Origin of the sequence: Ciceribacter sp. L1K22 (genome assembly GCF_017599385.1) — a bacterium.
In the GTDB taxonomy this organism is placed as follows: Bacteria; Pseudomonadota; Alphaproteobacteria; order Rhizobiales; family Rhizobiaceae; genus Allorhizobium.
Genome location: NZ_JAGFPK010000001.1, coordinates 354400 through 410844 on the forward strand (window position 1 = coordinate 354400; position 56445 = coordinate 410844).

At 61.8% G+C, this 56445-nt stretch carries 51 protein-coding genes, 3 tRNA genes and 1 riboswitch (2 of these 55 cut by a window edge); of the genes, 26 read left to right on the forward strand and 28 right to left on the reverse strand.

The features are described 5' to 3' along the window. Together J5J09_RS01625 and J5J09_RS01630 are read left to right on the forward strand one after the other, a co-directional pair. A protein-coding gene (locus J5J09_RS01625) for a PAS-domain containing protein (protein WP_208547975.1) crosses the window boundary here: on the forward strand, window positions 1-557 show its 3' portion. It extends 2953 nt beyond the left edge of the window; 557 of the gene's 3510 nt are visible here — the last part of the coding sequence; the start codon falls outside the window, past its left edge; its stop codon occupies window positions 555-557. A gap of 129 nt (window positions 558-686) precedes the next feature. Next, a complete protein-coding gene (locus J5J09_RS01630) occupies window positions 687-1124 on the forward strand; it encodes a peptidylprolyl isomerase (protein ID WP_208547976.1) in 438 nt (145 codons plus the stop codon). Window positions 1125-1165: 41 nt separating this feature from the next. Here J5J09_RS01630 and J5J09_RS01635 read toward each other — a convergent pair whose 3' ends face one another. Beyond that, window positions 1166-2644: a pyruvate kinase gene (locus J5J09_RS01635; RefSeq protein WP_208547977.1), complete on the reverse strand. Its 1479-nt coding sequence runs from the start codon at window positions 2642-2644 to the stop codon at window positions 1166-1168. Between the two features lie 130 nt (window positions 2645-2774). Next, entirely contained in the window at window positions 2775-4481 is a 1707-nt protein-coding gene (locus tag J5J09_RS01640) for a glycoside hydrolase family 32 protein (protein ID WP_208547978.1), read from the reverse strand. Between the two features lie 163 nt (window positions 4482-4644). Here J5J09_RS01640 and J5J09_RS01645 point away from each other — a divergent pair, with 163 nt between their 5' ends. Beyond that, window positions 4645-6927, forward strand: coding sequence for an FdhF/YdeP family oxidoreductase (locus J5J09_RS01645; protein ID WP_208547979.1), 2283 nt, complete (start codon window positions 4645-4647; stop codon window positions 6925-6927). Between the two features lie 37 nt (window positions 6928-6964). On the opposite strand, the gene J5J09_RS01650 is transcribed toward J5J09_RS01645, so the two are convergent. The 4 genes from J5J09_RS01650 to J5J09_RS01665 all read right to left on the reverse strand — a co-directional run bounded on the left by J5J09_RS01650 (window position 6965) and on the right by J5J09_RS01665 (window position 10736). After that, window positions 6965-8176, reverse strand: coding sequence for a calcium-binding protein (locus tag J5J09_RS01650; RefSeq protein WP_208547980.1), 1212 nt, complete (start codon window positions 8174-8176; stop codon window positions 6965-6967). Between the two features lie 292 nt (window positions 8177-8468). Then, a tRNA-Thr gene (locus J5J09_RS01655) sits at window positions 8469-8544 on the reverse strand. 122 nt (window positions 8545-8666) lie between these two features. Further along, window positions 8667-9725: a DUF1176 domain-containing protein gene (locus J5J09_RS01660; RefSeq protein ID WP_208547981.1), complete on the reverse strand. Its 1059-nt coding sequence runs from the start codon at window positions 9723-9725 to the stop codon at window positions 8667-8669. Between the two features lie 51 nt (window positions 9726-9776). Beyond that, on the reverse strand, window positions 9777-10736 hold the full coding sequence (locus J5J09_RS01665; protein WP_208547982.1) for a nitronate monooxygenase family protein: 960 nt from the start codon (window positions 10734-10736) through the stop codon (window positions 9777-9779). Window positions 10737-10967: 231 nt separating this feature from the next. Between J5J09_RS01665 and J5J09_RS01670 the strand changes: the two genes are divergently transcribed. Then, window positions 10968-12170 (forward strand): hypothetical protein, encoded by a 1203-nt coding sequence (locus J5J09_RS01670; RefSeq protein WP_208547983.1) that lies wholly within the window; start codon window positions 10968-10970, stop codon window positions 12168-12170. Window positions 12171-12187: 17 nt separating this feature from the next. Here J5J09_RS01670 and ppk2 read toward each other — a convergent pair whose 3' ends face one another. Next, entirely contained in the window at window positions 12188-13069 is an 882-nt protein-coding gene (ppk2, locus tag J5J09_RS01675) for a polyphosphate kinase 2 (RefSeq protein ID WP_208547984.1), read from the reverse strand. Window positions 13070-13269: 200 nt separating this feature from the next. Here ppk2 and phoR point away from each other — a divergent pair, with 200 nt between their 5' ends. From phoR to phoB, 7 genes are all read left to right on the forward strand, one after another. Beyond that, complete coding sequence (gene phoR, locus J5J09_RS01680; protein WP_246745767.1) at window positions 13270-14523, forward strand: phosphate regulon sensor histidine kinase PhoR; 1254 nt, start codon at window positions 13270-13272, stop codon at window positions 14521-14523. Window positions 14524-14717: 194 nt separating this feature from the next. After that, complete coding sequence (locus tag J5J09_RS01685) at window positions 14718-15749, forward strand: substrate-binding domain-containing protein (RefSeq protein WP_208547985.1); 1032 nt, start codon at window positions 14718-14720, stop codon at window positions 15747-15749. A 72-nt stretch (window positions 15750-15821) separates the two neighbouring features. Then, complete coding sequence (gene pstC, locus J5J09_RS01690) at window positions 15822-17282, forward strand: phosphate ABC transporter permease subunit PstC (protein ID WP_208547986.1); 1461 nt, start codon at window positions 15822-15824, stop codon at window positions 17280-17282. Continuing rightward, entirely contained in the window at window positions 17279-18634 is a 1356-nt protein-coding gene (gene pstA, locus J5J09_RS01695; RefSeq protein WP_208547987.1) for a phosphate ABC transporter permease PstA, read from the forward strand. Before pstC ends, pstA begins: the two co-directional genes overlap by 4 nt. Before the next feature lie 64 nt (window positions 18635-18698). Continuing rightward, window positions 18699-19460, forward strand: coding sequence for a phosphate ABC transporter ATP-binding protein PstB (gene pstB / locus J5J09_RS01700; protein ID WP_246745768.1), 762 nt, complete (start codon window positions 18699-18701; stop codon window positions 19458-19460). 41 nt (window positions 19461-19501) lie between these two features. Beyond that, a complete protein-coding gene (gene phoU, locus J5J09_RS01705) occupies window positions 19502-20215 on the forward strand; it encodes a phosphate signaling complex protein PhoU (RefSeq protein ID WP_208547988.1) in 714 nt (237 codons plus the stop codon). 17 nt (window positions 20216-20232) lie between these two features. After that, a complete protein-coding gene (phoB, locus tag J5J09_RS01710) occupies window positions 20233-20916 on the forward strand; it encodes a phosphate regulon transcriptional regulator PhoB (RefSeq protein ID WP_208547989.1) in 684 nt (227 codons plus the stop codon). Window positions 20917-21033: 117 nt separating this feature from the next. On the opposite strand, the gene J5J09_RS01715 is transcribed toward phoB, so the two are convergent. Further along, window positions 21034-21561 carry a GcrA family cell cycle regulator gene (locus J5J09_RS01715; protein ID WP_208547990.1) on the reverse strand — a complete coding sequence of 176 codons (528 nt, stop codon included), beginning with the start codon at window positions 21559-21561 and terminating at the stop codon, window positions 21034-21036. Window positions 21562-21979: 418 nt separating this feature from the next. Here J5J09_RS01715 and J5J09_RS01720 point away from each other — a divergent pair, with 418 nt between their 5' ends. The 3 genes from J5J09_RS01720 (at window position 21980) to J5J09_RS01730 (ending at window position 25225) form a co-directional block, all read left to right on the forward strand. Next, window positions 21980-23185 (forward strand): aspartate aminotransferase family protein, encoded by a 1206-nt coding sequence (locus tag J5J09_RS01720; RefSeq protein WP_208552964.1) that lies wholly within the window; start codon window positions 21980-21982, stop codon window positions 23183-23185. Between the two features lie 11 nt (window positions 23186-23196). After that, entirely contained in the window at window positions 23197-24114 is a 918-nt protein-coding gene (gene argF / locus J5J09_RS01725; RefSeq protein ID WP_208547991.1) for an ornithine carbamoyltransferase, read from the forward strand. A 121-nt stretch (window positions 24115-24235) separates the two neighbouring features. Continuing rightward, a complete protein-coding gene (locus J5J09_RS01730) occupies window positions 24236-25225 on the forward strand; it encodes an Hsp33 family molecular chaperone (RefSeq protein WP_208547992.1) in 990 nt (329 codons plus the stop codon). 15 nt (window positions 25226-25240) lie between these two features. Here the strand turns inward: J5J09_RS01730 and apaG are convergent, their stop codons facing one another. After that, a complete protein-coding gene (gene apaG, locus J5J09_RS01735) occupies window positions 25241-25633 on the reverse strand; it encodes a Co2+/Mg2+ efflux protein ApaG (protein WP_208547993.1) in 393 nt (130 codons plus the stop codon). A 128-nt stretch (window positions 25634-25761) separates the two neighbouring features. Then, the gene (locus J5J09_RS01740; RefSeq protein WP_208547994.1) at window positions 25762-26946 is read right to left on the reverse strand and encodes an O-succinylhomoserine sulfhydrylase; all 1185 of its coding nucleotides are present in this window, start codon (window positions 26944-26946) and stop codon (window positions 25762-25764) included. A 46-nt stretch (window positions 26947-26992) separates the two neighbouring features. Further along, window positions 26993-27071: riboswitch (SAM riboswitch) on the reverse strand. 72 nt (window positions 27072-27143) lie between these two features. Between J5J09_RS01740 and J5J09_RS01745 the strand changes: the two genes are divergently transcribed. Next, on the forward strand, window positions 27144-28241 hold the full coding sequence (locus J5J09_RS01745; RefSeq protein ID WP_208547995.1) for a 2'-deoxycytidine 5'-triphosphate deaminase: 1098 nt from the start codon (window positions 27144-27146) through the stop codon (window positions 28239-28241). A 48-nt stretch (window positions 28242-28289) separates the two neighbouring features. Continuing rightward, window positions 28290-28363 (forward strand) — tRNA-Gly (locus J5J09_RS01750). A gap of 8 nt (window positions 28364-28371) precedes the next feature. Here the strand turns inward: J5J09_RS01750 and J5J09_RS01755 are convergent. Beyond that, window positions 28372-30369, reverse strand: coding sequence for a glycosyltransferase family 2 protein (locus tag J5J09_RS01755; protein ID WP_348646403.1), 1998 nt, complete (start codon window positions 30367-30369; stop codon window positions 28372-28374). 180 nt (window positions 30370-30549) lie between these two features. Between J5J09_RS01755 and J5J09_RS01760 the strand changes: the two genes are divergently transcribed. Further along, on the forward strand, window positions 30550-31356 hold the full coding sequence (locus J5J09_RS01760; protein ID WP_246745886.1) for a transporter substrate-binding domain-containing protein: 807 nt from the start codon (window positions 30550-30552) through the stop codon (window positions 31354-31356). Here J5J09_RS01760 and J5J09_RS01765 read toward each other — a convergent pair. The 4 genes from J5J09_RS01765 to J5J09_RS01780 all read right to left on the reverse strand — a co-directional run bounded on the left by J5J09_RS01765 (window position 31341) and on the right by J5J09_RS01780 (window position 33968). Continuing rightward, window positions 31341-31754 (reverse strand): tellurite resistance TerB family protein, encoded by a 414-nt coding sequence (locus J5J09_RS01765; protein ID WP_208547997.1) that lies wholly within the window; start codon window positions 31752-31754, stop codon window positions 31341-31343. The two genes, J5J09_RS01760 and J5J09_RS01765, sit on opposite strands and share 16 nt — an antisense overlap. A gap of 121 nt (window positions 31755-31875) precedes the next feature. Next, complete coding sequence (locus tag J5J09_RS01770; RefSeq protein WP_208547998.1) at window positions 31876-32547, reverse strand: thermonuclease family protein; 672 nt, start codon at window positions 32545-32547, stop codon at window positions 31876-31878. Window positions 32548-32559: 12 nt separating this feature from the next. Then, window positions 32560-33219, reverse strand: a complete 660-nt coding sequence (locus tag J5J09_RS01775) for a helix-turn-helix transcriptional regulator (RefSeq protein WP_208547999.1) — start codon at window positions 33217-33219, stop codon at window positions 32560-32562. 101 nt (window positions 33220-33320) lie between these two features. Continuing rightward, window positions 33321-33968 (reverse strand): response regulator transcription factor, encoded by a 648-nt coding sequence (locus tag J5J09_RS01780; protein WP_208548000.1) that lies wholly within the window; start codon window positions 33966-33968, stop codon window positions 33321-33323. 256 nt (window positions 33969-34224) lie between these two features. On the opposite strand from J5J09_RS01780, the gene J5J09_RS01785 reads away from it, so the two are divergent. From J5J09_RS01785 to J5J09_RS01795, 3 genes are all read left to right on the forward strand, one after another. After that, on the forward strand, window positions 34225-35265 hold the full coding sequence (locus J5J09_RS01785) for a glycerophosphodiester phosphodiesterase family protein (RefSeq protein ID WP_208548001.1): 1041 nt from the start codon (window positions 34225-34227) through the stop codon (window positions 35263-35265). Between the two features lie 221 nt (window positions 35266-35486). Continuing rightward, entirely contained in the window at window positions 35487-36101 is a 615-nt protein-coding gene (locus tag J5J09_RS01790; RefSeq protein ID WP_246745769.1) for a hypothetical protein, read from the forward strand. 111 nt (window positions 36102-36212) lie between these two features. Then, window positions 36213-38147 (forward strand): methyl-accepting chemotaxis protein, encoded by a 1935-nt coding sequence (locus tag J5J09_RS01795; protein WP_208548002.1) that lies wholly within the window; start codon window positions 36213-36215, stop codon window positions 38145-38147. An 89-nt stretch (window positions 38148-38236) separates the two neighbouring features. On the opposite strand, the gene J5J09_RS01800 is transcribed toward J5J09_RS01795, so the two are convergent. Further along, the gene (locus J5J09_RS01800) at window positions 38237-39127 is read right to left on the reverse strand and encodes an AraC family transcriptional regulator (RefSeq protein WP_208548003.1); all 891 of its coding nucleotides are present in this window, start codon (window positions 39125-39127) and stop codon (window positions 38237-38239) included. A 215-nt stretch (window positions 39128-39342) separates the two neighbouring features. Here J5J09_RS01800 and J5J09_RS01805 point away from each other — a divergent pair, with 215 nt between their 5' ends. The 3 genes from J5J09_RS01805 (at window position 39343) to J5J09_RS01815 (ending at window position 42004) form a co-directional block, all read left to right on the forward strand. Continuing rightward, window positions 39343-41124, forward strand: coding sequence for a PAS domain-containing methyl-accepting chemotaxis protein (locus J5J09_RS01805; protein ID WP_208548004.1), 1782 nt, complete (start codon window positions 39343-39345; stop codon window positions 41122-41124). A gap of 104 nt (window positions 41125-41228) precedes the next feature. Then, window positions 41229-41423 carry a hypothetical protein gene (locus J5J09_RS01810; protein WP_208548005.1) on the forward strand — a complete coding sequence of 65 codons (195 nt, stop codon included), beginning with the start codon at window positions 41229-41231 and terminating at the stop codon, window positions 41421-41423. 504 nt (window positions 41424-41927) lie between these two features. Next, window positions 41928-42004 (forward strand) — tRNA-Met (locus J5J09_RS01815). Between the two features lie 201 nt (window positions 42005-42205). On the opposite strand, the gene J5J09_RS01820 is transcribed toward J5J09_RS01815, so the two are convergent. From J5J09_RS01820 to J5J09_RS01870, 11 genes are all read right to left on the reverse strand, one after another. After that, a complete protein-coding gene (locus J5J09_RS01820) occupies window positions 42206-43399 on the reverse strand; it encodes a saccharopine dehydrogenase NADP-binding domain-containing protein (RefSeq protein ID WP_208548006.1) in 1194 nt (397 codons plus the stop codon). A gap of 41 nt (window positions 43400-43440) precedes the next feature. Beyond that, window positions 43441-44952, reverse strand: coding sequence for an aldehyde dehydrogenase family protein (locus J5J09_RS01825; RefSeq protein ID WP_208548007.1), 1512 nt, complete (start codon window positions 44950-44952; stop codon window positions 43441-43443). Next, window positions 44949-45980 (reverse strand): phosphotransferase, encoded by a 1032-nt coding sequence (locus tag J5J09_RS01830; protein ID WP_208548008.1) that lies wholly within the window; start codon window positions 45978-45980, stop codon window positions 44949-44951. The genes J5J09_RS01825 and J5J09_RS01830 overlap by 4 nt, the downstream gene beginning before the upstream one ends. A 28-nt stretch (window positions 45981-46008) precedes the next feature. Continuing rightward, on the reverse strand, window positions 46009-46359 hold the full coding sequence (locus J5J09_RS01835; RefSeq protein ID WP_208548009.1) for a cupin domain-containing protein: 351 nt from the start codon (window positions 46357-46359) through the stop codon (window positions 46009-46011). Window positions 46360-46377: 18 nt separating this feature from the next. Then, window positions 46378-46632, reverse strand: coding sequence for a cupin domain-containing protein (locus tag J5J09_RS01840; RefSeq protein ID WP_246745770.1), 255 nt, complete (start codon window positions 46630-46632; stop codon window positions 46378-46380). Window positions 46633-46729: 97 nt separating this feature from the next. After that, window positions 46730-47080, reverse strand: coding sequence for a cupin domain-containing protein (locus J5J09_RS01845; RefSeq protein WP_208552969.1), 351 nt, complete (start codon window positions 47078-47080; stop codon window positions 46730-46732). 4 nt (window positions 47081-47084) lie between these two features. Continuing rightward, window positions 47085-48380, reverse strand: a complete 1296-nt coding sequence (locus J5J09_RS01850; protein WP_208548011.1) for a glycosyltransferase — start codon at window positions 48378-48380, stop codon at window positions 47085-47087. Between the two features lie 15 nt (window positions 48381-48395). After that, a complete protein-coding gene (locus J5J09_RS01855) occupies window positions 48396-49454 on the reverse strand; it encodes an ABC transporter ATP-binding protein (RefSeq protein WP_208548012.1) in 1059 nt (352 codons plus the stop codon). Continuing rightward, window positions 49451-50230, reverse strand: a complete 780-nt coding sequence (locus J5J09_RS01860) for an ABC transporter permease (RefSeq protein WP_208548013.1) — start codon at window positions 50228-50230, stop codon at window positions 49451-49453. The genes J5J09_RS01855 and J5J09_RS01860 overlap by 4 nt, the downstream gene beginning before the upstream one ends. Before the next feature lies 1 nt (window position 50231). Then, window positions 50232-51038, reverse strand: coding sequence for an ABC transporter permease (locus tag J5J09_RS01865; protein WP_208552970.1), 807 nt, complete (start codon window positions 51036-51038; stop codon window positions 50232-50234). A gap of 161 nt (window positions 51039-51199) precedes the next feature. Beyond that, entirely contained in the window at window positions 51200-52267 is a 1068-nt protein-coding gene (locus tag J5J09_RS01870) for a spermidine/putrescine ABC transporter substrate-binding protein (protein ID WP_348646404.1), read from the reverse strand. A 212-nt stretch (window positions 52268-52479) separates the two neighbouring features. On the opposite strand from J5J09_RS01870, the gene J5J09_RS01875 reads away from it, so the two are divergent. The 3 genes from J5J09_RS01875 to J5J09_RS01885 are packed head-to-tail and all read left to right on the forward strand — an operon-like array spanning window position 52480 to window position 56221. Continuing rightward, the gene (locus tag J5J09_RS01875) at window positions 52480-53412 is read left to right on the forward strand and encodes a GntR family transcriptional regulator (protein ID WP_208548014.1); all 933 of its coding nucleotides are present in this window, start codon (window positions 52480-52482) and stop codon (window positions 53410-53412) included. Beyond that, a complete protein-coding gene (locus J5J09_RS01880) occupies window positions 53375-54727 on the forward strand; it encodes a glycosyltransferase (RefSeq protein WP_348646405.1) in 1353 nt (450 codons plus the stop codon). Before J5J09_RS01875 ends, J5J09_RS01880 begins: the two co-directional genes overlap by 38 nt. A gap of 18 nt (window positions 54728-54745) precedes the next feature. After that, entirely contained in the window at window positions 54746-56221 is a 1476-nt protein-coding gene (locus J5J09_RS01885) for an aldehyde dehydrogenase family protein (RefSeq protein ID WP_208548015.1), read from the forward strand. 28 nt (window positions 56222-56249) lie between these two features. Here J5J09_RS01885 and J5J09_RS01890 read toward each other — a convergent pair whose 3' ends face one another. Then, window positions 56250-56445: the 3' portion of a hypothetical protein gene (locus J5J09_RS01890; RefSeq protein ID WP_208548016.1), read on the reverse strand. 38 nt of this gene lie beyond the right edge of the window; 196 of the gene's 234 nt are visible here — the last part of the coding sequence; its start codon lies off the right edge, out of view; it ends in the stop codon at window positions 56250-56252.

A 56445-nucleotide genomic window follows, 5' to 3' on the forward strand; every position in this document is an offset into this window, starting at 1 on the left:
GGCTTTCCATCGTCGACCGTATCGGACGCGTGCTGAACCACCCTGTGAAATTGTCGTCGACACCCGGACGAGGCACAACATTCAAGGTTCACATGCCACTTGACGTGGCGCTGCCCCGGGCGGCATCCGGCCCGGAAAAGGCATCTGTCGATCGTAGTTCACCGTCGCTTTCCGGTTTCCGGATCCTTTGCATCGACAACGAACCGAAAATCCTTGAAGGCATGGCGCTGTTGATCTCCGGATGGGGTTGTACTGTGGATTGCGCCGGATCGGTTGCGGAACTCGACGACTATCTCGCACGAAACCCGTCACCGCCCGACCTGATCATCGCCGACTATCATCTGGGTGACGGAAGCGGGATCGGCGCGATCCTGACGCTGCGGTCGACATATGATTTCGCGGTTCCGGCTTTGCTGATCACCGCCGACCGCACCCAGGAAGTGAGGATGGAGGCGGAGCGCCACGGCATCGGACTGCAGCACAAGCCGGTCCGCCCGGCAGCCTTGCGCGCCTACCTGACCCAGGCGTCCGGCATGAAACGCAGCGCCGCGGAATAGGCCAAAGGTTTCATTTCCCGGCCTGTTGACCTACATTGGGGGTGCTTGTGCCGCGAGCGGTGCAATGAACCATTGTCGGCGCGACCCATTCGGCGCCGGCCGTCGCACTCCAATCACAGGAACAAGACCATGACACAGGCCCAGACGGGTGACACCGTCCGCATCCACTATATCGGTACCCTGACCGATGGCACCCAGTTCGACACGTCGGTCGGCGGCGAACCGCTCCAGTTCCAGCTGGGCTCCGGCCAGATCATCCCCGGCCTCGAGCGCGGCATCGACGGCATGGCGCTCGGCGAAAAGCAGCGCGTGGTGGTCCCGGCCGCCGAAGCGTATGGCACCCACGATCCGCAGAAGGTTCAGCAGGTGCCACGGTCGGCCATCCCCGCTGAAATCCCGCTCGAACGCGGCCTCCAGCTCCAGGCCCAGACGCCGCAGGGCGTTCCGGTGGTCGTCGTCGTAACGGACGTTTCGTCGGAAGCGGTGACGCTCGACGGCAATCATCCACTGGCCGGCCAGGATCTCGTCTTCGATGTCGAACTGGTCGATATCGTCAAGGCCGCCTGACTGCTTCGCCGTTTCCGGCGGCAAACGCCGGGAACGGTTCCCTACCAGGAGGTCAGCGCGCGCAGTTGCGGTGTCTTCTTGAGAATGTGATTCTCCATACGACCGAGCAAAGTGTCGAGAACGCTGACGGCTTCCGTCACCAGTGGCCCCTTGTTCAGCATCACGCATTCGGCCCGCGCGGCCATGGCGGCATCGGTCATCTCGGCCCGGCTCGGTATGCCTTCCTTCACCAGGTCCTCAAGTACCTGCGTCGCCCAGACGACAGGAACGGAGGCCGCCTCGCAGAGCCAGAGAATTTCCTCCTGCATCTCGGCCAGCCGCTCGAAACCGATCTCGGCAGCCAGATCGCCACGCGCGATCATCACGCCGAACGGTCCCCTCTGGCGAGCGCGGGCGATCAATGCCGGCAGGTTCTTCACTGCGTCCGGCTGCTCGATCTTGGCGATCAGGCCGAGCCTTTGATGGTCGGCGCCCAAGCGATCGAGAATGTCTTCCAGAAGATCGATATCGTCAGGTCGCGACACGAAGGAATAGCCGAGCATGTCAGCGCATTCGATGACGGTGGCGAGATCGGCTTCGTCCTTCGTGGTCAGCGGTGAGAGACCGAGCGCGGTGTCGGGGAGGTTCAGCCCTTTCTCCGGTTTCAGTTTTGCGCCGCCCGCCTTGGTCTTGACGACGCGGATCACCGCCTCGCCATCCGAGACATCCTCGACCACGCCTTCAAGCTTCCCGTCATCGTAGCGCACCCGGTCACCGACAGAGAGGCGGGTCACCAGTTCCGGCAGCGATACACCTGCCGAAAAGGTGACATCAGCGCACGGGCGCGGCAGGCCGGTCGCGACCAGCCGCAGCCGATCGCCAGCCTGCAGGCGCGCCTTCTTGTCCGGGGCCGTGACGGCCGAGGTGCGGATCTTCGGTCCGGCAATGTCCATCAACACCTTGATGTCGCGGCCAACGGCCCGTCCGGCAGCGCGCACGTGCAGCGCCATGGTCCGCCAGGCCTCCGGCTCGTCATGGGCGCAGTTGATGCGCGCCACGTCCATGCCACGACGGGCGAGGTCGAGCAAAAACTCGGGCCGTTCAGCCGCGTCACCCGGCAATGTCACCATGATCCGCGTCCGGCGGTTGGCCCGTGCCTCACCCAAGAGCCTGGACGCCATCTCGTTCAGCCGCATCTCGCCGCCGAAGAATTCGCTCTTCGCGGGCCAGCCGCTCGTATCGTCGCGTCGAGCCACGGCGGCAAGCGTCGAGGCCACAGCGTCGAGTGTCGGCAGGACGCGGCTTTCAAGACGACCAAGCGAGGATAGTCCGAGCGGCATCAAACGCCGCTGCAGGTCGCGAATATCGTGATGGCGTAGCGCCAGGTAATGGCGAAGGTTCTCGACGGACGCATCGTCTCCGCCACGGTCTGAAGCTTCCGACCCGGCGACTTCCGCCATCACCTTCGCCCGCAATGCCAAAACCTCGTCCAGCAGGACCGAGGCTTCCATGGCGGCATCGTGATTTGCTTGCTGATTCATGCCTTGCTTGCTCCACCGGCGCCCGATCCTGCGCCGTCTCGCCGACACTGGCGAGAGGACGAAAGAGCGCGGCGCGAAACATGTCGGTTTCAGCCTAGCGGGGAACAAACAAGCCTGTGTGACAGCCAGGTCAGGGCCTCAGGCCCCAGACGGCGGCATTGACGACGCTATCGGGCATGGCAGAAAGCCGGGCCGAGCGAACCGGGTTGAACCCCGCGATGCGCTTGGTACCGGCCCAGCGACCGTCGTCGGCAAAGACCTCCAGCGAGCCATAATCCAGGAAGATTCGGAACAAACGTGGCCGGGCACCGGCGGCAATGTAGCGGGGGCCAGCGGCGCCATGGTTTTCGTGGAGAATAATCAATCCGTCCGCATCGAGCTCCACCGCAAGGGTAACGTCGGGATGGTCGAAATCGAGGCGGAACGGCAGGCCGGCCTCGCGGAGCTCGAATTTGATTTCGACCGCGCCGCCGGCGAAGTTCACCGTCTCGCCGCGCATCAGCCTTGTCCGGTCTATGACGTGATGCCTCAGACTTTCGGTCGCGGCAATCGGCGGCGTGAGCAGTGCACCATCGGAGAGCACCAGGGCACGCGGCAAGGTCATGGCAGTCGGAAAATCGATATTTGGGCCAGTGTCGGCCCAGTTCGCGAGCCAGCCGATGCCGATTGACTGGTCGCCATCCTTGAACGCCTGGAACGCATAGTTGTCGGTGCCGAAGTCGAGCTCCTGCTCGAATTCCTTCACGAACGTCCGGCCGTCGAACCAGCCCACCTCCGCCATGGTCAGGTTCTTTCGCCCCGTCTTCTTGTCGGTGCTGTTCATCAGCCCGTAGAGAAGCGCCCACTGGGTCGTCGGGTCCGTGGCGCTGCCGTCCAGCGGCAAGAGGCAGGGGCATTCGATCGCCGTCGTCTGGTGGCGGGTTTCGACCAGGAGCTTGCCGATATACGTCCATCCCGTCGCTGCACTGCGATCCTCGGTCTCATAGAGGAGGATGACGCCACCGGCCTCGCTCTGGCTGCCGAGCAGCATTTTCCAGAGCCCATCGGGACCACGGAAGACATACGGGTCGCGGAAATCGAGGGTCAGCCCCTCACCCTCCGGGCGACGATCGAGAAGCACCTCGGCCTGTCCGGCGCTGAAGAGATCCGGGGAGACGGCGGTCATCTGGATTTGCTCTTCGGGGTCGCGGTCCTTTTCCTGCTCGGTGAAGAAGACGCGGATACCGGGGGCATTGGGGAGCGGGATCGCCGACCCGGAAAATGCGCCTCCGCGCTTGTCCGGCCGGGCGCCGAGCGTCTCGGAGGGAAACAGGAAGATCGGCATGTGGCGCCATCTCAGATAATCCGACGACACGGCGTGCCCCCAGTGCATCGTGTTCCATTGCAGGCCATGCGAATAGTGCTGATAAAAGAGGTGTGGCCGGCCGCCGAAGCGGCCGAAGCCGTTCGGATCGTTCATCCAGCCGAACGGCGGGCGGAAATGATAGCTGTCAGGCAAAACCGGCGCCGCGTTGCCGGTATTGGTGTGCAGAACGGTTATCCCCGTTTCCAGAACATCGGTCGGCGTGAACCAGTAGATGACGGAGACAGCCGTCTTCTCCATGTCGTAGTGCAGCTCGAAATGTCCGCCGCCAAAGACGTGGTAAATGCGGAACTCGTACTCCTCGGTATTGTTGGCCAGCACATCCCCGAATTTGCCTTTGACGCTGACGAGCGACACCGTTCCTGGCACTCCGGGTATCATGGCCTTCAACCAGATGTGTAAGGTGGTGTTGACCGGCAGTTCCGCCTGAAGCACCCGGGTCGTCGACCTGCCGCGGTCCTGATCGTTCGTCATTGGCATCTCCGTCTCGCCGTTGCGGTCCCCCAGACCAACCTAGGTAGCTTTTGGCGAGCGGCAAGTCTTTCGGGCATTGCACGCGATCCCGTTGGAACCCCGCGCGGTCGAGCTTGTTTACGACAGTAGGCCCACTGACGCGCAGCACGAAACGGGAGGACCCATGCGGGATCGAGCCACCTATACGCCCTACGAACAACCGACAGGTGGATGGGGCTCGGTCACATCGCTTCTGAAGAATGCGATAAGCCAGAAGGCGGTCCACAGCACGCCGGCTCTTCTGAAGGACCACAATAAGACCGGCGGCTACATGTGCACAAGCTGCGCCTGGGCGAAGCCCGGCAAACCCCATGCGGCGGAGTTCTGCGAAAACGGGGCGAAGGCGACCTTCTGGGACCTGACGACAAAACGCACGACCACGGAATTTTTCGCCCGCCATACGGTGACGGACCTTCTCGGCTGGACCGATCACGACCTCGAAAACGAGGGCCGGCTGACACAGCCCATGCGGCACGATCCCGCCACCGACAAATATGTTGCCGTCTCGTGGGGTGAGGCCTTCGCGGATATCGGCGCCAAATTGAAAACCTACGATCCGAAAAGCGTGATCTTCTACGCCTCGGGCCGGGCCTCGCTCGAAACCTCCTACATGTACCAGCTTCTCGCTCGCCTCTATGGCAACAACAACCTGCCTGACAGTTCGAACATGTGCCACGAAACGACGTCCGTCGCCCTGCCGCAGAGCATCGGCACGCCTGTCGGCACCGTTCTGCTCGAGGATTTCAAAAAGACGGACTGCATTCTATCCTTCGGCCAGAATGTCGGCACGAATGCACCTCGCCTGCTGCACAGCCTGCAGGAGGTCCGCGAGCGGGATGCGCCGATCGTGGTCTTCAATCCGCTCAGGGAGCGTGGCTGGGAGGCTTTCGTCAATCCGCAGCGTCCCAGCCAGATGCTATCAAACAGCCCGACCCAGATCGCCACGCAGTATTACCAGGTGCGATCCGGTGGCGACATCGCCGTGATGATGGGCATGGCCAAGGCGCTCTTCGCCTTCGATGACGAAGCGAAGCGTTCCGGCCGGCGTCGCATTCTCGACGCGGCCTTTATCTCCGAACACACACATGGGTTCGAGGCTTTCGAGGATCGCGTGCGGGAAACCGGTTGGGACGAGATCGTCATCGAAAGCGGGCTTCCCCGCGCGGCTTTGGAAGCGGCGGCCCGGACCTATGCGGATGCCACCTCGGTCATCGCCATCTATGGTATGGGGCTGACGCAGCACAAACTCGGCGTCGACACGGTTCAGATGCTGGTGAACCTGCTCCTGATGCGTGGTCAGATCGGCAAGCCGGGCGCCGGCATCTGTCCGGTGCGCGGCCACTCGAACGTTCAGGGCCAGCGCACTGTCGGGATCGCCGAAAAGACGAGTCTGGTGCCACTTGATCGTCTTGCGCAACAGTTCGGCTTCGAACCGCCGCGCGAGGATGGCTTGAATACCGTCGAGGCTTGCGAAGCGATCATCGAGGGCAGCATCAACGCCTTCGTCGGCCTAGGCGGCAATTTCGTTCGCGCAATCCCGGAACAGGCGCTCATGGAGCCTGCCTGGCGCGGGCTCGATCTGTCGGTCCAGATCGCCACCAAGCTCAATCGCAGCCATCTCGTCACCGGCCGCACGACCTACCTGCTGCCGACGCTGGTGCGCTCGGAGATCGACCAGCAGGCGACCGGACCGCAGATCGTGACGATGGAGGACTCAACCACCTGCATCCACGCCTCCCGCGGCAAACACCGGCCGGCAAGCGACCACCTGTTGTCGGAGCCGGCGATCGTCGCCGGAATCGCCAAGGCCACGCTCGCACCAAATCCAAAGGTGCCGTGGGATGCATGGGTCGGCGACTACGCGCTTGTCAGGGACGCGATCGAAGCGTCGTTTCCGAAGGATTTCCGCGACTTCAACCTGCGCCTCGACGAACCCGGCGGCTTTGCCCGCCCGATCGCGGCGCGCCAGCGCAAATGGGAGACCGACAGCGGCAAGGCGAACTTTAGGCTGCCGAAAGCGCTCTCGGCAAGCTTCGACGACGGCACCGACCCGGATGTCCTGCGCCTCGTAACGCTGCGCTCGAACGACCAGTTCAACACCACGATCTACGGCCATGCCGACCGTCTGCGCGGCATCCACCATTCGCGAATGATCGTGATGATGAACCGTGACGACCGCATTCGCCTGGGGATTGCCGAAGGCGGGACCGCCCGCATCACCACCGCCGTCGATGATGGCATCGAGCGCAGCATGACCGGCTTCCAGGTCATCGACTACGACATCCCGCAGGGCACCGTGGCTGCGTATTATCCCGAATGCAATCCGCTGATCCCACTCTGGCAGTTCGCCGAACAGAGCAAGACACCGGCTGCAAAGTCGGTTCCGGTGAGGATTGGGGTGGGGTGAAGAGAGAACTCACACAAGCTCTCTCTTCCTTTCGCCGTTAAAGCAGGAAGTAGCCCTTCTGCATCGTCACAGCATCATCGAGGTGGATAGCGAAATCTGCGACGCGGTCGCCATTGACGTCTGCCTGGATGTAAGTGTCCGAAGACTGCTTGAAGTAGCGCAGTTCGCCAGCCTTGCCCGAAAAGCTTTTCGTGCCGATGAACTGAAAGGCCTGGTTGCCGCTCGACTTGGTACTGGCATCGATTGCCCTCAGATCAATGCGGTCGGAAGAGGTGAAGTCGAAAATCGTATCTCGTGCGCTGCTCGTGTTGCGGGAGTCGGAGATCGAGTTGTAGATGAAAACATCTTTTCCGCTCCCGCCGTAAAGGTCATCGGCTCCGCCGCGACCGGTGATGTGGTCGTTGCCGCCATTGCCCTTGATGATGTTGACATCACCGCTGCCCTTCAGCACATCGCTGGCGCTGCCGGACGAGATGTTCTCGAAATTGCGGAACAGGAATCGGCCATAACCTGTGTCGACGAAGTCGTTCTGGCTGAGATCGATATCGATCTTCTTGTTGAAAGCCGTCATGACGAGCGTGTCGGAATCCTTGTTCGAGGAGTCCGAGACACCTTCCGATCCATCGACAAAAACAACCGAGCTCTTGTTGGAAAGGCGGCTGAGCGTCACCGTGTCCGCGTCGCCGCCTCCGATCACGGTATCCGCTCCACCGCTGCCGATGGTGATACTGTCGCGCCCGCGACTGCCGATAATCGTACCGACGTAACCGCTACCCGTGACGAGGGAGTCGTTGCCCCGGCCCAGATCCAGGTATTCGACCTCTCCAGCACCGGTGCGGACGACGTCATTGCCACCCTCGACACGGACGACGACCGCGCCGGCATTGCCTAGTGTCAGTTTCTCGACGTTGCCGCTGCCTTTGATCGAATCGACGAAGGTATTCCTCATGGTCACGACATTCGTGCCGGCACCATCCAGCCCGCCCAATGTCATCGTTCCTATCGATCGACCAGTTCCGGTAGCGCTGTCATTTATGGTCGCGCGAACATTTCCGGTAAAGCGTAGAAGGTCCACATCCCAGTTCGAACCCGACAGTGTGTAGCTCGCAGAAAAGGGGCCGAGATCATCGCGTACCCATGTATCCACGTAGAGCAACCAGCCGCCCGACCAGGTGTAGGCGTCGGACCCGACACTGAAGTTCGTCACGCCGTTAAGCGTCACACTGACGTTGCCTGTGATGGTTGTCATAAAATCCCCCAACCCCAATAGTGAAAAGAAAAACTATGCTTGCCGAAAAAGAATGACTCAAAATGATTCCAGAATCAACTTGTTGGAACTTTAAACTCGCTTTTCAACATTAGTGAAATTTTCGTCCAACACATCACATTACCGGCCGTGCAAGGCGTCCCGGTCATTAACGGAGGCGTAACAATGCTGGCGGAGGTGGCCGCGCAAGACAGCAGATTCCGGCCGGCGGACCGGGCGGCAGCTTGAGGCGGAAAAGCGCGACCTGAAATATGGGCGATTGGATATCGAAAAATGGTGCCGCTTACGTGACTCGAACACGTGACCCCATCATTACGAATGATGTGCTCTACCGACTGAGCTAAAGCGGCCCTTGCGGAGCGGGCGTGCCGCCGCGAATGGTGAGGGGCTGATACAGGGATTGCCCGGCGATTTCAAGCCGGTTTTCGGCGGCCCGGGGAAAAATTCCCGGCCCGCCGCGTCGGCCGCCGTTCTAGTTGAGCGGCCAGGCCTTGGGCCAATTGGCGGGATCGATCTCCTCGTTCTCGTCGACCTCCTCCGGGCAGTCACGGAAGGTTTCGGTCACGAGGAGCAATTGCGGCCCGACCCCGCCCTCTGAGAGCTTCCATTCGCTGTAGGTGCCGCAGTCGCCGATGCCGCGCCCCTTGAAGAAGGCGGAAAACAGGCCGGTCTCGTAATCGTAGGCGAGATTGTAGGCGACGGTGGCGGCGCTTGGTGCGCCGTCGCGCATCATCGGGAAGGCGAGCGTGCTGACCGTGCCGTAGGAGTCGACGAAGACGGCATAGGGCATATTGTAGGCGCCGCCCATGCCGCAGGGCGTGACATAGAGGGTCAGCTCGTCGAAAAGCTTGTGGGCGAGCGCGTTGCCGTCCAGCATGGTTTCTTCCGTCTCGCCGCATTCGCCACCGGCGGCAAAGCGCGCCCGAACCCCCTCCGGAAAGTCGGAGAGGCGGCGGATGTCACTGACCGGCGGGGCGGGGTTCGGCGCCTTGTCCCCCTTGGCGCTCATCGCATCGACGTGGCCGACCCGCTTCTGATACTCATCGATGAACAGCAGGCTCGCAGCCGCGCCTGCCAGAGGCATATCGCCTTGAACGCTCGTAGCTCCGCGGGTGATGGCAATGGTCGCAGTGGTACCATCCTTCAGGGCCGAAATCAGTCCGTTCGCGATGAAGTCCCCCGACAGTTCCAGTGTGCCAGCTTCGACACTGGCGGTAATGGCATCGCCCGAGATTGCAACCGTCTGTCCGTCATCGATCGCGATGGTGACGCCGAGTTCGCCGTCCCCTTCCAGGATGTTGCTATCGTCGGGCGAAAGGATCAGGACCACGGGCGCTTCCGGCGCGCCTGAACGCCGGAGCTCGAAGCCGGACACGGCGCTGCCCGAGATATACTGGCGCATGCCGCAGGAGAGTGTCTGTCCACAGCTCACCTGCCAGGCCTTGAACTCCCGGTAGCCGCTGTCCGCGGCCAGCGCCGGAAGGGTGCTGGCCAGCAGAGCGGCGAGCGAGAGGGTGTATCGTGATAGCATTGCATGTCCCCGCGAAAATCCGTTTCGGCGGGGACGCTATCAGCCCCGCCGTCAGCCGCAAACGGCCTTTTTTGCGCCGATATATTCCCGCTCCAGCCGATCGACCAGCGCCGCGACCGGTTCGACCGCCTTGACGGCGCCAACCCCCTGCCCCGCGCCCCAGATATCCTTCCAGGCCTTGGCGCCGGTGGCGGCCTTGTCGAAATCCATCTTGGAGGGATCGGCGACCGGCAGATTGTCCGGGTCCATGCCTGCGGCGAGGATCGAGGACTTCAGGTAATTGCCGTGAATGCCGGTGAAATAGTTGGAGTAGACGATGTCGCCAGCCTTTGCCTCGACGATCGCCTGCTTGTAGGCATCGGAGGCACGCGCCTCCGTGGTGGCGATGAAGGGCGAGCCGATATAGGCCATGTCGGCACCCATTGCCTGGGCCGCGAGCACGCCGCCGCCGGTGGCGATGGCACCCGCAAGCAGCAGCGGGCCGTCGAACCATTCGCGGATCTCCTGCACCAGCGCGAAGGGCGAGAGCGTGCCGGCATGACCGCCCGCGCCTGTCGCCACCGCGATCAGGCCATCGGCACCCTTGCGGATCGCCGAATTGGCATGTCGGTTGTTGATGACGTCGTGCAACACCACGCCGCCATAGGAGTGGATCGCGGCGTTCACCTCCGGCACGGCGCCGAGCGAGGAAATGACGATCGGCACCTTGTACTTCACGCACATCATGAGATCGTGCTCGAGGCGCTTGTTGGAGGTGTGGACGATCTGGTTGACCGCGAACGGTGCCGCCGGGCGCTCGGGATTCTTCGCATTATGGTTCGCGAGATCTTCCGTGATCATGGCGAGCCACTCGTCGAGCTGGCTTTCGGGGCGGGCGTTCAGCGCCGGGAAGGCACCGACAACGCCGGCCTTGCACTGCGCCAGCGTCAGCTCCGGGTGGGAGATGATGAAGAGCGGCGACGCCACCACGGGCAGTCTCAGATTGTCCTTCAGCACGGACGGCAGAGCCATGAATTCCTCCCGAATTCTTACGTTTACGGCAACGTCAATTTTGATAGCAGAACGTGCCGTCGAACGAAAGACCGGAGACGGGCAAACCAGCCGCCCGGCCGCCAAAAGCTCTGGTTATCCCCTCTCCGTCGATGAGTTGGGCTTGCGAAGACACAATCCAGCCGCTACCGAATCTTAACCATGCGGGGTCCGGTACCAGTACGCGTATCGCGAAACAGGAGTAAAACGCCCTTGAGCGGATTGGAAACGGCTATCAGGAGCGCGCTCGAACGATCCGACCGCACCAGCGCGGAAATGCGGGCGCGCATCTATCAGTCGGCCCGCCATGCGCTCGAAACCGGCCTGCGCAAGCAGAACATCACCGATCCCGACGTCGTCGAGGATCAGCGTCACCGGCTCGAGGCGATGATCCACGAGATCGAGCAGGAAGAGCGCGCCCGTATGTCGGTCGTCGAACCCTCGGTGGACGAAATTGCCGCCGCCGCTTTCTCCTTCGACGCGACTGATCCCGAGCCGCGTGCCGTCCCCGATGTCGATGCCTCGCCCGTAGTCGCCGCGCCGGACAGGCATAGCCAGCGGGAGGAAGTGCCGGACGACGCGTTCGGCGGATTGAGAGCGGAGCGAAACGACCGCGTCGACATTTCGGCTGCGCCTCAGCCGGTCACCGGACCACGTGAAGAGCCGCGCATCGCTTCGCAGGCCGATGCCGCGAGCCATAGCGGAACAGCGGGGCTCGACGTTCGCCCGGACAAGGTGATCCGTCAACGCAAACGGCGTTCCGGCGTCTTTTCCCGACTGTTCATCCTTGTCGTCATTCTCGCGTCGCTCGGCATGGGCGCATGGTGGATCTATAGCTCCGGGCTTCTGCTGACGCCTCAGGAGCGGGCTCCCGCGGTTCAGGACAATCCGCCCCGGGCCGAGGAGGAGGATTTTCTCGGTCAGCCGCAACCGACGCTTGGCGCGCCGGACACCCAGCAGGGTTTCTCCGACGACTGGATCAAGGTGTTTGCACCCTCGCAAGTGGCCGGACTCCAGCCATCCTCCGGTGCCAGCGTCTCGGCGACCGGCACGGGGGAGGATCAGGCGGCGCGCCTCGTCGCCAACGAAGCGGGGGATTCCGGCAGCATCGCGATCCCCTTCCCCGTAGACGTGCTGAGGGAAATGGCGGGCAAGACCTCGACCATTGCGCTGTCGGTCAAGACAGCCGGCGACGAGTCAGTTCAGATGTCTGTGGTCTGCGATTTCGATCGGCTGGGCGACTGCGCGCGCCATCGCTTTACCGTCACGCCCGAGCGTGGCGACATCCTGTTCCGCGTTACCTTCGACCTCGGCATCGCGCCGAATACACCCGGGCGACTGGTCGTCAATCCCGGCCTTGGCGGCGCGGGCAGCGGCATTGACCTCTATGAAGTCCGGGTCCTGCCGGGCCGCTGAGGACCCGGCGCCCGGCGCTATTTCAGGAACTCCGGGCCGCTGCCGATAATGCGGTCGTCGAGATCGCCGATCATCTTTTCGTCCTTGCCGTCGTAGTCGAGCGATTTCAGGATATGGCGGATGGTGTTTAACCGACCGCGACGCTTGTCGTTCAGCCGGACGACCGTCCAGGGCGCATGTTTGGTGTGCGTCTCCTTGATCATGCGGTCGCGCTTTTCGGTATAATCGTCCCATTTGTTCAGCGCTGCGATGTCCATCGGCGACAGCTTCCAGCAGCGCAGAGGGTCGTGGCGGCGGTCATGGAAGCGCTTCAGCTGCATCTCCCGGCCGATGTTCAGCCAGAACTTGAAGAAATGGATACCCTCCTCGACGATGAGCTTCTCGAAATCCGGAACCTGGATCAGGAACTGTTCATACTGTTCCTTTGTACAAAACCCCATGACCGGCTCGACACCGGCGCGATTGTACCAGGATCTGTCGAACAGCACGAGCTCGCCGCCGGCTGGAAAATGCGAGACATGACGCTGGAAATACCATTGCGTGCGCTCCGTCTCCGTCGGCTTGCCGAGGGCAACGACACGCGCAACGCGCGGGTTCATGTAGGAGAGGATGGAATGGATCGTACCGCCCTTGCCGGCCGCGTCGCGCCCTTCGAACAGCGCCATCACCCGCTTCCCGGTCGCCTGCAGCCAGAACTGTACCTTGACGAGCTCGATCTGAAGGCGTTCGAGCTCCTCCTCGTATTCATCCTTTTCCAGCTTCTTCTTGTAAGGGTAACCGCCGGATTCAATATCCTCCTCGTCAACCCAATCCGGCAGGACCGGGTCATCTATGTTGAAGATCCGCTTCTTGCCGCGGATCTCCAGTTCGACCGAGCGGTCCTCCGTCTGCTGCGCCATGTTTGAGCCTTTCCTTCTCCTGCCTCTTACCGATCAAGTGAGGCCACATCTTCCCTGTCAATTCAAGCGAATGCTAACGTCGGCAACGACACTTGGCGCCACGCGGTTCCCGTGGAAGGATGCGTAAGGGTAGGAAATTCTGTCATGATTCTCGCCTATCTCTCATCTTTTGAACCAACCGATCTGTCCGCGAGGCAAACTTGGAAGACATTCCTGCGATCTGGCGGACCTTTCTGACACAGCTCAGAGACAACCTCGCGCTGGCGGTGATCGCCGTGCTGATCCTTGCCGCGGCGCTTCTGACCGATGTCGATCCGATGATCGCCACGATCCTCTGGGCCATGGCGCTCGGCACCGCCGTGTTCCGCACGGCTCGCGCCGTGCCCGAGGTCATCCAGGCGAAGACCGATGCCGTGGCCATTCCTGCCGCAGCGCCTTTGGAGACGACGGACGACATCATCGACGCGCTCGACATGCCGATCGTCGTTCTCGCGGAGGATGCGAGTATCGTGTCGCAGAACAGGGCCGCCGAACGATCCTTCGGGCCGGTCAGCACGGGATTGCACGTCTCCGCGCGCTGGCGCTCGCCCGGCATTCTCGACATGATCCGGGAAACGATCACCACCGGTGAACCCAACCAGATCGAGCATTCCGAACGCCTGCCCTCCGAGCGGGTCTACATCGTGCGCATCGGACCAATCCGCCGCCGGAACGATGGAGGCGATGCACGGCTCTTCCTGTTGTCCTTCCGTGACATCTCGGACCTCAGGCGCCTCGATCGCATGCGTTCCGACTTCGTCGCCAATGCCAGCCACGAACTCAGAACCCCGCTTGCTTCGCTCCGGGGTTTTCTGGAGACCTTGCAGGGGCCGGCCAGAAACGACCCGAAGGCGCAGGAACGCTTCATCGGCATCATGCTGGAACAGGCGAACCGGATGAGCCGGCTCGTCGACGACCTGCTGTCCCTGTCACGACTCGAACTCAAGGCGCATATCGCACCGGACGAGCGCGTTGATCTCGTGCCCTTGCTCGGCCACGTACGGGATTCGCTGATGCCGCTGGCCGGCGACCTCGATGTCGACATTCGCCTGCATCTGCCGGAGGGAAAGGTGGAAGTCGTGGGCGACCGGGACGAACTGGTGCAGGTATTCGAGAACCTGATCGAGAACGCCTGCAAATACGGCCAGGAAGGCAAGACGGTCGATGTCTACCTGAGAAGCGGCGCCGAGAGCCCGGTCGAGGTCAGCGTCATCGACCAGGGGCCGGGCATTCCCGCCGAACATGTGCCACGTTTGACCGAGCGGTTCTACCGCGTCAGCGCAACGGACAGCCGCTCCAAGAAGGGCACCGGTCTCGGCCTTGCGATCGTCAAACATATCCTTACCCGACATCGGGCCCGTCTCATCATCAAATCCGAAATCGACAAGGGGACGGAATTCACCGTCCGCTTCTGACATAAAAGCTCGGCATTGAACGAGCGATACCAAAAATTATGTTTTATTTACAGATACTTAGTCTGTCACAAATGTTTCATTGAACTGACATAAAAGGGTGGGGGAACAAGGTCTAAGAAAGACCTGCCGATGCTCGGCGACCGTGAGTGCCGTACGCTCGCAACCACACACAAGCCCATCAACGGGAGAAACCCATGACCATCCTCAAGCTCTCCGCGGCCGCTCTCGTGGCCACCGTCGCGTTTGCCGGCGCCGCCGCCGCTCGTGACCAGATCCAGATCGCCGGTTCGTCCACCGTGCTCCCCTATGCCTCGATCGTTGCCGAAGCTTTCGGCGAAAACTTCGACTTCCCGACCCCGGTTGTTGAATCCGGTGGTTCGGGCGCCGGCCGCAAGAAGCTCTGCGAAGGCGTGGGCGAAAACACCATCGACATTGCCAACTCCTCGTCGCGCATCAAGCAGTCGGATATCGACACCTGCACCGCGAACGGCGTCACTGAAATCCAGGAAGTACGCATCGGTTACGACGGCATCGTATTCGCGTCGGACATCAACGGTCCGGAATACGCCTTCACCCCGTCTGACTGGCACAATGCACTGGCCGCCAAGGTTCTGAAGGACGGCCAACTGGTCGACAACCCCTACAAGAACTGGAACGAGATCCGCGCCGACCTGCCGGCGCAGCCGATCCTCGCCTTCATCCCGGGCACCAAGCACGGCACCCGCGAAGTCTTCGACGAAAAGGTCATCGTCGACGGCTGCAAGGAAAACGGCGCTGCCGAAGCTCACAAGGCTGCCGGCGCTGAAGATGCGAACAAGGCCTGCATGGCGCTTCGCACGGACGGTGTCGCTGTCGATATCGACGGCGATTACACCGAGACCCTGGCTCGCGTCGACGCCAACAAGAACGGTATCGGCGTCTTCGGTCTGTCGTTCTACCAGAACAACACCGACAAGCTGCGCGTCGGCACCATGAGCGGCGTTAGCCCGTCGGTCGAGACGATCGCTTCCGGTGAATATCCGGTTTCGCGTCCGCTCTACTTCTACGTCAAGAACGCTCACCTCGACGTCATCCCTGGCCTCCAGGAATATGTCGAGTTCTTCGTCTCTGACGACATGGCCGGCCCGAACGGCCCGCTCGCTGCCTACGGCCTCGTTTCCGACCCGGAACTTGCCAAGACCCAGGCTGCCGTCAAGGCCCGCACTCCGATGGGCGCTCTGAACTAATCGGCTGACAAGACCTGGCGGCGCGATGACCGCGCCGCCAGTTTCATTTCTCTTCCAGGGGATCCCGACACGATGAGCGTGGGAATCATAATCCTCGTCATAGCGGTGCTCGCGGCACTCGGCTATGTCCTTGGCAGGCAACGAGCCCTGTCTCTTTCAGGCGCAAGCGGCAAAAAACTTCATTCTCTTCCGGGCTATTATGGGCAGACCGTCGCGCTCTTCGTCGCGGTACCGGCCTTCCTGATCCTCATTGCCTGGCTTTTCATTCAGCCCATCATCATTGAAACCCGCGTCAACGGGATGATCCCCGACAGCGTGATCCCGGATGGCGGGGCCCGCAGCCTCGTCGTTTCCGATGTTCGCCGCATTGCAGGCGGACTCGATGCCGTTCTCGCCCGCAACGCGATGTCGGAAAGTGCGCTGGAAGACGGATCGGTCGACTTTTCGACCGTGCGCGCACAGCTCGCCGAAGTCGGTGTGGCCCTTGGTAGCGACGTGGCGCCAGAAGTTTTCCAGGCGGCAAAGTCCTACCGGCAGGATCAGAACCTCGGCCAGATCATGATGACGGTCGTCGTTCTCGCCGTTGCCATCGCACTCGGCGCCTGGTCCTATATGCGCGTTCATCCGGACCTGCGTGCCCGCAACATCAGCGAGAGCTTCATCAAGTCGCTTCTCATCGGCTCCTCGATGGTCGCCATCCTGACCACCGTCGGCATCGTGTTTTCGCTGGTGTTCGAGACCATCAACTTCTTCAAGCTCTATCCCGCCAGCGAGTTCTTCTTCTCGACCACCTGGAACCCGCAATTCCGCGGCGGTTCGGAGCTCGGCATTCTGCCGCTGCTCTGGGGCACTCTCTACGTCTCGTTCATCGCGCTCCTGGTCGCGGTACCGATCGGCCTGATGATCGCGATCTATCTGGCCGAATATGCCGGCAAGTCGCTCCGCAGCTTCGCCAAGCCGGCAATCGAGGTCCTGGCCGGCATCCCGACGATCGTCTACGGTCTCTTTGCCCTGATCACGGTCGGTCCGTTCCTGCGCGATTATCTCGCCCAGCCGCTCGGTCTCGGCAACTCCTCGTCGTCGGTTCTGACCGCCGGCCTCGTGATGGGCATCATGATCATCCCGTTCGTCAGCTCGCTGTCGGACGACATCATCAACGCTGTGCCGCAGTCGCTTCGTGACGGTTCCTACGGCCTCGGCGCGACGCAGTCGGAAACGATCAAGCAGGTCATTCTCCCGGCCGCCCTTCCGGGCATCGTCGGCGCGATCCTGCTGGCGGCCAGCCGCGCCATCGGAGAGACCATGATCGTGGTTCTCGGGGCGGGTGCCGCCGCGCGGCTCGATCTCAATCCGTTCGAGGCAATGACGACCGTCACCGTGAAGATCGTCGGTCAGCTGACCGGGGATACCGAATTCGCAAGCCCGGAGACGCTCGTCGCCTTCGCGCTTGGCCTGACCCTCTTCGTCTTCACGCTCGGGCTCAACGTACTGGCCCTCTACATCGTACGCAAATACCGGGAGCAGTACGAATGACCGACATTTCCGTATTCGACAACATCGCCAAGGGCGTCCAGTCGAAGTCGCTGCTCGCCGTTGATGACCGCACGAAACGTCGCAATGCTGCGGAGGCCCGCTTCCGTCTCTGGGGCAGGATCGCGGTGGCGCTCGGTGTGCTTGCGCTCGTCGGTCTGCTCCTGTCCATCCTCTCGAACGGCCTGTCGTCCTTCCAGCAGACCTATATCACCGTCAATGTGTTCCTCGATCCGGCAACGCTCGACAAGGACGGAACGCGGGATCCGGCAAACATCGCCAAGGTATCAACCTTCGGCTATGCGCCGCTGATCGAGAAGGCGCTCGCCGACGCCATGGCGACCAACGACATCACCGTCGAGGGAATGAACGCCAAGGCGGCCGCCGAGCTGATCTCCAAGGAAGCCCCGGCAAGCCTGCGCAACTATGTTCTCGCCAATCCCTCGGTGATCGGCGAAACGGTCGCGTTCAACCTGCTCGCGTCGGGCCGTATCGACGGCTACTACAAGGGCCGGGTAACGATGGAAAGCGCTGCGCTCGACCGCAATACGTCGCCCGAGCAGCTCCGGCTTGCCGACGCGCTGAAGGGTGCCGGCGTGCTGACCACGAAGTTCAACTGGGACTTCTTTACCGCGCCCGACGCATCCGACACGCGTCCGGAGGCCGCCGGCCTCGGCGTTGCGATCCTCGGATCGGCCTACATGATGCTGATCGTCCTCGTCCTGTCGCTGCCGCTCGGTGTCGCCGCGTCGATCTACCTCGAGGAGTTCGCGCCGCAGAACAAGATCACCGACCTGATCGAGGTCAACATCGCCAACCTTGCGGCGGTTCCGTCGATCGTCTTCGGTATCCTCGGCCTTGCCGTCTTCATCAACTTCGCCGGCCTGCCGCAATCGGCACCGGTCGTCGGCGGCCTCGTGCTGACGCTGATGACGCTGCCGACGATCATCATCGCAACGCGCGCGGCGCTGAAGGCGGTTCCGCCGTCGATCCGCGATGCCGCACTTGGCGTCGGCGCCTCGAAGATGCAGTCGATCTTCCATCACGTGCTGCCGCTCGCCATGCCCGGCATCCTGACCGGCACGATCATCGGCCTGGCCCAGGCGCTCGGCGAGACCGCGCCGCTTCTCCTGATCGGCATGGTCGCCTTCGTCCGCGAATATCCGGCCGGACCGCCGGAGGGCTTCTTCGATCCCGCATCGGCGCTGCCCGTCCAGGTCTACAACTGGACCCAGCGCGGCGACCCGGCCTTTGTCGAACGGGCATCCGGTGCGATCATCGTGCTGCTGGTATTCCTGGTGCTGATGAACCTGATCGCAATCATTCTCCGCCGCCGTTTCGAGCGTCGCTGGTAAGAGGGGCTGACAGATGAGTAACATGCCGACCACAATCACTACGACCACGACGAAAGCTGCAATCATGAATGAAACGAAGATCTCGGCCCGCAAGGTTCAGGTGTTCTACGGCGACAAGCATGCGATCAAGGACGTGGACATCGAGATCCGCCCCCGTTCGGTGACGGCCTTCATCGGCCCGTCGGGCTGCGGTAAGTCGACCTTCCTGCGGTGCATCAACCGCATGAACGACACGATCGCGAGCTGCCGCGTCGACGGCACCATCCTGATCGACGGCGAAAATATCTACGATCCCAAGGTCGATCCGGTGCAGCTGCGCGCCAAGGTGGGCATGGTGTTCCAGAAGCCTAACCCGTTCCCGAAGTCGATATACGAGAACGTCGCCTACGGCCCGCGCATCCACGGGCTCGCCCGCAAGAAGTCGGACCTCGACGACATCGTCGCCTCCGCGCTGCAGAAGGCCGGCCTTTGGAACGAGGTGAAGGACCGCCTCGACGCGCCCGGCACCGGTCTCTCCGGCGGCCAGCAGCAGCGTCTCTGCATCGCCCGCGCCATCTCGGTAAGCCCTGAAGTGATCCTGATGGACGAGCCCTGCTCGGCGCTCGACCCGATCGCGACCGCCAAGGTCGAGGAATTGATCCACGAACTCAGGACCAATTTCACCATCGTCATCGTCACGCACTCGATGCAGCAGGCAGCCCGCGTGTCGCAGCGCACCGCCATGTTCCACCTCGGCGAACTCGTCGAGGAGAACGACACCGACAAGATGTTCACCAATCCGGACGATCAGCGCACGCAGGATTACATCATGGGTCGCTTCGGCTGATCCTCCTCACGCGCTCGTTTCAAGAACAGGAAACTCATAAAATGTCTTCCACACACATCTTATCGGCCTTCGACGAGGAACTGAAATACCTCATCCGGCGCATCTCCGAGATGGGCGGCATGGCGGAGCAGATGGTCGCCGACAGCGTCCGCGCCCTCGTGAATTCCGATGCCGCTCTCGCCCAGAAAGTAATCTCCGACGACGTCGTCATGGACGCCATCGAGCGCGAGATCGGCGACAAGGCGATCGTCACCATCGCGCGTCGCCAGCCGGTCGCTGCCGACCTGCGCGAGATCATCGGTGCTCTCAGGATCGCCAACGACCTCGAACGCGTCGGCGACATGGGCAAGAACAACGCCAAGCGCGTCATGGCGGTGCAGGGCACCGGCGTGCCGCGCAAGCTCGGCCGCGGTCTCGAACATCTCTGCGAACTGGTCCTCGTTCAGCTCAAGGAAGTGCTCGACGTTTACACGACGCGCTCGGCCGAGAAGGCCAAGTCGATCCGCGACCGCGATGACGAAATCGATGCCGTCTACACCTCGCTGTTCCGCGAACTCCTCACCTACATGATGGAAGACCCGCGCAACATCACCACCTGCACGCACCTCTTGTTCTGCGCCAAGAACCTGGAGCGCTGCGGCGACCATGCGACCAACATCGCGGAAACCATTTACTACATGACCACCGGCTCCCAGCCGGAGGGCGAACGGCCTAAGGAAGACCTGACGTCCTCGCTCGGTGCGGTTACAGAATAAGCAGGGCGGACGAAGACATGCAGCCGAAGATTGCCGTCGTCGAGGATGAGGAGGCCCTCAGCGTCCTCCTGCGCTACAATCTCGAAGCGGAAGGCTATGAGGTGGAAACGATCCTGCGCGGAGACGAGGCGGAACTTCGCCTCCAGGAGCGCGTGCCGGATCTTCTGATCCTTGACTGGATGCTTCCGGGGGTCTCGGGCATCGAACTCTGCCGACGCCTGCGCATGCGGCCGGAGACCGAGCGCCTGCCGATCATCATGCTGACCGCCCGCGGCGAGGAAAGCGAGCGCGTCCGTGGCCTTTCGACCGGCGCCGACGACTATGTCGTCAAGCCGTTCTCGACGCCGGAACTGATGGCCCGTGTCAAGGCGATGCTGCGCCGGGCCAAGCCGGAAGTGCTCTCCAGCGTGCTTCGCTGCGGCGATATCGAGCTCGACCGGGAAACCCACCGGGTCCACCGCAAGAGCCGCGAAGTCCGCCTCGGCCCGACGGAATTCCGCCTCCTGGAATTCCTGATGGCCTCGCCCGGCCGCGTGTTCTCACGTTCGCAGCTGCTCGACGGTGTCTGGGGTCACGACATCTATGTCGACGAACGGACCGTCGACGTGCATGTCGGACGCCTGCGCAAGGCTCTGAACTTCTCCAACATGCAGGATGTGATCCGCACCGTGCGCGGCGCCGGCTACTCGATGGAAGCCTGAAGCCTGCCGATCCCCACATCCCGAAAGGCCGCTCGTCAAGAGCGGCCTTTTCCATGACCGGATGCGGACATGAAAAAAGGGCCCGAAGGCCCTTTGAAAATCACGGATTCTGACGGATCAGCGCGCCTGCTTGCGACGCTCGGACACCGGCTGGTAAGCCAGTTTGCCGTGGTAGCTGCAGTAGGGCGATGCGTCGAGGGCCTCGCACCCGCAGAAATGGAAATCGTCCTTGGTCGGATCGCCGATCGGCCATTTGCAGGTGCGCTCGGTCAGCTCTGTCAGAATCAGCTTTTTAGAGATCGGAACGATCACGTCGTTGGCCGGCGAGAAGCGGGTTTCCTCGACGCCCTCGAACTCGGCGCCATCCTTCGAAACGAGGGCGTTGGCGGGCCGTACAGCAGGGCGGGCAGCGACCGGACGCGGGTTGAAGGTCTGGGACCGCTGCGGTGCGGCGGGACGCTTCGTCGCCCGTGCGACCGAACTCGTTCCACCCGCCTTGACGCGCCCGGGAAGGTTGAGACGGTGAACCTTGCCGATCACCGCGTTGCGGCTCACTCCGCCCAACTGCGCCGCGATCTGGCTCGCGCTCAGACCTTCGGCCCATAATTTCTTGAGCCTTTCGACGCGCTCATCCGTCCAGTTCATGCCTGCTCTCCGCCTGTAGCATTGATGACAGAATCCATCACCGCTGCTTCGGAGCGTTCCGAAACAAAAATAACTTCGATACTGTCGGTGACTAGTTCCGCCGCATGCAGTCTAGTAATTGACGATTAACCTAGTGTGAGCCTGACTCCGTGACAAGAGTCGGCGGAATCATCGGGAATCGATTTTAAAGTTTTCCCCAACTTGCTTCCCGACGCGTTTCAAGAGCAAATTTTACCCTTGGCGACGGTTTTCTCACACGCTTCGCCAACAAGCCCGCGAATGCGGTGTTTTGTTGACAGCAAGGGAGGAAATGGAGATAGTGCGGGCGCCGCCGCAAGGCGGCATTTTGATTTCCGGCACTTCCAACCGGTTGTCATCCCACCGTCTCAATCCCCGCCTGCCGAAGGAGTTCCGCGCCATGGCCGAGGCATCCCCGCTCTATCAGACCTACATGCGCGCACCGCTGCGCTTCGAGCGAGGTGAAGGCGTCTGGCTCGTGACCGAGACCGGCGAACGCTATCTGGATTTCGCCGCCGGCATCGCTGTCAACTCGCTCGGCCACGCGCACCCGCATCTCGTCGAGGCGTTGAAGGACCAGGCGGACAAGCTCTGGCACCTGTCGAACCTCTACGACGTTCCGGGGCAGGAAAAACTCGCCGAACGCCTGACGTCAGCGACCTTCGCGGACAAGGTGTTCTTCACCAATTCCGGCGCCGAGGCGCTGGAATGCGCGATCAAGACGGCGCGGCGCTATCATTTCGCGCGCGGCAATTCCGAGCGGTTTCACATCATCACCTTCGAGGGCGCCTTCCACGGCCGTACGATCGCGACAATCGCGGCCGGGGGCCAGGCCAAGTATCTCGAAGGCTTCGGCCCCAAGGCGGCCGGCTTCGACCAAGTGCCGTTCGGCGACCTCGACGCGGTGAAGGCCGCGATCACCGACGAAACCGCCGCCATACTGATCGAGCCGGTGCAGGGCGAAGGCGGCATCCGCGTCGTGCCGAACGAATTCCTGCGCGCGCTCCGTGATATCTGCGACGAGAACGGCCTGCTGCTCATCCTCGACGAGGTGCAGAGCGGCGTCGGCCGGACCGGAAAACTCTTCGCCCATGAATGGGCCGGCATCACGCCCGATATCATGGCGGTCGCCAAGGGCATCGGTGGCGGCTTCCCGCTCGGCGCCTGCCTTGCGACCGACGATGCGGCCGCGGGCATGAAGGCCGGCACCCATGGCACGACCTATGGCGGCAATCCGCTTGCCATGGCTGTCGGCAACGCGGTGCTCGACGTCGTGCTCGCCGATGGTTTCCTGCGCAATGTGCAGGATGTGGCGCTGGTGCTGCGCCAGGGTCTTGCCGCGCTCAAGGATCGCTATCCCGATGTGATCGAGGATATTCGTGGCGAGGGGCTCATGCTCGGTATCAAGGCCGCCTGCCCGTCCGCCGACCTGCTGCTGGCCATGCGCGGCGAGCATATGCTCAGCGTCTCGGCCGGCGACAACGTCATCCGGCTGCTGCCGCCGCTAACGCTGACGGCGGAAGAGGCACGAGAGGGCCTGCGGCGCATCGAACGGGCTGCCGAAAACCTGACGGCAGCGAACCAAAAGAAGAGCCTTCAGGGCTGACGGGTGGACCAATGGCATCTCCAAAGCATTTTCTCGATCTCTCGGCTGTTTCCTCTTCCGATCTCCGGCTGATGCTGGACGACGCGATCGGCCGCAAGCGCGACACCAAGGCCGGCACGGCCGGCAAGCCGTTGGCCGGCAAGATGCTGGCGATGATCTTCGAGAAACCATCCACCCGCACCCGCGTGTCGTTCGACGTCGGCATGCGCCAGCTCGGCGGCGAGACGCTGTTTCTCTCCGGCACCGAAATGCAGCTCGGCCGGGCCGAGACGATCGGCGACACCGCGAAGGTCCTGTCGCGCTACGTGGACGCGATCATGATCCGGACGACCGATCACAACCGCCTGCTGGAAATGGCGGAGCACGCCACCGTGCCCGTCATCAATGCGCTGACCGATCTTACCCATCCCTGCCAGATCATGGCCGACATCATGACCATCGAGGAGCATCGCGGCCCGGTGAAGGGCAAGACGCTCGCCTGGACCGGAGACGGCAACAATGTGCTGCATTCGCTGGTCGAGGGTGCTGCGCGTTTCGGCTACCGGATGAACATGGCGGTGCCCATGGGGTCGGAGCCTGACGACAAGATCCTCAACTGGGCGCGCAACAATGGCGGCGAGATCATGCTGTGCCATGATGCCGATCGGGCCGTTGCCGGCGCCGATGCCGTCATCACCGACACCTGGGTATCGATGAACCTCGAGCACAAGGCTCGTGGCCACAACGTGTTCCAGCCGTTCCAAGTCAACGGCGAACTGATGAAGCGGGCCAAGACCGACGCGCTGTTCATGCACTGCCTGCCCGCGCACCGCGGCGAGGAGGTCACCGACGACGTGATCGACGGTCCGCAGTCGGTCGTCTTCGACGAGGCGGAGAACCGTCTGCACGCGCAGAAGTCTATCCTCGCCTGGTGCCTCGGCGCGATCTGACACCGGCGCCCCGGAAACGGTCCGGCGCTTGACCTTTTGGCGCCGGTTCCCCATGTGTGCGGTAAAATCTGGGGTGCCAGCCCCTTTCGTTTGGCGCGGACGCGCCGGGAGTTACCAAAGCATGGCAGACAGAACAGTAGAGCTTGGCGAATTCGGTTTCGCCGGTGACGACAGGGTCGTTCCCTTCCAGGTCGAAGGCCTCGACGTGCGCGGCCGCGCGGTGCAGCTCGGACCGCTGCTCAACAGCATCCTCGACCGCCACGACTATCCGCCGGCCGTTGCGCGGCTGCTGGCCGAGACGATCGTTTTGACGGTGCTGATCGGCACCTCGCTGAAGTTCGAGGGCAAGTTCACGGTGCAGACCAAGACCGACGGCCCGGTGGACCTTCTGGTCGCGGACTTCACCACGCCGGAAAATGTCCGCGCCTACGCCCGCTTCGACGAGGAAGCCGTCGCCAGCGCCGTCGCCGCCGGTGAAGCCTCTCCGGAAAAGCTGCTCGGCACCGGCGTGCTTGCCTTCACCATCGACCAGGGCAGCTTCATGCAGCCCTATCAGGGCATCGTGCCGCTCGACGGCTCTTCTCTCGAGGAGATCGCCGGCGTCTATTTCCGCCAGTCGGAGCAGATCCCGACCCGCGTGCGCCTCGGCGTCGCCGAACTCTATGATCGCGACCAGACCGGCAAGCCGCGCCATGCCTGGCGCGCCGGCGGCCTGATCGCCCAGTTCCTGCCCGAGGCGCCGGAGCGCATGCGCCATCCGGACCTGCATGGCGGCGACGGCGATGACCGCGACAACGATCACGCCGAGGACGACGGCTGGGCGGAAGCCCGCCTGCTGGTCGACACCGTCGACGCCGACGAACTGACCGATCCGCAGGTCGGCATCGAGCGACTGCTGTTCCGGCTGTTCCACGAGCGCGGCGTTCGCGTCTATGAGCCCAACGGCGTCTACGACCGGTGCAGCTGTTCGCGAGAGAAGATCAAGGGCGTTTTGCAGGGCTTCTCGGCCGAGGAAATCGATGCCAGCCAGGAAGACGGTGCGATCGGCGTCACCTGCGAGTTCTGCTCGACCACCTACACCTATCCGGTGTCGGAACTGGAAAACGCCTGACCGGTTCGGCCGGCCTCAGTTCAGGACGCGCGCGAGACCCGGCGTATCGAGCGAAAACGCCGGGATCGCCACCTCGAACAGCCGGCCCTCGTCCGTCTGCATCTGGTAATGGCCGAACATCATGCCCGACGGCGTGTCGAGCGGGCAGCCGGAGGAGTATTCGTACGTGTCGCCGGGACGAAGCCGCGGCTGCTCGCCCACGACGCCCGGACCGCTCACCTCGTCGACCTGGCCGTTCTGGTCGGTGATGTGCCAGTAGCGCTGCACCAGGCGAACCGGCTCGCGCGAATGGTTGACGATCACGACCTTGTAGCCCCAGACATAGCGGCCGTCGTCCGGATCGGATTGCTCCTCCAGATAAAACGGCTCCACGATGACCTCTATGTCGCGGGTCACGGCACGATACATTCGGGCTCACCTCACATCGCTGATCAATCAGCATATTCTACACGATCAGGCCAAAATCAAGGAAGCCCGGCGCAAGAAGCGGTGAGGCCGCATGCCCGGGCGAGCCTAGGCTCGCCCGTCCGATGCCGTCAGCCCGGGATCTTGTCGAGTGCGCGGGCGAAATCCTCGACCAGATCCTCGCTGTCCTCGATGCCGCAGGACAGGCGCACGAGACCGCTCGAAATGCCGAGCTCGGCGCGCGCCTCCTCCGACAGGTTCTTGTGCGTCGTCGTCGCCGGATGGGTGATCAGGCTCTTGGCGTCGCCGAGATTGTTGGAGATCTTCACGACCTCCAGCGCGTTCTGCAGGCCGAATGCCGCCTGCTTGCCGCCCTTCATCTCGATCGCCACCAGCGTCGAGCCACCTGTCATCTGACGGGCAATGATATCGGCCTGCGGATGGTCGGCGCGTCCCGGATAGATGACGCGGGCGACCTTCGGATGGTTTGCAAGGAAATCGGCGATCTTCTTGGCATTCTCGGTCTGCTGTTTCACCCTAAGCGGCAGCGTCTCGATGCCCTTCAGCAGCGTCCAGGCGTTGAACGGCGACATGGCCGGACCGGTATGGCGGAAATAGTCGTGCAGGTTCTCGTCGATCCACTCCTTGTCGGAGAGCACGACGCCGCCAAGGCAGCGGCCCTGTCCGTCGATGTGCTTGGTCGCGGAATAGACGACGACGTGGGCGCCAAGCTCCAGCGGCTTCTGGAACAGCGGCGTGGCGAACACATTGTCGACCACGACCTTGGCGCCAACCTGATTGGCGAGCGTCGCGACGCCCGCGATATCGACCACTTCCAGCGTGGGGTTCGTCGGGCTTTCGAGGAAGAACACCTTGGTGTTGGGGCGGATCGCCGCTTCCCAGGCCTTCAGGTCACGACCATCGACCAGCGTACACTCGACACCATATTTCGGCGCCAGCGTCTCGACCACCCAGCGGCACGAACCGAACAACGCGCGGGCGGCGACGATGTGGTCGCCGGCCTTCACCTGGCTCAGGATCGCCGCTGACACCGCGGCCATGCCGGATGCGGTGGCGCGAGCATCTTCCGCGCCTTCCAGCAGGCACATGCGCTTTTCGAACATGTCGTTGGTCGGGCTGCCGTAGCGCGCGTAGATGAAGCCATTGTTCTCGCCCTTGAAGCGGGCCTCGGCGGCTTCCGCCGTGTCGTAGACGAAGCCCTGCGTCAGGTAGATCGCTTCGGAGGTTTCACCGAACTGGGAACGAAGTGTTCCGCCGTGGACGAGGCGGGTTGCGGGACGCCAATTCTTGCTCATGCCGTCTGGCCTTTCAGACACAAAAAAACCGGTCGCAATCGCAGACCGGTTCCAGGACCCGGTCTTTTTAGCCATTTGTTTAACGTGGCTGCAAGCCGACCGGCCAAATCACCACGGGATAAGGCTGCAATACGCCTGATGCGGGCTTGCGTCAATTCCTCGACTTTGGTTTTGTCGCGCCAAACAGGAACGAAGACATGACGAGAAAAGCGGGCATTCTGGCCGACAGGGCGATCGGCGAACTGTTCGGGCACGGCCAGCTTCTGAGCGAAGCCATGCTCGATCACGACCAGATCCAACCGGCAAGCCTCGATCTCCGTCTCGGCTCCAAGGCGCTGCGCGTGCGCGCCAGCTTCATGCCCGGCCGTTCCAGCACGGTCGCCGACAAGCTGGAACGCCTGACGCTGCACGAGATCGACCTCGAAAACGGCGCGGTGCTCGAAACCGGCTGCGTCTACATCGTGCCGCTGATGGAAAGCCTCGACCTGCCCGGCGATATTTCGGCCTCGGCCAACCCGAAGAGCTCCACGGGGCGCCTCGACATCTTCACCCGCGTGATGGTCGACTATGCCCAGGAATTCGACAAGGTGCCGGCCGGCTACAAGGGTCCGCTCTACCTGGAGATCTCGCCGCGCACATTCCCGATCATTGTGCGCCGCGGCTCGCGGCTGTCGCAGATCCGCTTTCGCAAGGGTCATGCCCTGCTCGGCGAGCAGGAACTCGTCGACCTGCACGCCGCCGAGACGCTGGTGGCGGCCGATGCGCCGAACGTGTCGGGCGGCGGCATCGCCCTCTCGATCGACCTCAAGGGCTCTGGTCCCGAGGGGCTGATCGGCTATCGCGGCAAGCACCACACCTCGGTGATCGATGTCGACAAAAAGGCCGCCCATGACGTGCTCGACTTCTGGGAGCCGCTCTATTCGCGCGGCCGCGACGAGTTGATCCTCGATCCGGACGAGTTCTACATCCTCGTCTCCAACGAGGCGGTGCATGTGCCGCCGCTTTATGCCGCCGAGATGACGCCCTTCGATCCGCTGGTCGGCGAATTCCGCGTTCATTATGCCGGCTTCTTCGACCCCGGTTTCGGCCATGCGGGCGCCGGCGGCGCCGGCAGCCGGGCGGTGCTCGAAGTGCGCAGCCACGAGGTGCCCTTCATCCTCGAACACGGCCAGATCATCGGACGCCTCGTCTACGAACACATGCTGGAACCGCCCGAAGGCCTCTACGGCAGCGGCCTCGGCTCCAACTACCAGGCGCAGGGCCTGAAGCTCTCCAAGCATTTCCGCGCGCCCTGATTTGATCTTGAAGCGGGACCGTTGTTCCTGCTAGAGACAGAGCCGCAAGCGGGTGTAGCTCAATGGTAGAGCAGCAGCTTCCCAAGCTGAATACGAGGGTTCGATTCCCTTCACCCGCTCCAGCTGTCATTTAAGCATCTGCCTTTTGCCGCCTCCACAGCCTCGGCCACTTCAATTTTTGTGGGGGTTCGGTTGATGACGCCCCCTGCCCCATCACTACCGGCTTGTGCGGCGTCTTGGCCCAATGGAACGGTCGCCGGCGGAGTTCGTAGACGGCGCGCCAGGCGGCGGCGGCCATCATCATCCAGTAGAGCGGCACGGCGAGCCAGCGCCAGCCGATCAGCCGCTTCTCGTAGCCGATCATGGCAACAGCGCCGAGGCCAAGAAAGCAGGCATAGGCGCCGAGCACGTTGACGATGTCGACGGCGATCAGCCCGACTTGCAGGAGGCTCAGCGGCGGCCGTGGCGCGCCCAGCATGGCGAAGACGGAGCTTAGAACCGTGATCAGCATCACCGGATGCAGGAGCGCCGAGAGCAGCATGCCGCCGACCAGCAGGTGGAAGACGACATAGGCCAGGAGACCCATCTCGCGCCTTGCCCGTCCGCCGTCGCGCATCACCACCAGCCAGGTTTGCAGCCAACCCTTGAACCAGCGGGTCCGCTGGCGCATCCAGACGCCCATCTCCGTCGGCGCGTCCTCCAGCGTCTGGCGCCGCAACACGCCGCAGCGATAGCCGAGACGATAGAGCCTGAGGCCGAGATCGGCATCCTCGGTGACGTTGTAAGGGTCCCAGCCGCCGACCTCGCGCAGGATGCGGGTGCGAAAATGATTGGAGGTCCCGCCGAGCGGCAGCGGCATGCGCAGGCGCGCCAGCACCGGCAGCAGCCCCCGGAACAGGCCCGCATACTCGACCGCGAACAGCGCACTCACCCAGGAGGCTTGCGCGTTGCTGATGATCAGCGGCGCCTGCAGGCAGGCCACCTTGTCCGGCATATGGCGGAAGCGGTGGCAGGCCTCGCGCAATTGCAGCGGATGCGGCCGGTCTTCGGCATCGTAGACGGCGACATACTCGCCTCGCGCGGCGCCGAGGACATAGCTCAGCGCCTTCGGCTTGGTCCTCGGCCCGATCGGCGGCACCTCGACGATTTCGCAATGCGGGCCGGGCCGCAGCGCCCTCAGGGCATCGATCGTGTCCCGGTCGTCCGCCTCGCAGACGAGCTTGACGTCGAGACGGGATTTCGGCCAGTCGAGCCGGTCGAGCGCCTTCAGCAGTTGGGCCGCCACAGGGGCTTCGCGGTAGAGCGCGACGATCACCGTATAGACCGGCAGATCCTCGTCCGGCGTGTGCCTGTCGATCGGCAAAAGCTCGCGAATGGCATAGAGCAGCGCACCGCCGCGCAGGGCAAGAGCCGCCAGATAGAAGCTGGAGACGCTGGCATGCAGCGCCAGCAGCACCGGGCCGCCAAACAAAGCAAGTCCGAGCCCGGCGCCGGCGCTTGCCGCTCCCAGCACGAAGCCCTGCAGGCCGGTCATGACGATGCGGGCCGAGAAGCGCGGCTGCCGCTCGAACAGACTGGCGCTGACGTTGAGCGCCCGGCGTGTCTCGCCAGCCTTCCAGACGGCGGCACGCATCGCCGAGGGCGTCGTCACCACAAGGCTTTTCGACAATGTCGGCATCGCGGCGATGCTGTCGAGCAGGTTTTCCATCCGTCCCGCCTGGGGGATGATGGCAACCGAGGGGGCGCGGCGTCGATCGTAGACCCTCAGCATTGTCGGCCGCTGCAACAGGACGTCCATGCCTTCGACATCCATGACGGCTTCCGGGTCGAGCGCGTCGACGAAGGGAAGCCCAGCAAGCCGGGCGAGCGCCGCATAGTAGGCCTCCTCTCGGATCCAGCCGGTCGCGAGAAGTTCCTGCTCGATTGTCGTTCCGCGCCGCGCCGCATTGTCGGCGGCGGCCGCTATGGCCGGCTTGGAGAACCCGAGGCGTTTCAGGATGCGGCACTCGGCGCTGTCTTCCGGAAACTCCCCGACCTCCGGACCTGGAGCCAAAACCGCTCCAACCGTTCGCGTGGCGCCGACATAGGTACCCTGCTCGCGGAAACCGCGATATTCCCCAAATCGCACTTGTCTGCTAAAGCGTCGCCAGAACGGAAACGCCCCCCGGCCTCGATCAGGCGTAGGATAATGGTACAATCTGAAGTTACACCCCTCAAACACTGGGGGAGGTCTGTGCGGCGGCTGATGCTTGTGCTTTCATTTGCCCTGCCGATCACGCCGCAGGCCACACAAGCGGCGGATTCGCCGATGCCGCTGCTGTTCGACAAGCGCGAGCGCCTGCCGCGCCCCGACCTTTCAGCGGTGCTCCGGCTGCGCTTCCTGACCTCGACCGATTTCCCGCCATTCAACTTCGCCGACCAGACCGGGCGTCTGGCTGGTTTCCACGTCGACCTCGCCCGCGAGCTCTGCGCCGAGCTCGGGCTGGAGGCGAAGTGCCAGATCCAGGCCCTGCCCTATGGCGATCTCGCCAATGCGCTGGCCGAGGGCCAGGGAGAGGCCGTGATCGCCGGCGTTGCTCCGACGGAGGCGCTTCGCGCGCGCTTTTCGTTTTCGCGACCGTTCATGATGCTGCCGGCGCGTTTCGTCGTCAGCCGGCGGGCCACGCTGTCCGGCGAGGATGCCCGCGCGCTCTTCGGAAAGACGGTCGGCGTGGTCGGCGGCACCGCGCATGAGGCGATGTTGAAGGCCTATTTCCCGACGCTCAAGCCGAAGGCGTTCGAGGACCGGGCCGCGCTCTATTCCGCCTTGATCGAAGGCGATGTCGAGGCCGGCTTCGCCGATGCGCTGCAACTGAGCTTCTGGGCGAACGCCACCGCTTCGCAAAGCTGCTGCCGGCTGTTCGACGGTCCCTATTTTTCGCAGGACTTCCTGGGTGAAGGCTTGACGGTGATGGTCACGCGCTCGGATCCGCGGGTCGTCGAGGCGATCGACAGCGGTCTTGCGGCACTCTCACGCGACGGGCGCCTGCAGGAGATCTACCTTCGGTATTTTCCCTATGATCTCTATAGCCAGCCGGCGGGCGCGATCGCGCCCGGCAGTCAGGCCTTGCGGTAACGGGCGATCGCGCTGCGCTCCAGCGCGGCGCAGGTCAGCTTATCAAGCCCGAGCCGGTCGCGCAGAAGCTGCAACAACCGGATTTCCGCCTGGTTGACCGAGAGATCGACGGCGGCGACTTCCACCGCCACCGCATAGGCCGTATCGTAGAGGCGGGGCGGCAAAGCGTCGCGGATAATCTCGAGCGCGATGTCGAGGCCTTCCGGGCCGCCGAGGATTTCGGCGCAGCGCTGCGACACGAGGATCAGGTTTTCCTTGTCATAGCCTTCGAAGACCGGGAGCACGTCGATCAGTTGGCCGATGCGCAGCAGTTCGCGATCGGGCATGGCGCTGTCGACCGCCGAAATCATCACCATGGCGAAGATCAGCGCGTCGTGGTGGGTGAACTGTTCCTTCATCTCATTCTCGTCCTTGCCTGTCCTGCCTGCGCTCCAACCTGCCTGAGGCACGGGCGCGTTTTCGGGCGGCACACTATCGGAAGTCCGCCGCGATGCAAGCCATCGCGGCGGGTCCGGCCGATCACGGCTGTGAGCCGGCCACGCGCGGATCGCTACCCCACAGCCCCTTCGTCGATGCCTTCGCCGCCTCGCCCGCCGCTTCGAGGCCGGAGCCGGATATCGGCTTCGCCCAGCCGTTTTCCGCCAGCCACAGGCCGATATCGGCATTGCCGACACGACAGGTGGTGAGCATCTCGGCGCCATCCCCTTCGGTGCCGTTGTCACAGGCGATCGTGCGGTTTCGCACCAGCATGCGCTGGCGCGTCAGCGCCACCATGCCGCAGGGCCAGCTTCCACCGCGGGGCGCATCGCAGACCGTCGACGGGGCGAGCGGTTCCAGGCCGCGCAAGCGCACGATCCGGTCGCCGCTGCGAAACAGCCCGACCTCCAGGCTGACGGGACGGGGCAGGAGCACCACGGCAACGCGGGCGGTCGGCTTCGGCTCCGGCTGGCGGGAGGCAATGCGTTCGAGCGCGGTCGCGCCTTCGGCAAAGGGTGCGGCGAACCGCGCCGGGTCGATCGGTCGGGCGTTGCGCGTCTCGATGACAGCAGCGGCTGCGGCCGGGGCCGGCGTTTCATCCGCCGGAGCCGGCGCGGACGGCCGGTCCCGCAAACGCTCGCCCGCTCCCACCATCAACACTGCCATCACCAGAACGCCCGCAAGTCCGACGCCGACCGTGCCGAGCAAACGCATAGGGCGAAATTCCTATTGGCTCGCCCAGACGATCCGGGCCATCCATTCGACGTCCTTGAGGTCGAACTGGCGGTTCGGGTGCTCGGGGTTCAGCGACAGAAGTTCGATCGAGCGGGGCGTCTGGCGAGCCAGCACCTTTGCCATCACCTCTCCGTCACGGGTCTTGACGACGACGCGATCGCCGCGCCGCACCTGGGCGCCCGGCTGGACGATCAACACGTCGCCGTCTCGGTAAAGCGGCAGCATACTGTCGCCCTGGATCTCGAGCGCATAGGCGCCTGCGGCCTCGCCCGGCGAAGCCGGAAACTCGACGACATCCCAGCCCTGACCGACGGGAAAGCCGCCATCGTCGAAAAAGCCACCGGCGCCGGCCTGGGCAAAGCCGAGCAGCGGTATCGCGTCCGACCGCCGGCCGCCATCGGCACCCGGTGACAGCGAGATGCCGCCGCGCACGAAGGACATGAACTGGTCGAGGCTCGCCCCGGTCGCCTCCAGCACCTTGGCGATCGATTCCGTCGAGGGCCAGCGCATCCGTCCGTCGGGACCGACGCGCTTGGACTTGTTGAACGACGTCGGATCGAGGCCGGCACGGCGCGCAAGCCCCGATGGCGAGAGATCATGACTCTCCGCCAGCCGGTCTATGGCTTTCCAGATATTGTCGTGCGACAGCATGGCAGAACCCGAACGAGGCGGCCGGAAGGCCCGGCCCGTCAGGCAAATCTAGCCGAGACGATGAGCGGAGTAAAGGAATAAAATCCTCTTTCCCCGGCCCGTCAGGCCACCATCGCCATGTTGATCTTGCCGAGCTGGATAACGGCCTGGGTGCGGCTGTCGACCTTGAGCTTCAGCAGGATCGCCGAGACGTGGGCCTTGATCGTCGCTTCCGAGACGCCGAGCTCGTAGGCGATCTGCTTGTTCAGCAGCCCCTCGCCCAGCATCCCCAGAACGCGGCTCTGCTGCGGCGTCAGGGTGCGCAAGCGGTTGATCAGGTCGGTGACGTCGGAATCGGGTTCGGGCCCGTCCTGATAGCTTTCCGGCGTCCAGATGTCGCCTTCGAGGACGGACTGGATCGCGGCGCGGATTTCATCGATGCCGGAGGACTTCGAGATGAAGCCCGAAGCACCGAGTTCCAGCGCGCGGCGGATGGTGGCAGGGTCGTCGGTCGCCGAGACGATGACGATCGGCAGGCTGGAGAATTCGGCCCGGAGCGACATCAGGCCGGAGAAGCCGCTGACGCCAGGCATCGCCAGATCGAGCAGCATCAGGTCGGCGTCGCCATGGTCGGTGGCGGCGCGGCGGGCAGCATCGAAGTCTCCCGCCTCGATGATTTCCTGCGTGCCATCCATGCCCGTCACGGCCTGCCGAAGCGCGCCGCGAAACAACGGATGATCGTCTGCGATGATGATTTTGATCGCTGTCATGCCAGAGCCCCCTCCCAAGAGCGAAGTCTTCCGAGCCGCGCAAGCGGACACGCCGACATTTATCCATATCGAACCTTATATACAATAGTCTAGGGTCGCGCGAAACGGGCATTTGAAGGGTCGTCAACCGACGGAAGATGAGACTGCGTCGCAAAGAGCGGCTCCGTATCGTCACCGATCCTTCATCGGTTCTTCACGTCCCTGTCACGCGAAGCGGCTATCCGGCGGTCGACCGAGACCTCCCGGAGTGCCGACCATGCGCCTCACCCCGCCGATCCTCGCCCTTCTCCTGACACTCGTTCCCTCGCTTGCCGGAACGACCGCTCCGGTCCTTTCCGAAGACGGCGGCATCGCCCGAATGATCGCCGAACGACTTGGCGACGCCAACGGCTTTCGCGACCACGTGATGGTGGTGGCGCACCGGGCCGGCTGGAAGATCGGCGATCGTCCGGTCCGGGCGGAGAATTCCCGCGCGGCGATCCTGCATGCAGCAGAGATCGGTGTCGACATGGTGGAACTCGACGTGCGGCGGTCATCGGACGGCGTGCTCGTCGTCATGCACGACGCAACGCTGGACCGGACCACCACCTGTCAAGGCGAGGTCGCGCGGTACAGCCTCGCGGCGCTGCGCGGCTGCCATCTCGTCGTCGAGGGATCGCAAGAGGTGACGGCGGAGACCGTGCCGACGCTTGCCGAGATGCTGGCTGTGGCGCGGGGACGCATTCTCGTCAACATCGACAACAAGCTCGAACCGGAGGACTTGCCTGAAATCGCCCAGGTTGCACGCGGTCTTTCCATGACCGACGGCGTGCTTTTGAAAATGGCGGTCTGGGACGAGGAGCGGCTGCGGCGGGCGATCGCGGTCCGGACCAGGATCGGCAACGGCCTCGCCTTCATGCCGATCTTCGCCGACGACGCGGTCAATGACCCCGCCTTCATCGAGCGCGTCAACCGCCATCTTCTGGCGCCGGCGGCGGAAATGGTCGTGTGGCACAAGAATCCGGCGCAGGCGATCACGCCAGACGGCGGGGCACTGTTTTCACGGCAGGCCCAGGCCGTGGCGATCCGCACGAATGCGCATCTCTGGATCAATACCTATCCGATCACCGACCGGCCTGAGGGCATGGTCGCGGGCGGGCGCGGCGATGGTCTCGCCTGGCGCGAGAACCGGCAGGACGAGGTCTACCGCTTCTGGGTGGAGCGCGGCGCGACGATCATCCAGACCGACGAGCCGGAGGCGCTGATCGACTGGCTTGAGGCCAATGCGCTGCGCCGGCCCTACACCTTGACGAACTGAGCCAAGCGCAAGCCTGCAGCGGACATCCGCGAGGGTCGCTTACGCGCCGCCAGCCTCACCGAAGTAAAAATCCGGAATACACGGCGACGTTGTTTCCAATTTTACTCAACTTTACTTTGGCTTTCGCGAAAATCCAAACAAAAAGTTAATGAGCGATTTCTAACGTTAAAGCTCTCTTAAGGAGTGATGCCTATATTTGGTACGCATAAAGGAGATGAATCATGCGTACCACCCTTATGCCCCTATACGGAGCGGCCATGATGCTGCTCTCCGCGACAGTCGCCAGCGCCGAACCGCCGATGCCCGATGTGAAGGGTCTCGTGACGCCGGAACTGGTGAAGACCATGCGCGAGTTTATCGAGACCGATATCGTGCGGATGTCGGTCCAGGCCCAGAACGACCGGCTGACGAAGCTCGACCAGGCTGCGATCGACAAGCTCGACGAGCAGTGGAAGAAGGAACGCGAAGACGCCGACAAGCCGCTGATCGCAGCGACGCTGTCCAATCCGCTGTCCGTCTATCTCGCCCGCATGCAGGGCCGCTCGCTCGGTCTTTATGCCGAAATCTTCGTGATGGACCAGAACGGCCTGAACGTCGGACAGAGCTCGATCACCAGCGACTTCTGGCAGGGTGACGAAGGCAAGTTCCAGAACACCTTCGACGTCGGCAAGGATGCCCTTTTCGTCGACGAGCCGGAATGGGACGAGGACAACAAGATCTGGCGTAACCAGGTGAGCTTTACGCTCAACGATGCGTCCGGAGCCAAGCAGATCGGCGCGGTGACGGTGGAACTCAACCTCACCGAACTCGAGCGCCGCGCCCAGGCGGGCTCCTGATACCAACCGGCGGCGCTGCCCCGGCGGGGGATGACGGCGCCGCTTAAAAGCGCAACCGGCGGGGACAGAGGCGGACGGCCGCGCTCGCAGACTACATAACCGAGGTTCATCATGCTGAAGAACATATCCGTCAGCGCAAAGGGTTTCGCCGCATTCGGCATATTGGCTGTCATCGCCATCGTCGCCTGCGCATTCATCTATACCCGTGCAACGACTGCAACGCATCTCGTGCAGAACGACATGAAGATCAACGAAGTCGTGGAAGGCACGGCGGCGTTCAACGAGACCGTGACGGCGACCAACCTGGCCATCAAGTCCTTCCTGCTGACCGGCAACCGGGACTACATGGCGCAGTACGACAGCCTTCAGGCCGAACTCGACCAGCAGATGACGAAGCTGGAAGCTCTTTATGGCGAAACGGCGCCGCAGAACGTTGCGACCTTCAAGGAAGCTGAAACTACTCTCAATCAGTGGCGCAACGACGTCATTGCCAAGCAGGTCCTGCTGATGCGCGACCCGATGACGGTGGAAACCGCCCGCGCCATCGAGGCGACCGGCGCCGGCGCGAAGCTGATGGACTCCTTCAAGGAGAAACTGACTGTCATCGATGCCGACATGAGCAAGATCGCCGCAGAGGCGCTTGTCCACGAAATGGCCGCGCTCGAATCGGTCGAGACGATCAGCCTTGCCGCATCGATTGTCGTCGCCATTGTCGCTGCCGTGATGGGCTTCCTCAACTTCCGCCTCGTCTCGCAACCGCTTGGACACCTGTCCGGCATCATGTCGCGGCTCGCCAATGGCGATCTCGACGTGCATGTCGAAAAGGGCGGCAAGGACGAAATCGGCCAGATGGCCGAAACGCTCAGCGTCTTCCGCGAGGCAGCGATCGCCAACAAGCGCCTCGAAACCGAGGCGGAAGAGAATCGCAAGCAGGCCGAGGCCGACCGCATCGCCGCGCAGGAGCGGGCAGAGGCGGAAGCCGCCGAACGTCTTCGCGTGGCGACCTCCGGTCTGGCTGGCGGCCTGAAGCGGCTTGCCGCCGGCGACCTGTCGTTCCAGCTGACCGAACCGTTTGCGCCCGACTTCGAGGCCCTGCGTCACGACTTCAACCAGTCGATCATGCAGCTCGGCACGGCCATGTCGGCGATCGCCAACTCGATCTCCACCATGGAAAGCGGTACCCGCGAAATCGCCTCCGGCTCCGACGACCTGTCGCGCCGCACCGAACAGCAGGCCGCCTCGCTTGAGGAAACCGCGGCCGCCGTGGAGGAAATCACCTCGAACGTCGCCAACTCCACCAAGCGCACGGAAGAGGCCCGCAGCGTCGCTTCGCAGGCCAACTCGTCCGCGACCCAGTCGTCGGAAGTCGTTGCCCGCGCCGAAGAGGCGATGCGCAAGATCGAGGGCAGCTCGCAGCAGATCTCCAACATCATCGGCGTCATCGACGAGATCGCCTTCCAGACCAACCTCCTGGCGCTCAACGCCGGCGTGGAAGCGGCACGCGCCGGGGAAGCCGGCAAGGGCTTCGCCGTCGTCGCCCAGGAAGTCCGCGAACTGGCACAGCGCTCGGCAAACGCCGCGAAGGAGATCAAACAGCTCATCCAGAATTCCAGCGCCGAGGTTTCCTCGGGCGTGGATCTGGTGCGCAAGGCAAGCGAAGCGCTCCGGACCATTGGCGGCTTCATCGGCGAGATGAACACGCACATGGACGCGATCGCCATCTCGGCCCGCGAACAGTCGACCGGTCTCACCGAAGTCAACCATGCGGTCAACGCCATGGACCAGACGACCCAGCAGAACGCGGCGATGGTGGAACAGTCGAACGCCGCCTCGGCCGCACTTGCCGCCGAAGCCGCCAAGCTTCGCCAGCTCGTCGTGCAGTTCAAGCTGGACGCCTCGATGGCCTCCAACCCCGCCGCCGCGCTTCGCGCCACAGCCCAGGCGATGGCCGAGCCGAGCCGCAGCACCCGTCCGGCGGCCTCCCGTCCGATGCCGATGTCGCACGGCAATGCCGCTGTCTCCCAAAAGGATTGGGAAGAGTTCTGATCCCTCCCCGGAACCTCTCCCGCAGCAGAAAGCCCGCCCCCTCCGGCGGGCTTTCGCGTTTCCGGCGCAAGGGCGAGCTCAGCTCTTCATCAGGCGCGGCGGCGGAACGCCAGGGGCGACTGCCCAACAATATTCTTGAATGCCCGGCCGAACTGGCTGACACCGTTGAAACCACACGCGATCGCGATCTCGGCGATCGACAGGTGGCTCTCGGCCAGCAGGTGGCACGCTTTTTCCGTTCTTAGGCGTGTCAGATACTGATAGGGCGGCTCTCCATATGTCGCCTTGAAGGCGCGTGAGAAGTGGTAGCGACTCAAGCCGCAGACAACGGCAAGCTCGTCGAGCCCGATATCGCCAGACAGATGTTCCTGCAGATAGTCGTTCAGCAATCGCTTCTGGCCATTTGTGAGCTGGCCGCGGCCATGGACATCCGGCAATTGCGGCACGGCGGTCATCGTCCGGAACATCTCAAGTGCAGCCGCAAGACCCAGTGTTTCGGCATAGACTTTCGAGACATGTTCGCCCTGCTCGCCCAACAGCTGGCCAAGCTTGCGCATTGTCGACCCGAGTTCGTCATCCTTGAAATAGATCCGAGGCCGGGCTTCAGCGACGCGAAATTCGGCCTGTAACTCCTCCTCCATCACGTCCGTATTAAAGTAGACGACAGTGAAGGCATTCAGCCTATGGGCCGGCTTCGCCCAACCTTCCAGTGTGACTCCGGACGGGACGTACGTCATCTGCTCGCGAAGGTCTCCGCCGGCGACGGGCGCTTCGCCTAGAACCTCCATTTCGCCATCCAGGAGCACGAGGTCATGATAGGCGAGGTAGTGGCTGTGGCCTTGCCATGAGAAGTCGTATTCGGCCGGCAGCTTGAGCCGTGAATACTCCACGGACACGCCCCGCAAGCTTCGCGCGGCATGACGTTCCAGTGGCTCCGCATCCCGCCCAAATTCGAGTCTGAGTTCCTCGGTATCTTCCATGGGTTGCTTTATGAATCGCTAACATTGCGTTGGGCTTACGTGGCCACCACCCCAGGCTCGACAGCAAAATGCGTCGACTTTGAGCAAAAACCGCTGTTTATCGTTTAAAGTTTACATCTTCTAAATTGTTGAATGCGACATTTGACCCATCGCGCGAGCAGGTGCCCGTAAGTGGGATCCCGGCGAACACCGCGTATCATTCTTAGGGGAACACCATGCTGGGATTTGGCAGCGATACAAAGGCCGTACTTGACGCCATGAGCAAGTCTCAGGCGATCATCGAGTTCAAGCTCGATGGTACGATTATCAGTGCGAACGAGAATTTCTGTCGGGCGCTTGGCTATCCGCTGTCCGAGATCGTCGGAAAGCATCACCGCATGTTCGTCGATCCGGCCGAGGCGGCAACGGCGGAGTATACGGAATTCTGGGCAAAGCTCGGGCGCGGCGAGTTCGACCGCAGGCAGTACAAGCGGATCACCAAGACCGGGGGCGAGATCTGGATCGAGGCCTCCTACAATCCCGTGTTCAGCGGCGGCAAGCCGTACAAGGTGGTGAAGTTCGCGACCGACATCACGGCGCAGAAGCTCAAAGCCGCCGAGGACGCCGGCAAGCTCGCGGCGATCTCCCGGGCACAGGCGGTCATCGAGTTCACGCCGAAGGGCGAGATCCAGACCGCCAACGAGAATTTCCTGAAGACGCTCGGCTACCAGCTCGGCGAAGTCCAGGGCAAGCACCACTCGATGTTCTGCGAACCGTCCTACGTCAACAGCGAGGACTATCGCACGTTCTGGGCGCGGCTGGCCGGCGGCGAGTTCTTCTCCGATGAATTCATGCGCATCGGCAAGGGCGGCAGGAAGGTCTTCATCCAGGCTTCCTACAACCCGATCTTCGACATGAACGGCAAGGTGTTCAAGGTCGTGAAGTTCGCGACCGACGTGACGCAGCGGGTGGAGAACGTCAACCAGCTCGGGCGGTCGCTCAACGCGCTGTCCGAGGGCGATCTGACGCAGGACGTGTCCAGCCCGTTCCTGCCCGCGCTCGACAAGCTGCGCGTCGATTTCAACAGTGCGGCGGCAAAGCTGCGCCAGACGCTGCACACGATTTCGCAGAATGCCGGCGTTATCGCGGCGGCTTCGCAACAGGTGCAGACTGCCTCCAACGAACTTGCCAAACGAACGGAGACCCAGGCCGCGTCGGTCGAGGAAACGGCGGCGGCGCTCGAAGAGATCACCACCACGGTTTCGGACTCCAGCAACCGGGCCCAGGAAGCTGGCAAGCTGGTGCGCGAGACCAAGGACAATGCGGAGCGCTCCGGCGACGTTGTCGGCCAGGCGGTGGACGCCATGGGCAAGATCGAGACCTCGGCCGGCGAGATCGGCAACATCATCGGCGTGATCGACGAGATCGCCTTCCAGACCAACCTCCTGGCGCTGAACGCAGGGGTGGAGGCTGCACGCGCGGGCGAGGCCGGCAAGGGTTTCGCCGTCGTCGCCCAGGAAGTGCGTGAACTGGCGCAGCGATCGGCCAAGGCTGCCAAGGAGATCAAGGAGCTGATCAACGCGTCCAACGGTCACGTGAAGAGCGGCGTGGCGCTGGTCGGCGAAACCGGCAAGGCGCTCCGGGAGATCGTCACCCAGGTGGTGCAGGTCAACGGCAATGTCGCCGCCATCGTCGAGGCGTCGCGCGAACAGGCGACGGGGCTGAAGGAGATCAACACAGCCGTCAACAGGATGGACCAGGGCACGCAGCAGAACGCCGCCATGGTGGAGGAAACCTCCGCAGCCGCCCACAGCCTGGCCCGCGAGGCCGAGCAGTTGTTCCAGCTGCTGTCGCAGTTCAACATCGGCACCGGCCCGGCGGCCTCCCGCGGCACGCCAAAGGCCGCGACCCCCGCCTCGAAGCCTGTCACCTCACCGGCGCGACAGATGACGGCGCGCGTCGCAACCGCATTCAACGGCAATGCGGCGTTGAAGGGTGATACCTGGGAAGAGTTCTGAGCGAGGCGTTGGAACAGCAATCGTCCAGGCCTGACACACACCGGCGTGGCAACTCTGCAAGCCACGCCGGAAACCGGGTGCAGTTCAGTTTTGGAGCGCCGTCCATGGCAATCATCCTGCCGTTCAAAGCGACAGATCAGGACCATCAGGAGACAGAGTCTTCGCAGTCCGCTGCTGTGCAAACAAGCTATCAGCAACGTCTGAAACACGCCCAGGCCGTCGAAAGCGCGCTCAGTGCCATCAGGGAATCTCTTCGGCAGGACGACTCGCAAGCCGGCACGTTGGGCAAGGTGGAATAATATCCCGCACGCCATCAGTCCCGCCGAACGATGCCTTTGCCATCGCCGGGGCGACACGGTCGGCGATCGATGCAGGGCACTCAACCTGCCCATCTCCCCCTTGCGGAGGAGACAGAGATTTCGATGACTTAGCCGTGGCGCAGCCACGGCTAAACATCTGAAATCGCACGGGAGGGGGATCGTTCCGAGGGCTTGACCCGAGGATCCAAAACCAAGCCCACCGGTGCACCCGCCCCCAAACGCTGAATGCGAATCCCGCCAATGCGGGTGTACACCCTCAGTCAGCTCACTCGTCCGCTGTCTATATTCTCACCAAGCCGAAAATTATCTCCCAACAAAATCAGCGCCTTAAAAGAAAATCCCTCCCACCCTCGAAAAAAATCTCACCGCTGCTTTCCCCCTTCTTTTCCACGCCCGTATCCTTGTTCCCGTTCCGTCGCGGATACACCACAAGGCGTTGTGGCGAGGCGGGGCCGGCCATTCGGCAAAGCCGAATGCGCTTGGCGCGGGGTGGAGCAGCCCGGTAGCTCGTCAGGCTCATAACCTGAAGGCCGCAGGTTCAAATCCTGCCCCCGCAACCAAACCAATCGATAATAATGAGACCCCTCCAACAAGACGGTGACCCGTGGTCGCCAGCAGAGACGGCAATCCGTCCTATTCCGGACGGTTTGACGCCGCCTGCGCAAGGAAGACGGTACTCCCGTTGCCGCAGGCGAGGCTCGCGACAAAAAAAGGTCCTACGTCGAGCTTCTTTCGTCTTGCGGGCATGAGGTCGCTACCTCTCAAAGCGCTTCCGAAGCCTTGTTGACGATAAACTTTCGTTTCCTCAGCTCGGCGAAATAGGCTTCAACGTCGAAATACGACTCCGGCGCCCAAACGCCGGGCTTCCGGGTGTTTGCAAGAATCAATTGGGCCGCAATCGACCCGTTCATTGATGTGCATGCGTCGACATAAGGGGCATACATTTCATCCGGGCGCACCACGACTTCGACGGTGATACGCACAGCTTGACCGTTTTTTCGCCCTCGGCCGACGGCGAAGTGTATCTCGTGGCTTTCCTGCTCGGGCAGCCTCTGCGCATTCTTCTTTATATTGCGGTTGATGACCTTGTTGAGCACATCGAGCGGTCGGACGTGCACACCGTTAACCTCGACCGCGTCGTCAAAGTCACCGAATCCGGCCTTTACCAGTCCGACCCAGGCCTCGTGCTCGCGATGCGGCAGATGCAGCTTCCAGGAGAATTCCTGAATGCCCTTGTCCTTTATGCCCTCTGCTAGCGGCACGGTGAGCTGCTCGGAATGGGGTGAGTGCATGAATTCGCAGCGCCCCCAGGGTTCAGGTAGATCGAGGTATTCCCGCCCGCTCATCGGTGGGCAGGTGACGTGTTTGCCGTCGTAGAATTGTGTGCTCGGATGGGCATACTCAGCCAGGACCGTCGAAACGCTGTAAGGCGGGACGAGGATCGGGTTTTCATCGCCGACAAGCTCAGCGGCCCAGTAGAGATTGATCGCGTCGATCTCGTCCAGTTCGTCGGCAACTGCCCGGCAGATGACGTTTGACATGCCGGGATCGGCGCCTGCGCCAATGACGGCCGTCACCCCGGCAGCCTTGAACCGCTCGTGCTCGGCCAGTTGTTTGACGGTATAGGTGCCTAGGCCCCCGAGGTCGACATAGGCGACCTTCTCCTTGAGGGCTGCTTCGAAGATGGCCATCTGGAAGCCGAGCAGAGTCGGTACGCAATTGATGCAGATATCGGCTCCCGAGACGGCGCAACGCAGCGAACCCTCGTCACTGGCATTGAGCTCTACCAATTGGATGCGCCGATCCGCGAGTTCGGTTGCCAGCTCCGTCATCCGGACGCGATCAGCGTCACAGATGCGAATCGCCGAGATGTCGATGATGGTACGATCGGAAACAAGGTCGCGGACGATACCGGCGCCCATGAGGCCGGCTCCACCGAGAATCGAGATTATCATTTTTTGTGTCCTGACTTGATTGGAAGGGAAACTCGGAAGCCTCAGACGTGCTTGCGGCCGCCGGCCTCGTAGAACCAGTCGTCGGGGTAGGGATACCACCACCCCTGCCTTTCCGGCTTGTGATCGATGATCACCATCTTCGACCGACGGAACGTGTCGAGCCCGAGGCGTGAAAGTTCGCGACCGATACCCGATTTCTTCCAGCCCCCGAACGGCAGCGCGTCGTTGTCGATCATCGGATTGTTGACCCACACCATGCCGGCTTCAAGCCGATCCGCTGCCTCGAGCGCCTCTTCCAGCGAAGTGGTAAAGACCGAGGCTCCGAGGCCAAATTCGCTGTCGTTCGCCAACGTGACGGCTTGGTCGAAATCGGCGACGCGGCAGACTGCGGCAACAGGCCCAAAACATTCCTCTCGCATGATCGCCATCTCGGGCGTGCAGCCGGTCAGAATTGTCGGTTCATAGAACCATCCGACAGGTTCAGACGAAGGAATTCGTCCGCCAATCTCGACTTTGGCACCTTTCGCGATAGCGTCCTCAACAAGCCGGATCACCTTAGCCCTTGCGGCTTCGGAAACGACCGGACCGATCTCGGCTTTGGAGAGCCCGTTCCCAATGCGAAGTCTCCTCGTTTCGGCGACGAACTTTTCGATGAACGCGTCGTGCACCGAATCAACGACGAAGAAGCGCTCGGCGGATGTGCACACCTGCCCTGACATATGAAACGCTGCTGTGACGGCGCCAGCGGCCGCGATGTCGAGGGGCGCGTTCGCCGTGATGATCATCGGGTCTGAGCCGCCCGCCTCTATGACCGCGGGCTTCATCTCGCCGGCAGCGGCCATGGCGACCGCCTTGCCGGCCGAAACCGAACCGGTGAACGCGATGGCGTGGGTCTTTGGCGAATGGATGAGGCTCTGCGCCACGTTTGCGCCGCCGGGAAGGCAGGCGATCAAGCCTTCGGGCAGGTCGGCAAAAACCTCCATGAAAATTAGCGTCGAAAGCGTCGTGGCCAGTGCCGGCTTGATGATGCAGCCGTTTCCAGACGCAAGCGAGGCCGCAACCGTCCAGCACATGAGCAGGATCGGGAAGTTGAAGGGCATGATGTGAACGGAGACGCCCAAAGGTTCGTAGCGGGCATATTGGAACGAGCCGACTTGTGTCGTTCCCGCGACCTTGCCGCCGTCATCGCGCGCCATCTCGGCGAAATAGCGAAAGGCACCGGCACAATTGGCCACTTCGCCGATCGCTTCCGGATAGGGTTTGCCCATCTCGCGCGACATCGTCTCGGCACAAAACCGCATATCGGTAGCCTCGATGCGGTTTGCGATTCTATGAAGGGCTGTCGCCCTGCTTTTCGCATCGAGCTTTGCCCACGCCTTTTGCGCTACACCGACTATCTCCAGAACCGAAGCGATCTCCGCATCGGTGGTTTCAGCGAGCATGCCGACCTTATGAAGTGTGGCGGGATCGATGACCTCGACACGTTTCCCGGTGCTGGCCTTGTAGGTTGCGCCCGCGAAGTAGGCGGGCTTGCTGAGGTCAAATTCAGTCATGCAGTTCTTGCTTTCTCATAATTGTCGGAGACGGTCGGAATTGCCGGCTTGTGACTGGCCCAGTAGGGCAGCCGACTTTCCATCAACTCGCGAATATCATCGAGCCGGGCTTCATCGAGAGCCTTGCTCAGCTGGCGCTGGACCCGTGGAATGAAGTCGAGGTAGCCATGCTTTCCGTCCCGTTTTGAAAGGCGCTCGAAATTACCAAGGATCTTCGTGTGTCGATGGGCCGCGAGAAGCCAATACTTGGCCATGAACGACGCCCTGTCGAGCTTGGGGCGCGCCCTGAGATAGCGTTCCACGAGGTGTTGCTCGAGACCTGGCGAGAGATCGCGTCGGGCATCCTGGGTAAGCGACACCAGATCATAGGCGGCAGAGCCCAAAACGGCATCTTGGAAATCGAGAAGGCCGCACGCAGCGATGCCCGAACGACCTTCGACCACCATCAGGTTATCAACGTGGAAATCGCGTAACACGAGTGTATCGCGGCAGCGGGCGGCATCCCCCAGAACGCGGCCCCATTCGGCGAGAAATGCTTCCTCGAACGCGGTCGCGTCGAGCATCGGCTCGCATTGCGGAACATACCATTTGGTGAACATCTCCAGTTCTTCGAACAGCGCGGCGGTATCATATGCCGGGACGTCCGAAGGCCTTTGGCTTCCGTGATCGTGCAAGTGGACGAGCGCATCGACGGCAAGCTCGTAAAGTTCTTGCTCCGATCGCCCCTCTTGCAACAGTCGCGTGAAGGTCTGCGACCCAAAATCCTCTACCAAAGCTAAACCTGCGGCAAAATCGACCGCATGGATTCGGGGCGCGGACAGCCCCAACCCGTTGAGGTGGCTGCTTATCGCCACGAACGACAACAAATCCCGGGCGTTCGGTGTCTCTTCCATTAGGAGAACGCCCCTGTTCGGGAGCCTGTAGTAGCGTCGTGCCGAAGCATCGCCGGCAAGAGGGACGGCCTCAGCTGGTTCGTAGCCCTCGGCGGAAAGAAATGCGACGCGACGATGCGCTGCTTCGGACAACATGGTACGCCTCGTGATATGGATCCGTCGATCAACGGATCATGTAGACCTTCTTGATCGTCTCATGGACTGTGCAAACACCCTTCCAGTCCTTCGGGAAGAAGGCGGCAGTATCTGGGGTGATCTCGATTACCTCCCCGGACTCGTGCACATAGGTGCTTCGTCCTTCGAGGAAATGGCAGAATTCGTCCCGAGTGACGTGGCATTCCCACTTGCCAGGCGTGCAGATCCAAAGCCCGCATTCGCTCTCGCCGTTCGGCCCTTTGTGGATCAGTTTGCCCGACACGTGGCTGACCCCCTCGATCATCGTGGGAATCGTACCCCAGTCGACCAGATCGGCCTGTTCGAGAGGTTTGCGCATGAGGGGAGCAGTCGTTGTCATGAGTGTTTCCTGTAGTTTTCAGCGGCACATGAAGGCCTTGGAAAGAGTCTTGGTGATGATGGAGCGACCGCTCCATCCCTTGGCGAAAAAGATGACCGAGCCTTTCTTCACGGGGATGACTTCCCCATCGTCACGGACATAAGAACCTTCGCCGTCCAGAAAGAAGCAGAACTCATCATTTGCGAACGTCACTGTCCGTTCGCCGGGTGTGCAGGACCAGATGCCGCATTCGCTCGATCCATCCTCTTTGACGGACAGAATCTTGCCACTCATGCGTGGGGACCCGGCGATCGCTGACTTGCTTTCGCCCCAGTCTTCCATTTCGACGATCCCGTGATCGGTCCAGTGGGTGTCGACATCGCGCCGTCTCCTAGGCCAGCATGTAGATGTTGCGCATCGTCTCGATCACGTTGCATTCGCCCGCCCAGCCGGCCGGGAACATGACCGCCGTTCCGGGTCCAATTTCGATCACTTCGCCTCTATCGGACGTATAGATAGCCCTGCCGGCAACGAAGTGGCAGAATTCGTCTCTTGGGATAGAAAGCCGCCAGCGCCCGGGTGTGCAGACCCATATACCGGTTTCGGGCTGGTTGTTCGGTCCCTTGAACAGAAGCCGGCCGGAGGACCTGGAGACGCCCTCGACTGCATCGGACTGCACGCCCCAATCGACAAGGTCATCGAAGGTGGTGGCGCCATGGATATGCGGCGCCGTCGATGTCAGGGTATCAGCCATTGAATTTCCCGCTCTTGACCAGTTCATCAAGAATGCCGGCGGCCTTTTGCGGACCGTTTTGGGCTTGCATGTGAGCGGCGGTTGCCGAAAGTTTTGACTTCATCGCGGGATCGTTGATCATCTGGTCGAGCTTTGCTGCCAGGTCCGCGTCGGTCCAATCGTAGCGTGGCATCTTGAAGCCATGCCCTGTTTCATCCACCCGCGTTGCGTTGTCGTGGCCGTCCCAGACGTAAGGCATGATGATTGCTGGTTTGCCGAAATAGAGGCACTCGGTGAACGAGTTGTTGCCGCCATGATGAATCGCCGCGTCGATCTGTGGGATCACCGACGGCTGTGGGAACCAGCTTTCGATGATGACGTTATCAGGCACCGCTTCGTACTGGTCCTTGTAGTCCCCGACATTGACGAGCGCGCGGTAGGGCAGCTTGCCGATAGTCGCGATGATGCGCTTCAGCAGTTCGGTGTCTCCGGCGCCAAGGCTGCCGAACGAGACGTAGATCAGTGGCTTGTCGTTGTTGGCCTTGAATGTCGGCACCTCGTAGGGCGCCTCCTTGCGCACGCAGCCTTCGAGATACTGGAACCGGTTCGGGGACAGAGGATGCTCGCGCTCGAATTTGACGGGCTCCGGATAGAGCAGCAGGTTCATGAAGGGCGATGCCTCGAAGAACTGGCCGATCGGATAGGCCGCTTCTCCCGTTGAGGCGAGAAAGGCATTGAAGTCGTCATGGATTGGCTTGATGACCTCGTTGAATTTCGTGCGATAGGCCTCATGGCAAGCGTAATCCTTGGCGCCACAGCCCGACAGATGCGGCGGAATCTTCGGGTCCTCGATCTCATTCTCCGAGCAGGAGATGATACGCACCCACGGTGTGCCATACTGTTTGATCGCGGGGAAAAGGATGACGTTGTCGACGCAGATCAGGTCCGGCCTGATTTTGGCCAGCACGCCCGGAAGATCCTTCTGCGCCCATTTGGCGCTATCGACGATTGCTGTCCAGCAATCCTTCACGTAGTTATCGATCTGGTCGTAGGGGCTCTTGCGGAAGTTCGGAATGTGGCCGTTGATGAAGTCTTCCCAGAACTTCGCCATCTGCTCGGCCGGCATCGGTTCTGACAGGTTTACGGGATGGGCCTCGAAGCCGTAGCCTTCATAGACGGAAACGAAGCCGGGGTCGGACAGGAAGACAGCCCTGTGTCCGAGCGCTTCGACAGCCTGGGCTATGCCGACCGAGTTCAATGCCGGCCCGAAGGCCGCCTCAGGAAAAAATGCGATCGTTTTTTGCGACATCGGGCTCCCCTTTTCTTAGTTTCTGTAAATACGGCACTTGGCCGGGTCTATTACCAGGACAATCGTGTCGCCGATTGTATGTGGCGCAGCTGTGTGGGCCGCGATGCGAACCTGAAGTGGCACGTCGGACGCGGTGGTCTTCACGTGGAGAACACGGTCAAGACCGTGATAAGCGACATCGACGATCACGCCGTTCAGACCTTCTCCCGAAGTCGAAAGCCGGATGTTTTCCGGCCGCACTGCGAGGGTCACCGCACCGCCAGTCCCTGGGTCGAGACCGAGGCTGAAACCGGCAGCCTCAAATCGGCCGCCGGTATCGATGTGACCGTCTATGAAGTTCATTACGCCGATGAAATTCGCGACGAAACGATCTCCCGGCTTCTCATAGACCTCTTCTGGAGAGCCGCATTGCAGAAGCTTTCCGTCCCGGAGGATCGCCATGCGGTCGGCCATGACGAGCGCTTCCTCCTGGTCGTGTGTTACGATGATGAACGTAATGCCGACCTCGTGCTGCAGGCGCTTGAGTTCCAACTGCATTCGTTCACGCAGTTTCTTGTCGAGTGCTCCGAGGGGTTCGTCGAGAAGCAGGACCTTCGGTCGTTTTATCAGCGCGCGGGCGAGAGCGACGCGCTGGCGCTGGCCGCCCGAAAGCTGCTCCGGCTTCCGGTTCGCAAATTGCGTCAGGTCGGTGACTGTCATGATCTCATCGACGCGGCGGTCGATCTCATTTTTGCTAAGCCTTTCCATTTCCAGGCCGTAGGCAAGGTTCTTGGCCACGGTCATGTGCGGAAAGAGCGCGTAGGATTGGAACATCAGGTTCAACGGGCGCTTTTCGGGCGCCAAGGGAGCGATATCCGTTCCTTCGAGCAGGATGCGTCCGCCCGTAGGGTTCTCGAACCCTGCCAGCATGCGTAGAAGCGTGGTCTTCCCGCAGCCCGACGGACCGAGGAGCGCGAAGAACTCGTTTTTGCGGATATCGAGCGAGACGCCATCGACGGCCATGACAGGACCGAAGCTTTTGCGCAGGCCATCTATCTTCAAGATCGTCTCATTTGTGGAGCGGCTGTCCGTCATTGCATCTGTTCTTTGTTGAGCCATTGGGAGATGAGCAGTGCGGTGGCGCTGACACCCATGACGATCGTCGCGAGCGCGTTGATTTCAGGGGTGATCCCGAAGCGGATCATCGAGTAGATCTGGATCGGCAGGGTGATCGAGGATCGTCCGGCGCCGGCGGTGAAGAAGGCGATGATGAACTCGTCCACGGAAAGCGTGAAGGCGAGCAACGCTCCTGCCACGATTGCGGGCAGAAGGACCGGAAAGGTGACGCGCCAGAACGTGGTCCAGCCGGAGGCTCCAAGATCGCGTGAGGCCTCGACGATCGAATAGTCGAAATTCTTCAGCCTTGCCCGCACGACCGAGCATACGAAGGCGAGGTCGAAGATGACGTGGCTGATGATGATGGTATGCAGCCCGAGCGTCAGGTTCAGTCGGGAGAAGAACGAAAGCAGTGCCACAGCGAGCACGATGTCCGGTATCACCATGGGCGCGAAGGCGAGTGCCTCTAGGCCATTGCTTTTACGGCGTCGTGCCTCCATGCCGATTGCCAGCATCGTGCCCAGCGCGGTCGAAATTAGCGTCGCGAAGATGGCGACGATGAGGGTGTTCCATGCGGCACGGAGGATCTCCGCATTGCGGAAGAGCTCACCGTACCATTTGGTCGAGAAGCCCGACCAGGTGGTCGGCAACCCAGCCTCATTGAAAGATAGCATCACGAGCACAGCAATCGGCAGGTAGAGGACGCTGAAGACAAGGACCAGAACCATTCGGCCCGGAAGACGCGAATTGGTCATCTCACAAATCCTTCCCGCCGGCCCGCTCGCCACTTGCGTGAGCTGTTGCCTTTGCCTGGAACATCAACAGCGCGACCATGATCGCGATCAGCGCCATGCCGAGCGCGGCTCCGAAGGGCCAGTCATTTGCCGTCAGGAACTGATCGTAGACCACATTGCCGATCATCTGGAAGCGCCCCCCACCAAGCAGGGCGGGCGTCACGAAATTGCCTATCGAGAGAACGAAGACGAAGACACCACCTGCAGCAACGCCGGGCAGGGTCAGCGGCAGGGTCACGCGGAAGAAGGTTCGGACTGGCCCGGCGCCGAGGTCGCGAGAAGCTTCCATCAGTTCCGGGTTCAGGCGCGACAACGTCGAGTAGATCGCGAGAATAACAAATGGCAGGTAGTTATAGACAAGCCCGACGATGACTGCACCTTCGGTGTAAAGAAGCGACAGCTCTCCATTATACCCGAACTGGCGCAGGAGATTGTTGAACAGGCCTTCCCGGTTCAACAGCACGATCCAGGCATAGGTCCGGATCAGATAGTTCGACCAGAACGGTAAAACGGCAAAGAACAGCAGCATTGGCTGGCGCGTCCGCGGCGCTCTGCTTATCGCATAGGCGGCAGGGTAAGCGATCAGGATCGCGAGGAGCGTTGCAAGACCGGCGATGCGGGCCGATGTCAGAAAGATCTTGGCGTAAAGGGGGTCGGCAACCCGGACGAAGTTTTCAAGATTGAAATTATACTCGATGCCACCCCAGACGCCGCGCTCGAAGAAGGCATAGCTCAGGATCAACACGCATGGCGCTACCATGAAGGCCATCAGCCAGCCTACGGCCGGCGCAGCAATCAGGTTCGGTCTGTTCGCCTGGTATGACACGAAAGGAATGCCTCTGGGATTAGCTCAGCGCGGCAGCAAAGCGAGTATAATCATAAGTACGGGGAACAGGCCGCCTTTCATCGAGAAGACGGCCTGGGTCAGGCTCAGTTCGCAGCCTTGATTTCGCTGACGATACGCGAGTAATCCCTTTGAGCATTGCCCAAGTCACGCAACAGTTCGTACTTTGTAAGCTCTTCCGGCGTCATCGCCATGTTCGGGTATTGCTCGAACAGGGCCTTGTCCAGGCTGTCCATTGCCGCCTTGTTGGGCACCTTGTAGAGGATGTTCTCTGCGGCCCAGGCATGGTTTTCGGCGGCCAGGACGAAGTTGATGAACTGCATCGCCTTGTCCTTGTTCTCCGAATTCTTCATCACGACGATGGTATCGATCCAAAGGTCGGAGCCCTCCTTCGGCACGACATACTTAATGTCTGCATTTTCGCCGATACCGTAATTGCACCACCCGTCCCACGCGTGCACGAGCGAAGCCTCGCCGGAAACGAGTTTGGAGTAGAACGTGGTATCGTCGTAGGCAAGAAGCGTCTTCTTTGCCTCGATCAGAAGGTTTTTGACTTCTTCCAGCTTCGCCGGATCCGTTTCGTTGACGGAATACCCCTTGGCAAGTTCCCCCGCCGCCATCAGCCAGCGGTCGGTTGCGAGCATTGTGGTTTTGCCCTTGAGATCATCCTCCGGTTGCAGCAGGTTCATCCAGCTGTCCGGAGCGGTCTTAACGAGATCGGAGCGATAGCAAAGCCCGGTGGAGCCCCAGGTATAGGGAACTGAATAGGCATTGCCCGGGTCGTAGGCCAGATTAGACGCCTCGGGATAGAGGTTGGCGATGTTCGGAATTGCTGCCTTGTCGAGTGGCTCCGCGAGACCTTGAGCATTGAGGATTTCGGCGAACGGCGAGGAGACGAACACGATGTCGTATCCCTTGCCCTGGCTCGCCATAAGCTTGCCCATGATTTCTTCGTTGGTGGCGTGGTTGACCACCTCAATCTCGATACCGGTTGCCGCCTTGAAGGTGTCGGCGATGTCGGGCGCCATGTAGCCGTCCCAGTTCGAGATAACCAGATCTGCGGCCTGGGCAGCCTGAAGGCTGCCAAGAACGAATACGCTCGCCATGAATTGCGTGCTCGCGGCCTTGAGCACGGACAGGTCTTTCGCTTTCACGGAAAACTCCCTTGTTTCGTTTGTTCCAACCTCTTCGGCGATGCCGCTTTGCACGGTCGTTTTCCGCCTTTCCATAAACGGTACTATTTTTTAAAAAAATACGTCAATAGGGATTCTCACCTTTTGCGAATTTGGCGAAAATTGGATATTGGTGGCTTGCTTAAAGCTACGTATCTCGTCACGTTGTGCTTGGAACTCAGGAACGGAGCATCATGGCAACGGATCAGCGGCGCCCGCATCACCGCCATGTCGAATTGGCGCAAAAAGTACTGGATATCGCCATTGAGCGTGGAATGTCGCCGGGAGAGCGTCTTGCGGAGCAGGCGATAGCGTCGCTTTGCAATGTGTCTAGGACGCCTGTTCGCAAAGCGTTCCAGATACTTGCTGATCGTGGATTGCTGACCGCGGACAGTGAGGGTGGCTATGTCCTTGCTGCCGACCCCGTCGCTATCACGAGGCTCGATGATGCTGAGGGCGGCGAAGCGGAGGCCGACCTCTCAGGTGCCATACTCCGTGACCTGGCGGCCGGTCGAATTCCTGAGATCCAGACAGTCGCGGCACTTCAGCGACGCTATGCGGTGTCGCGTCTGGCGGTACAAAACGCGCTAATTAAGCTGTCGGAGGACAATCTCGCCGAGCGGGGCGCCGGTCAGCAGTGGGTGCTCAAGCAATTTGCAGTGAGTGCCGAGGCAGCGGTTAAAAGCTACGAGTATCGGCTGGTCATGGAGCCGATGGCGTTGACTTTGCCCGATTTCAAGCGTGACACATCCGCCTTGATGTCCTTGAGGCAGTCGATGCTTCTTCTCAAGGGTATGGATGAGTTCAATTTCGACCGTCGCCTGTTTGAGCGGACGGATCTCGATTTTCACATGTTGGTGGCCAGGGGCTGCGGAAACCCCTTTGTGGCGGAAGCCCTTGCTAGCCACCATCGGCGGCGCCGCGCTCTCCCCCAAGTGGTTCACATAAACAACTATCGACTGATGCAATCGAATATTGAACATATGCAGATACTCGAGCAGATCGAGCGGGGACAGATGGAACTTGCCGCCAATTTGATGCGAGTCCATATACAGCTTTCACAGACGCAGAAGCCCCGAATCGCGGGCCGTGGCGTCCCTCCCGCCTTCAAGCTCGTATCGCGCTAACTGCTGCGAAGATCGTATGGTACAGCCCAAGACCATCGCCCTCTTTCCTGAAGCGAGCTTCGGCGCGGCGCTGAATTGCGTGGGCATCGCTCAGGAATTGCGGCGGCTTGGCGCGCGGCCAGTGTTCATCTGCCATCCCGGCTTCAGCGGTGTTTTTTCGGAGTACGGCTTTCCGGAGTATCAACTTGAGGATGCCGGCCCGACCGGCCCGACCGACTGGAACGATTTCATTTCCAAACATCAGGACGCATTTCGTCAGTCGCCGTTCGATCAGTTGGAATCCTATGTCGGTCCGACCTGGGATGCGATCGTCGATACCGCGATCCGGGCGGAGGAACCCCTTCGGCAGCTTCTGTCCCGTTTGAAGCCGGATGCTATCGTTCTCGACAACGTCGTCATGTTTCCTGCGATCGCGAATTGCGGGGTGCCATGGGTTCGGATTGTTTCTTGCGCCGAGACCGAGATCGGCGACCCTCTCGTTCCACCCCATCTTTCAGGTTGTGCCGAGACGCGTGATCAGGAATGGGATCGCTTTACCGTGACGTATGAGAAGGTTACGGCGCCTGCGCACAGACGCTTCGTGGCCTTTTTGCAGGAGTGCGGACTGAAATCGCCAGCGGCTGGATCGTTTCTGGATCCTTCGCCATGGCTTAATCTCCTGCTCGCACCAGACATTATCAGGCACCAACGACAACAGCAGCTGGACCCGCAGAAATTTGTATTCCTTAACGGTTGCGTGCGTCAGGAGGCGGCGTGGCTGCCTCCGCGATTTGCGAGCCACAACGAGGCGCCGCTTGTTTTAACGAGTTTCGGGTCTCTCGGCGCTATGGATGTCGACATGATGAAGCGGATGATCGGCGTGTTCGAGACGCTGCCGTTTCGCTTTCTTGTGAATGCTGGCCACTGGCGCGACGACTATACCCAAGTGCCGGACAACGTCTTCATTGATAGTTGGTTTCCGCAGCCCTCCGTGGTCGCCCAGTCGGGACTGTTCATTCATCACGGCGGCAACAACAGCTTCTGCGAGGCACTTTATTTCGGCGTCCCATCCCTCGTCATGCCCTATTGCTGGGACGGACATGACAACGCGCGTCGCGCTGAGGAGACGGGCGTGGGTCTTAGCCTCGGCCGCTACGACTGGGATGAAGCGGCACTTGGAACAGCAATATGTAAACTGCTCAAGGACGTCCCGATGCGGGAACGTCTCAAGGCGAATGCTGCGTTGATGCAGCAGGCTGAGGGCACCAAGAAAGCTGCCAAGTCAATCATGGGACTTTTTGAGAAAAGCAGAATGCCGGAGCAAAAAGCCGGCTGATCCAGAAGGGAAAAGGGTATGCGGGACAAGCTTTTCATCGACGGAAAATGGGTGGCGCCCGTCAAAGGGGGACACTTCCCGGTCATCAATCCGGCAACCGAAGAAATCTTTGCTCATGCTCCGGCTGGTACCGCCGAGGACATTGATTTGGCCGTCGCAGCTGCGCGCCGGGCATTTGATACCGGAACGTGGCCCAGGATGTCGGGGACTGAACGCGCCCGGTACATAAGGGCGATCTCCGAAAAGATACTCGAGCGCAAGCTGGATCTTGGGCGGCTCGAAGTAATGGACAACGGCAAGCCATTGCCCGAAGCCGTCTGGGATATGGAAGATACAGCCGGTTGCTTCGCATTCTATGCGGGCCTCGCCGAAGAACTCGACAGCAATTCCGAAGATGCTGTCTCTCTGGCGGAGCCGCGCTTCTCTTCCAAGGTCGTGCGCGAGCCGATTGGCGTTGCCGGTGCCATCATTCCGTGGAACTATCCACTTTTGATGGCTTCATGGAAGGTCGCGCCGGCACTCGCAGCCGGGTGTACGATGGTGCTGAAGCCCTCCGAGCTTACTCCGCTGACGGCGCTGGAACTTGCGGCGATCGCCGAAGAGGTAGGTCTGCCGGATGGCGTCTTGAATATCGTAACCGGATATGGGGCCGATGCCGGGCAACCGCTTTCCGAACACGCCGGTGTCGACAAGCTGGCGTTTACCGGGTCCGTGCCGACCGGTTCAAAAATCATGCAAGCCGCCGCCCGCGATATCAAGAACGTCAGCCTGGAGCTGGGCGGCAAGTCGCCTTTCGTCGTTTTCGCCGACAGCGACATCGACAAAGCGGTCGAATGGATCATGTTCGGTATCTTCTGGAACCAAGGACAGGTCTGCTCGGCGACCTCCCGGGTTCTAGTCGAGGAAAGCATTTATCCTCGTCTGATGGAACGGCTGATCGCCGAAACGGCAAGGATCAGCATCGGCAACGGTCTCGACGATGGCATCCTGCTTGGTCCTCTCGTTTCGAAAGGACAGCATGACAAGGTACTGGCGATGATCGGTCGCGGTTTGAGCGAGGGAGCCAAGGTCGCGCATGGCGGCAAACGCCCGGTTGGGCTTGATAGAGGCTACTTCTTGGAGCCGACGATCCTGACGGACATGGACGAAGACAATTTTGTCTGGCGCGAGGAGATCTTCGGTCCGGTGGTCTGCGTCAAGCCATTCAAGGATGAGGCCGATGCAATCCGCATGGCCAACGATAGCCGGTTTGGCCTGGCCGCCGCCGTGATGTCGAAGGACAAGCAGCGCTGTGAGCGGGTCGCCCGCGCTTTCCGCGCAGGAATCATCTGGATAAATTGTTCGCAGCCGACATTCACGGAAGCACCGTGGGGCGGCTACAAACAGTCCGGTATCGGCAGGGAACTCGGTAAATGGGGGCTCTCGAATTACCTCGAAGTGAAGCAGATTACTTCGTTCAACAGTGATGAGCCGTGGGGCTGGTATATCAAGTGACCAAAAAGCCGAAGAGCGGGTATGGCCGTCAATCTTGATCCCGCTCTTCGGCTTCGCTCGGTAAAGAGTTCTCTGCGATCCGCCGATCGTACATGATGAGCAGTTCGTAAGCGGCGTAGCCGGCAGCGGCAAAGAAGGCGATCGCCCATCCAACGGCGTTGTTGGAAAGTTCCACGAGTCCCCATGCGGCCGGCAACAGAACGGTCAGCCATCGGCGCCAAGCC

What these genes read in the sequence shown, in the direction of transcription:
- J5J09_RS01630 (WP_208547976.1), top strand. Translation starts at nt 687, where the DNA reads ATGACACAGGCCCAGACGGGTGACACCGTCCGCATCCACTATATCGGT.
- J5J09_RS01635 (WP_208547977.1), bottom strand. Translation starts at nt 2,644, where the DNA reads ATGAATCAGCAAGCAAATCACGATGCCGCCATGGAAGCCTCGGTCCTG.
- J5J09_RS01640 (WP_208547978.1), bottom strand. Translation starts at nt 4,481, where the DNA reads ATGACGAACGATCAGGACCGCGGCAGGTCGACGACCCGGGTGCTTCAG.
- J5J09_RS01645 (WP_208547979.1), top strand. Translation starts at nt 4,645, where the DNA reads ATGCGGGATCGAGCCACCTATACGCCCTACGAACAACCGACAGGTGGA.
- J5J09_RS01650 (WP_208547980.1), bottom strand. Translation starts at nt 8,176, where the DNA reads ATGACAACCATCACAGGCAACGTCAGTGTGACGCTTAACGGCGTGACG.
- J5J09_RS01660 (WP_208547981.1), bottom strand. Translation starts at nt 9,725, where the DNA reads ATGCTATCACGATACACCCTCTCGCTCGCCGCTCTGCTGGCCAGCACC.
- J5J09_RS01665 (WP_208547982.1), bottom strand. Translation starts at nt 10,736, where the DNA reads ATGGCTCTGCCGTCCGTGCTGAAGGACAATCTGAGACTGCCCGTGGTG.
- ppk2 (WP_208547984.1), bottom strand. Translation starts at nt 13,069, where the DNA reads ATGGCGCAGCAGACGGAGGACCGCTCGGTCGAACTGGAGATCCGCGGC.
- J5J09_RS01685 (WP_208547985.1), top strand. Translation starts at nt 14,718, where the DNA reads ATGACCATCCTCAAGCTCTCCGCGGCCGCTCTCGTGGCCACCGTCGCG.
- pstC (WP_208547986.1), top strand. Translation starts at nt 15,822, where the DNA reads ATGAGCGTGGGAATCATAATCCTCGTCATAGCGGTGCTCGCGGCACTC.
- pstA (WP_208547987.1), top strand. Translation starts at nt 17,279, where the DNA reads ATGACCGACATTTCCGTATTCGACAACATCGCCAAGGGCGTCCAGTCG.
- pstB (WP_246745768.1), top strand. Translation starts at nt 18,699, where the DNA reads ATGAATGAAACGAAGATCTCGGCCCGCAAGGTTCAGGTGTTCTACGGC.
- phoU (WP_208547988.1), top strand. Translation starts at nt 19,502, where the DNA reads ATGTCTTCCACACACATCTTATCGGCCTTCGACGAGGAACTGAAATAC.
- phoB (WP_208547989.1), top strand. Translation starts at nt 20,233, where the DNA reads ATGCAGCCGAAGATTGCCGTCGTCGAGGATGAGGAGGCCCTCAGCGTC.
- J5J09_RS01715 (WP_208547990.1), bottom strand. Translation starts at nt 21,561, where the DNA reads ATGAACTGGACGGATGAGCGCGTCGAAAGGCTCAAGAAATTATGGGCC.
- J5J09_RS01720 (WP_208552964.1), top strand. Translation starts at nt 21,980, where the DNA reads ATGGCCGAGGCATCCCCGCTCTATCAGACCTACATGCGCGCACCGCTG.
- argF (WP_208547991.1), top strand. Translation starts at nt 23,197, where the DNA reads ATGGCATCTCCAAAGCATTTTCTCGATCTCTCGGCTGTTTCCTCTTCC.
- J5J09_RS01730 (WP_208547992.1), top strand. Translation starts at nt 24,236, where the DNA reads ATGGCAGACAGAACAGTAGAGCTTGGCGAATTCGGTTTCGCCGGTGAC.
- apaG (WP_208547993.1), bottom strand. Translation starts at nt 25,633, where the DNA reads ATGTATCGTGCCGTGACCCGCGACATAGAGGTCATCGTGGAGCCGTTT.
- J5J09_RS01740 (WP_208547994.1), bottom strand. Translation starts at nt 26,946, where the DNA reads ATGAGCAAGAATTGGCGTCCCGCAACCCGCCTCGTCCACGGCGGAACA.
- J5J09_RS01745 (WP_208547995.1), top strand. Translation starts at nt 27,144, where the DNA reads ATGACGAGAAAAGCGGGCATTCTGGCCGACAGGGCGATCGGCGAACTG.
- J5J09_RS01760 (WP_246745886.1), top strand. Translation starts at nt 30,550, where the DNA reads ATGCCGCTGCTGTTCGACAAGCGCGAGCGCCTGCCGCGCCCCGACCTT.
- J5J09_RS01765 (WP_208547997.1), bottom strand. Translation starts at nt 31,754, where the DNA reads ATGAAGGAACAGTTCACCCACCACGACGCGCTGATCTTCGCCATGGTG.
- J5J09_RS01770 (WP_208547998.1), bottom strand. Translation starts at nt 32,547, where the DNA reads ATGCGTTTGCTCGGCACGGTCGGCGTCGGACTTGCGGGCGTTCTGGTG.
- J5J09_RS01775 (WP_208547999.1), bottom strand. Translation starts at nt 33,219, where the DNA reads ATGCTGTCGCACGACAATATCTGGAAAGCCATAGACCGGCTGGCGGAG.
- J5J09_RS01780 (WP_208548000.1), bottom strand. Translation starts at nt 33,968, where the DNA reads ATGACAGCGATCAAAATCATCATCGCAGACGATCATCCGTTGTTTCGC.
- J5J09_RS01785 (WP_208548001.1), top strand. Translation starts at nt 34,225, where the DNA reads ATGCGCCTCACCCCGCCGATCCTCGCCCTTCTCCTGACACTCGTTCCC.
- J5J09_RS01790 (WP_246745769.1), top strand. Translation starts at nt 35,487, where the DNA reads ATGCGTACCACCCTTATGCCCCTATACGGAGCGGCCATGATGCTGCTC.
- J5J09_RS01795 (WP_208548002.1), top strand. Translation starts at nt 36,213, where the DNA reads ATGCTGAAGAACATATCCGTCAGCGCAAAGGGTTTCGCCGCATTCGGC.
- J5J09_RS01800 (WP_208548003.1), bottom strand. Translation starts at nt 39,127, where the DNA reads ATGGAAGATACCGAGGAACTCAGACTCGAATTTGGGCGGGATGCGGAG.
- J5J09_RS01805 (WP_208548004.1), top strand. Translation starts at nt 39,343, where the DNA reads ATGCTGGGATTTGGCAGCGATACAAAGGCCGTACTTGACGCCATGAGC.
- J5J09_RS01810 (WP_208548005.1), top strand. Translation starts at nt 41,229, where the DNA reads ATGGCAATCATCCTGCCGTTCAAAGCGACAGATCAGGACCATCAGGAG.
- J5J09_RS01820 (WP_208548006.1), bottom strand. Translation starts at nt 43,399, where the DNA reads ATGATAATCTCGATTCTCGGTGGAGCCGGCCTCATGGGCGCCGGTATC.
- J5J09_RS01825 (WP_208548007.1), bottom strand. Translation starts at nt 44,952, where the DNA reads ATGACTGAATTTGACCTCAGCAAGCCCGCCTACTTCGCGGGCGCAACC.
- J5J09_RS01830 (WP_208548008.1), bottom strand. Translation starts at nt 45,980, where the DNA reads ATGTTGTCCGAAGCAGCGCATCGTCGCGTCGCATTTCTTTCCGCCGAG.
- J5J09_RS01835 (WP_208548009.1), bottom strand. Translation starts at nt 46,359, where the DNA reads ATGACAACGACTGCTCCCCTCATGCGCAAACCTCTCGAACAGGCCGAT.
- J5J09_RS01840 (WP_246745770.1), bottom strand. Translation starts at nt 46,632, where the DNA reads ATGAGTGGCAAGATTCTGTCCGTCAAAGAGGATGGATCGAGCGAATGC.
- J5J09_RS01850 (WP_208548011.1), bottom strand. Translation starts at nt 48,380, where the DNA reads ATGTCGCAAAAAACGATCGCATTTTTTCCTGAGGCGGCCTTCGGGCCG.
- J5J09_RS01855 (WP_208548012.1), bottom strand. Translation starts at nt 49,454, where the DNA reads ATGACGGACAGCCGCTCCACAAATGAGACGATCTTGAAGATAGATGGC.
- J5J09_RS01860 (WP_208548013.1), bottom strand. Translation starts at nt 50,230, where the DNA reads ATGACCAATTCGCGTCTTCCGGGCCGAATGGTTCTGGTCCTTGTCTTC.
- J5J09_RS01865 (WP_208552970.1), bottom strand. Translation starts at nt 51,038, where the DNA reads ATGGCCTTCATGGTAGCGCCATGCGTGTTGATCCTGAGCTATGCCTTC.
- J5J09_RS01875 (WP_208548014.1), top strand. Translation starts at nt 52,480, where the DNA reads ATGGCAACGGATCAGCGGCGCCCGCATCACCGCCATGTCGAATTGGCG.
- J5J09_RS01885 (WP_208548015.1), top strand. Translation starts at nt 54,746, where the DNA reads ATGCGGGACAAGCTTTTCATCGACGGAAAATGGGTGGCGCCCGTCAAA.